The following is a 57,671-nucleotide window of genomic DNA, read 5'->3' on the forward strand; positions in this document are numbered from 1 at the left end:
GCCAGGATCAAACTCTCCAATAAAGTTAGTTTGTCTAGCATCATAAAATAAAAATTGACGTTTCACGTTGTTTGTTTCGTTCAGTTTTCAAAGAACTACTTAGTCGCTCATTTGCGACTTCCTTATGTTAACATTTTCGTTTTTTGATGTCAACTAAGTTTTTTAATTTCTTTTTTGTCGTTTTCTGCGTTGCTGCATCAGCGACGGTTATTAATATATCATGCGGTACATAAAGGGTCAATACTTTTCATAAAAAAATTTCACATCCCGTTAAAACTTTAAACTCATGTTCCAAAAGCCATTATAGCTTCCCTTCATCCTACTCCAAATTTCATATCTTATCACTCTATCACATTTTTAGACGAGTGAAAATTCTAAATTTTATGTTATATTATTGTTATAGGAGCGTGGTGAGAATGGGCATTAAATATTCGAACAAAATCAATAAAATCCGGACCTTTGCATTAAGTTTAGTATTTATCGGTCTCTTTATTGCATACTTAGGAGTCTTTTTTCGTGAGAACATTATTATTATGACAACATTTATGATGGTTGGCTTTTTAGCTGTTATCGCTAGTACTGTCGTTTACTTTTGGATTGGTATGTTATCTACTAAAACTGTACAAATTATTTGTCCAAGCTGCGATAAACCTACAAAAATGCTCGGTCGTGTCGACGCATGTATGCATTGCAACCAACCTTTAACAATGGATCGAAATCTAGAAGGAAAAGAATTTGATGAAAAATATAATAAGAAGAGCTATAAGTCATAAGTATATACGGAGACAATGCATCCTTACAAAACTAAACATGAAAAGGTGATTTCTTAATCAAGAAATCACCTTTTGTATTTTTCTTTAATTAAATGAGGTTGTGTACCGAACATTTTAACTCCCCCTGAACCTAACGTACTTCCTATATATAATAAAGAAAGAGGTTGACGTAAAGCCGTCAGCCTCTTTCTTTATTATATATTACGCCTTATGACACTCTGGACAAACGCCATAAATTTCTAAGCGATGACTATTAATAACGAAGCCTGTCGTTTTCGCAGCTTCCTCTTCAAGCTGTTCCAAACCTCCATAAGGAAAATCAACAATCTTACCACATTTTTCACAAATCACATGATAATGTTGACTTGTAACATAATCAAATCTACTTGAAGCGTCTCCATAAGTTAATTCCTTTACAAGTCCAACCTCTTTAAATACACGCAAGTTATTATAGACAGTTGCAACACTCATATTTGGAAACTTACCTTCTAATGCTTTATAAATTTCATCCGCTGTTGGGTGCGTCATAGATTCCACAAGGTACTCTAAAATAGCATGACGCTGTGGAGTAATGCGTACACCCGTATTTTTCAGCATTTCTAGCGCTTCTTTTAATTCTTCTTTGACCACCGTCATGCACCCCGATTCTATACGGATTATTATTTTATAATTCTTATAAAGAGTGTACTCCTTTTCTTATAAATCGTCAATATTTCTACTATAAGTATGTGGTTTATTTTTGCATATAGCCTTATTCTTATGTATCTTTCCCTATTTTTTATGCATTTACAATAGAAAAAAAGTGCGACATAATCGCACTTGGAATACTATCATCTGAGGAGGTATGCCCTACACTTCACTTTATGTAAGACAATAAAATATGTATAGACACTCGCCTTACTTCTATATATTTTATCTCCACAATGGATTTACTTTATATAAGAAAGAACATCTTCAATATGTCCCTTCACTTTCACTTTACGCCACTCTTTTACAAGCTCACCGTCTTTATTAATAAGGAATGTAGAGCGCTCAATTCCCATGTACTCTTTCCCAAAGTTCTTTTTCAACTTCCAAACATCATACAATTCCGCTACCTTATGATCTTCATCTACTAAAAGTACAAATGGAAGTTCATGCTTCTCAATGAACTTCAGATGTCTGTTCGCTGAATCAGGGCTTACACCAAGAATAACTGTATCCTTCTCTTGAAATAATCCATATGCATCTCGAAAATCACACGCTTCAGTTGTACACCCTGGAGTCATATCTTTCGGATAAAAATATAGAACTACATTTTTACCACGAAAATCAGCTAAGCGAACTTGTTCCCCGTTACTTCCCTCTAATGTAAATTCTGGAGCCATTTCTCCTACTGTAATCATTATTATCACTCCTACTCTTTTCTTTTACTATAACAAATGCTTCCTTATTTTTCATTGTCTATTACGGACCTCATTACAAAAGCAAACGGTAATGTATATCCAATTAGCGCTTCTCCAATCGCAATCCATCGCCCAATTCCAATCGGAGATATGTCACCATATCCAACAGACAATAAAGTAACTGCGCTAAAATATAAACAAATTTCAACCAGTTGAAAAGAGTGAGCGTTTAAGCTTTCTCCATCCTCTTTCAAAACTGCAAAACCCATTTCCTCTAATACAACGTAACTTAATCCAAATGCAATCAATACTGTTGTATAAATCAAAAATAATGTAGCTAAATTATACAGCGAAAAAAAACGCATTGAATCCGAATAGGAACTCCATAATAATTGGACACTCCTCAAAATAGCAATTGCTGCAATTAATAGAATAAATCCCCATAACATGTCCTCCACCTCATTTTATATGTATGAGACAGCCATTAGATTTATCCCTTAGAAACAAACAAGCTTTTATAATTAATTCCCTGCACCACGGTACCTTTTTACCCCCTGATTCCAAAGAGTAATTGCAATCGTAAAACAGATAACACCAACGAGCGGTGTTGCAAATGCATAGCTATTCCACTCTGTTTTTCTTAAAAAGTACGCTGCTGGATACACTCCGACAAACGCAAATGGTAGGACAAACGTTAAAATGAAGCGAATCACACGGTTATAAATATTAACAGGATAGCGGCCATAATTCCCTATGTTATACATTAGCGGCATAATCGAACTTTTCGCGTCCGACCAAAAACCAAGACTTGCAAGCGTAACAAATATCCCTCCGTATACAAGTGCGCCCCCTCCTACCATCAACAAGAATAAGAAGATATCGTACCAGTAAAAAGATAATTGCAACTCCACTGCTGCGTAGCCCATTACAATCATTCCCGTAATCGCTCCAATTAAAGATTCAAGCTCCATTCTCTCTAATATAATTTGAAATAAACTATGAATCGGTCTCGTTAATATGCGATCCATTTCTCCTTTAATAATGTAACGATCATTAAAGTCCCATATGTTAAAGAAAGCTGAGAAAATGGCAAACGGCACTAAAAAGAAACCATAAATAAAGATGACTTCTTCTCTACTCCAACCTTTTAATGCTTGCGTATGTCCAAACACAACAAGAATAAAGATTAAATTAACAGCCTGTAGTGATAAATCAGAAAGTAACCCAACGATAAAATCGCCCCGATACTCCAATTTTGTTTTTATATATTGACTTGCATATTGCAAAAATAGTTTTATATATATCATCTCATCATCCCCCTTGTACAATTAGACGTTTTCTCGCCGTTCTCCACATGAGTACAATCGGAATAATAAGTACAATGGCCCAAATTACTTGGAATAATAATGCCTCATACAATTTACTTCCTTGTATACCTTCTGAGAAAATCATACTCGGAATATAACTAATAGCCTGAAACGGTAAAAACATCATTGCCTTTTGGGCCCATAACGGATAAAAACTAATTGGTAATAATAGACCTGAAAACAAATCAATAACAACACGTTTTGCATACATAATTCCGCTATTATTAAATAAGAAGAATGTGAGCATTCCCGTCATTAAATTAATTTGTGTATTAATAATAAAACTAAATATTAAAGATAAGAAGAAATATAACCACGTTTGAAAGTTCGTTGTAATTTGCAATGAAAATAATAAGGTAACGATGACCATACCCGGAATTGAAAAGAAGGCAAAGCGAAATATTCCTTCACCAAGACCTTGCATCACTTTCATCCCTAAATAGTTATATGGGCGTATCAGTTCTACCGCTACACGTCCTTCTTGAATCTCCATCGCAATTTCCCTGTCTATATTATTAAAATAAAAAGCACGTGCCATCCATGCAATTGCGATATACGTAGTCATTTGCGAAATAGATAAACTTTCAATATTCTCTTTTCCGCTATAAATTGCTTGCCACAAAAAATAATATGCGCCGATATTAATTGTATAAATTAAAATCCCGCTATAGTAGTTTGTACGATACGCAAGCATCATTAAAAAGCGAATTCGAATCATTTCAATGTACTTACCCATGTTTAATACCTTCTTCATAAATGTTACGAATAATTTCCTCTGTAGACACTTCATTAATTTTTAAATCTTTAATTTGAAAGGCTTGTACCACTTTAGAAATAAGCATTGAAATAATAACTTCTTCATTCGGTATTTTGGCAATCCACGCGTTTTCCTCTTTCGCTTTCGACCAAACGACATGACTATCTGGCATAACCATTGATAAATCCTGATAAGAAACTGGTGCGACAAACTGAAAATGTATTTCTTTCTCTGCTCCCCACTGCGTACGAAGATTATTTAAAGAACCGTCATACATAATATTGCCTTCATCCAACATGATAACGCGCTCACATAAAGCTTCAATATCAGTAATATCATGAGTTGTTAATAAAATCGTTGTTTTATAACGTTCATTCATTTCTTTTAAAAATTCACGTATTTTCAATTTCACAAGTACATCTAACCCAATTGTTGGTTCATCTAAAAATAATAACGGCGGATTATGAATTAATGCTGCCGCTAATTCACAACGCATTCTTTGACCTAAAGATAGCTTTCGAACTGGCTTATCTAATAAAGGGCCAATATCTAACGTTTCGATTACGTGCTCCATATGTTCTTTATACTGAGCGTCTGATACACCGTACACTTTTTTTAATAAACGAAACGATTCTTGTACGGCAATATCCCACCAAAGCTGTGAGCGTTGACCGAAAACAACACCAATCGTTCTTACAAATTCTTCCCTCTGCTTATGCGGGTTCATCCCATTTACTAAAATGTCTCCTGATGTCGGAGTCAAAATCCCCGTAAGCATTTTAATTGTCGTTGATTTACCAGCACCATTCTCACCGATATATCCAACCATTTCACCTTGTTTCACAGTAAAAGATACATCATTTACTGCTGGTACTATTTTATAATTACGATTTAATAAATCGCGAAATGCACCCTTTAAACCTGGACGACTTGAATAGGCTGTAAATTCTTTACGTAACCCTTGTACCTCAATTACCGATTTCATAACCGGACCCCCTTCCTAAATGTCACAACGAATAGTTTACCCAACTGCCTTCTCTATCACAAACAATACGTCTTTTCGAAAAACATGTTAGAATAATACATAGATTTTTGTAAGGAGATGAATGGTAGTGAAATTCACAAAATCAGAAGCATTACATAAAGAAGCTTTAGAACATATCGTTGGCGGTGTTAATAGTCCTTCTCGTTCTTTTAAAGCAGTTGGTGGCGGCGCTCCTGTTGCTATGGAACGTGGAAAAGGTGCTTATTTCTGGGATGTAGACGGAAATAAATATATCGATTATTTAGCAGCATACGGTCCTATTATTACTGGACATGCTCACCCGCACATTACAAAAGCAATTACAACAGCTGCTGAAAATGGTGTACTTTACGGAACTCCAACAGCGCTAGAAGTAAAATTTGCAAAAATGTTAAAAGAAGCAATGCCTGCATTAGATAAAGTCCGCTTCGTAAACTCTGGTACTGAAGCTGTAATGACAACAATTCGTGTCGCTCGCGCTTACACAGGCCGCACAAAAATTATGAAATTCGCTGGTTGTTACCACGGTCATTCTGATTTAGTACTTGTAGCAGCTGGATCTGGTCCTTCTACACTAGGAACTCCTGACTCAGCCGGTGTACCACAAAGTATCGCTCAAGAAGTTATTACCGTTCCATTTAATAATGTAGAAACTTTAAAAGAAGCATTAGATAAATGGGGACATGAAGTAGCAGCTATTCTTGTAGAACCAATCGTTGGAAACTTCGGTATTGTAGAGCCAAAACCTGGCTTCCTTGAGAAAGTGAATGAACTTGTTCACGAAGCTGGTGCACTAGTAATTTATGATGAAGTTATTACTGCTTTCCGCTTCATGTACGGTGGTGCTCAAGACTTACTTGGCGTAACACCAGACTTAACAGCGCTTGGTAAAGTTATTGGCGGCGGACTTCCAATCGGTGCTTACGGTGGTAAGAAAGAAATTATGGAACAAGTTGCCCCTCTTGGACCTGCATATCAAGCTGGTACAATGGCGGGAAATCCTGCTTCTATGGCATCTGGTATTGCTTGTCTAGAAGTTCTTCAACAAGAAGGGCTTTATGAAAAATTAGATGAACTTGGTGCAATGCTTGAAAAAGGAATTTTAGAGCAGGCTGAAAAACATAATATCGATATTACATTAAACCGCCTAAAAGGCGCTTTAACTGTATACTTCACAACAAATACAATTGAAGATTACGATGCAGCACAAGATACAGACGGAGAAATGTTCGGTAAATTCTTCAAGCTTATGCTGCAAGAAGGAATTAACTTAGCACCTTCTAAATACGAGGCATGGTTCTTAACGACAGAACATACAAAAGAAGATATTGAATATACAATTGAAGCTGTAGGTAGAGCATTTGCTGCTTTAGCAAACAATAAATAATCCCGTCATTCAAAGGAAAAAAGAAAGCACACCTTTCTTTTTTCCTTTTTTCTATTTCATAAATCCCTTATTAATAGTATAATTATTCATAATTATCTGTTTAATTTTTCTTTTATATCCTTACTATCTTTGTATACAAGGCTGCTCACGCCTTAAATAGTAAGATTATTCAAACTTTCATAAGAGGGGGGATTGACGGATGCTCAATAAAACAAACACATGGACACCGTCTTTATTTCGAGATTACAAAAATGCAGAACACGATGCGTGTGGAATCGTTTCCGTTATGGAGAAACGAAAAATTCCTACAAAAGAAAATATTGATCTTTGCATACAATCGCTCGTCAAAATGAATCATAGAGCTGGTTTCATTAATGGCGAAGGCGATGGAATCGGTATTCACATTGATGTACCAAAAGCACTTTGGAATGAAAAATTTAAAAGTAGCGGATATAATCCAACGATCGTGGATCATCCCCACTTTATCGTTGGACATTTTTTTCTAAACAAAAACGAAAATATAGTTAATTTAAAAAATCATATTCGTACACAACTAAACAACGAAAACTTTGCAATTCTTTTCGAAAGTGATGATGTAATAAACTCCGATGCACTCGGTCCACTTGGTAAACAAGAAGAACCTTTATTTTGGCAAGTTGCTCTTATCGCAGAAAATGAAGTTGCAAATATTGAGCAAACATTATTTACAGTAACGATAAAAATAGAAGAAAATGAAGCGATTCATGTTGCTTCCTTAAGTCGTGATCACGTTGTATATAAAGTTCTCGGTGCTGGGGATACACTTGTTGCCTATTACAATGATTTACAACACCCACTTATTGCTTCAACTATGACACTAGGACACAATCGCTATTCTACTAATACATTATCTAACTTTTTTCGTGTACAACCATTTAGTATCCTCGGACATAATGGTGAAATTAACACAATTGCAAAATTACGCGATCAAGCCAAAATGATTCACGTTCCACTTACTGCTGGGGGCAGTGACTCCCAAGATTTAAACCGTACCTTAGAAACTCTACTTGTTCAATACAACTACAGTTTATTTGAAGCAATGGATATACTATTCCCGCCAATTATTAATGAAATTAAACTTTATGAACCACATTTACAAGATTTATATACGTATATACGTGAAGCATGGGGCCATTTTGCACAAGGTCCAGCTGGCATTATTTCACGTTATAAAGATGAAGCTGTTTTCAGCGTGGATTCCCTTGGGCTACGACCAGTATGGAAAGTAGAGACAGAAAGCTCTTATATTTTCTCTTCTGAACCTGGAGTTGTATCACCAACTGAATATGTAGCAGAACCAAAACCACTCGCTCCAGGGGAAAAAGTCGGACTAAAGTGGAATGAACAAGATGAGCTTGTTCTTTATGAATATGACAAATACCAAGCTCAAGTATATGACCGTTTTAAAAAACGAGTGGATACTAAAGATTATCATTTAAACTTATCTACCCCTGAAACGAAAGAAATCCAAGGATTATGTGATTCTATGCAAGTTGAAACAAAACAATACGTTGCTTTCGGATGGGATCGTGAACATATTCAGCTTCTTGAACAGATGGCAACAAAAGGCGTTGAGCCAATTCGCTCACTTGGGCATGACTCACCACTCGCTGCACTCGATACTGGTAGACGAAATATCGCTGACTTCATTAAGGAAAGTGTAGCTGTTGTTACAAATCCAGCAATCGATCGCGATCGAGAAGTTGAACACTTCTCCACACGAACGATACTTGGCGAACGTCCAAGTTTATTGGCTGGTGCTAAACAGCCATTTGTAGTTGAGATGCTTTCCCCAATCATTTTAGAAGGAAGTGTAGCACAATCTATTGCAGAAGAATTACACACAGTTACGTACGAGCAACTTATACAACTATTCAATACTCATAGCTCTATCGCTACAATCTCTGCTACATTCAGTCAGGCAGAAACTTTACAATGTGCCTTAAGTCGAATTAGTTCTGAAGCGATAACAGCTGTAAACGATGGGGCTTCCCTACTATTAATAGACGATGCCAACGCTCATCTCAATGAACAGTTATGGATTGATCCGCATTTAGTTACTGCGAAAGTACATCAAGTATTAAGCGAAAATAAATTACGCCGAAACTGTTCTCTCGTTATACGTTCGGGTGCCCTTCGCTCCTTACACGATATCATCACAATGTATGGATTAGGAGCAGATAGTATCAATCCATATTTATTATTTGCAACCGTAAATGATGGGACAAAAACACCAATTACGAATTTATATCATGCACTTAATAAAGGACTGGAAAAAGTCATTTCAACAATTGGAATTCATGAATTGCGTGGTTACGGTCGCCTCTATTCTTCTATCGGGTTACATGAAGAAATCGCAAATATATTGCAAATTACAAATTTCTTAGGTTCAAATGATTTAGCTTTTTCTCTTGAATCACTTGCTGAAGATGCACAAATGCGAGCGAACGATTATAACAATCCTAAAGTTAGAATGCGAAAATCTTTTCATATATTCCCGCGAATTTGGAAAGCAATTGGCGATGTTGCAAAAGGAAACTCTTATGATGATTACCGTGAAAAATTAAGTGAATTAGAAGAAAATAACCCCATCGCAATTAGACACCTTGTTCAAACGAAAGAAACAAAACATATCATTCCGGCTGAAGAAGTGTCCATCAGTATTCAAAATCATGATTTACCATTTATTATTAGTTCCATGTCATTCGGTTCTCAAAATGAAATTGCCTTTCGTGCATATGCAGAAGCAGCCGATCAGCTAAATATGATTAGTTTGAACGGTGAAGGCGGCGAAATTAAAGATATGATTGGAAAATATCCACATACACGTGGACAACAAATTGCGTCCGGACGATTTGGCGTAAACGCCGAACTACTCAATTCATCAAACTTAATTGAAATAAAAATTGGGCAAGGCGCAAAGCCTGGTGAAGGTGGACATTTGCCAGGTTCAAAAGTAACAGCCAAAATCGCTGAAGCGCGTAATGCGACAATTGGATCAGATTTAATTTCACCTTCTAACAACCATGATATTTATTCCATTGAAGATTTAGCTCAAATGATTACAGAAATTAAAACGGCTAATCAACTTTCGAAAGTAGCTGTAAAAGTCCCTGTCGTCCCTAACATTGGAACAATTGCTGTTGGTATCGCAAAAGCTGGTGCTGATTTTATTAACATTAGCGGATTTGATGGTGGTACAGGAGCTGCACGTATTCACGCATTGCAACATGTAGGGCTTCCTGTAGAAATTGGTGTGAAAGCCGCTCACAATGCTTTATTAGAAGCAAATATGAGACATAAGGTAGAAATTTGGGCTGATGGTGGTATTCGAAGTGTGAATGATGCCTTGAAAATTATGCTCCTTGGAGCAAATCGCATTGGATTTGGTACATTATCCATGATTGCAATTGGCTGTACAACTTGCCGTGGATGTCATCTAGATACTTGCCACGTTGGAATCGCAACACAGATTGAATCTGAAGCTCAAGCGAAAGAACACGGATTACGCCGCTTCGTCCCGCGTGAATTAGAAAGCGCCGTGGCTGGATTATTACATTTATTCACTACTTTTGGCGAAGAACTAAAACGATTAACAGGAGATCTCGGCTATACAAATTTACAAGAAATTGTCGGGCGTTCCGATTTATTAGAACAAGTTCGAGGCAAAAATTTATTAAACTTATGTAATTTACTACAAACGATAGAACATCCATCTAGTACAAAAACAGAACACGTACTAGAAAAACAATTTGAAACAATTCATTCTCCTCATTCAAAAGAATTAGTAGGCGTTGGCGTAGAGCAACGTGTTATGGGTGGTCTAGAATCTTGTTATCGCGTTCGTAGTAAATTATATGAAGACACGAAGCTTGAACCACTTACATTAAAGTATACGAATGGCTCGATTCCTGGAAATGGATTAGGTGCTTACAATAGTGAGAACTTATTTATACACGTAAATGGCGGCGCACAAGATGGTATTGGTAAAACCTCCTTTGGTGGTGGTATTTATATAACGAAAGCAAAAGGAAAAGACGGTCTATATTATAACGGTTCTGTCGGAAAAGGTTTTGGATACGGTGCACAAAAAGGGGCGCTATACGTTCAAGGTAACGCTGATGCTCGCGCTGGCATTCGCCTCTCTGGAGCAGACATGATAATTGGCGGACGCATGACAAAGCCACTCCGTGAAAAAGAGCAAGGGAATATAGGAGCATACTCTAATATTAAAGGTTTCGCTTTTGAATATATGACAAATGGGCGCGCTCTTGTTTTAGGGGATCCTGGTCCATGGATTTGCGCTGGTATGACTGGCGGGGTTGTTTATTTACGCCATGATTCAAGCTTAGGTTTAACAGAACAGGCATTAAAAAGAAGAATCGCAAAAGGAGCAAATGTTACATTACAACCAATTAGTAAAAATGGTGTGCAAGATGTGACCGAGTTATTACTAGATTATATCCGTGTATTAAATGAACATGAGCAATACGAGGAAGTTGCTTTATTGACACCGTTATTCGATGATATGCAGCAACAGTTTTTTGAAATCATCCCGAAAAAAGAGCAGGCTGATCCATCTATCTCAACAGAGTGATATGCCTAATTTTCATCTTCAAGAAAAAAATTGACGAAGTACACTTCTCATAGTAATCTATAGTAACAATTTGAAACCTGCTGAAATTCAGCAGGTTTTTTTACTAAAAATTGATGTTTAAAAAGAATTAGGAAAAAGTATAAAATGAATCTTAATTTCTTATTAACGTCACTAAAATATCACTTGCTAACATATTGTAATGAATGTATAGTATCATGTTGTACATTCATTATGACAAGAGAAAGGATCTTATTAAGGGTATGAAACTTGGTGCTCGCATTTTAAAAACGGGTATTGCCATCACATTAGCTTTATTTGCTTGTATTTTACTTAACTTACCGAGTCCAGTATTTGCGGGAATTTCAGCTATCTTCGCTGTTCAACCGTCTGTATACCGTTCGTATTTAACTGCACTTGAACAAATTCAAGCAAACGTCATTGGTGCGGTATTCGCTATCGCATTCGCTACTGCTTTTGGACATAATCCTTTTATTATTGGATTAACATGTATATTAGTAATTGCTCTTACATTGCAATTACGATTAGAAAACACAATATCAATTGCTTTAGTAACAGTTATCGCTATTATGGAGTATCAAGGTGAAGATTTCTTTAGTTTTGCCTTACTTCGATTTGCGACGATTATGGTTGGGATTATTGCGGCTTCACTTGTAAATTTAGTGTTTATGCCTCCAAAATACGAAACAAAGTTATATCATCGCATCGTTGATAATACAGAAGAAATTGTAAAATGGATTCGAATGAATAGCAGGCAAGCTTCTGATTTTACAACATTAAAAACTGATATTGATCGTATGAAAGAAAAAATGATCAAACTAAACCATTACTATTTGCTGTATAAAGAAGAAAGAAGCTATACGAAAAAAGTAAAGTTCGCAAAAATTCGTAAGCTTGTTTTATTCAGACAAATGTTAGCGACGACAAGTCGTGCTTTAAGTACGTTAAAATCATTACATCGTACTGAAAACGAACTGCGCTATATGCCAGAAGAATTCCAGGAATCTATTCAGAACGAACTTGATTCATTAACACATTATCATGAACAAGTTTTATTAAAATTTATTGGTAAAGCAAAAAAACAACAATCTGTTGAAATGCTTGATGAAGTTGAAACAGGTAAACAGGAATTAATTGATATCTTTATGGAATATCAAAACAAGGATGATGAAGAAGCATATAAAACATGGCTACATCTCTTCCCTCTTATTTCCGCTATTATTAACTATAGTGAAGAAGTAGAGCATTTAGATTTACTTGTGGATAGCTTCTACACATACCATAAACCAGAAGCAGAACTCAAAATCGATGATAAAAAAGAAGACGAATAAAAAACAGCTCCTTTTACGCTAAAGGAGCTGTTTCTGTTATATGTTGAAGTTGATATAAATTGTGGTAATATCCTCTTTTTTTCATTAATTCTTCATGAGATCCTGTTTCTTTAATTTCACCATCTTCAATGTAAATAATCGTATCCACATGCGTAATCGTCGCCAATCGATGTGCAATTATGATCGTCGTTCGATCAGCAGCTAACGTCTGAAGCGCCTCTTGAATATATCTTTCATTTTCTAAATCCAAAGCGGAAGTCGCTTCATCTAATATAAGTAACGATGGATTCTTTAAAAACACGCGTGCAATCGCTACACGTTGCCTTTGCCCACCAGATAACTTCACACCGCGTTCCCCGACGACAGTATTATAACCATCAGGTAACTCAATAATAAAATCATGAATTTGCGCAGCTTTGGCAGCTGCAATTACTTCTTCCTCTGTCGCTTTCGGATTCCCATATAAAATATTTGCCCCGATTGTATCGCTAAATAACAAATTATCTTGCAGTACAATTCCAATATGACTACGTAAATTTCTCATATCATACTTTCTAACATCTATCCCATCTACATAAACTGCGCCTGAAGAGACATCATAGAAACGCGGGATTAAACTAGCAAGAGATGACTTCCCTCCCCCACTTGCTCCTACAAGTGCTACCTTCTCTCCTGGCAACATAGTTAACGAAAGGTTATGTAATACCTCTTTTTCATCCGAATTGTAACGAAAAGATACATTATCAAATATCACTTCACCATTTAATTTTTTCGTTTGTACCGCACCTGGTACATTCACAATATCATATTTTTCGTCTAACAGTTCAAACACCCGATCCATCGATGCGAAAGACTGTGTTAATGTCGTAGAGGAATTAACAAGGCGGCGAAGTGGACTATACAAACTATCCATATATCCAACAAAGGCAACCATAGTTCCTAATGTTAACTGCCCCTGAATCACTTCATACGCTGCAAAACCGATCACGAGTAACGGCCCTAAATCTGTTAACGTATTTACTGCTGAAAATGTTCTCGCCGTCCAACTCGTATGCGTTAACGCTTTCGTCAAAAATTCATTATTTCTTTTTTCAAATTGCTTCCCTTCATACTCTTCTAATGCAAAGCTACGTGTCACTTGCATCCCTTGAATACGTTCATGTAAATACCCTTGCATCGTTGCTAACGCTTGTGAACGCTCTTTCGTCAATTTTCGAAGACGCCCGAAAAAATATTTCACTGCCACTACATAAATAGGTAAAATTAATAGCGCAACAAATGTCAATTTTATATTCATAGAAAACATAACAATAATAGCGATAGCAATTGTTGCTGTATCTAACCAAACATTCATCAAACCAGTAATTACAAAATCCTTCGTTTGTTCTACATCATGAATGACACGTGAAATAATCTCCCCTGTTTTTGTATTCGAATAATAACGTAAACTCAAATTTTGTAAATGACCAAAAATATGTTTTCGCAAATCATATAGTATTGTATTTGCGATACGCTGCGCAAAATATTGACGATAATATTCAATCGGCGGTCTTAACACTGCAAAAATAAAAAAAGCAATCCCAATCGCTGTTACTAGTTGGGACGTCTTATCTTGAAGTGACCCTCCGCCCTGAATGACATCATCAATAATATACTTTAATAACCACGGCATAATGAGCGGGATGCCGAATTTAACTAGACCAATCATAATCGTAATAGCAATAAGCCATCGATATGGTTTAACAAATTGCAAATATCTTTTTATACCTTGCACATAATCCCCCCTCTAATAGGACAAACCTGCGGGGGAATCCCCTGCAGGTTTGTTTTAATTTCTGTACATTAAATATCTCTCATACCACATATCTACAAAGTCTGGTGCGAATGGCCCTTTTCTTTGATGAATCCATTGTGTTAATTGTGCTACATTTCGTTTTAAAATCGTATCAATCACAGGTGGATATTGCATAATTTGACTATGTTTTTCATATTCATCTTCATCTAAAAGCGTATATGTCATATCTGGATACACTTTAATATCTAAATCATAATCAATATACTTTAACGCTTCAGAATCATATGCAAAAGGTGAGCTTAAATTACAATAATAATATACGCCCTCTTCCCTTAACATTCCAATCACATTAAACCAGTAGTTTGCATGAAAATAACAAATTGCTGGTTCACGAGTAATCCATGTTCGGCCATCTGATTCTGTCACTACTGTACGATCATTTGCTCCGATCACAAGACTTTGTGTCCCTTTTAAAATCGTTGTCTCTTCCCACATTCTATGAATGGAGCCATTATGTTTATAACTATGTATTTGTACTTTTTCTCCTTCTTTGGGAAATCCCATATATGCTCCCTTCCTTCAACTGCAAATGCCCTTTGAACTGCATTCACTTTTTTTCTATTATAACTTTTTTGTCGAAATTTTAAAACTAAAGCGATAAGACTCTATGTTTCACAATGAATACCATATCCATAGTCTTTCTTAGGGAACGGGGCCAAACGAGGAAAGGAGAATAAAGTGAAACTTTAATCAGCCCTCACCAATCGGACTTTTATGGTCAGCCCGCCCCCCACCTAACTTCTTTGCTTTCGCTGCATTTTGAGGTGGGGGTCTTACTGCCCATTAAAGTGGGATAAAAAAAGTCCTTCCTCATTTCCATGTACAGAAGGACCTTTCACCTAAAGGCAACAATATATTTTATCCTAAATTTGAAATCATTTTTTCAGTTTCAAAAGATTGAATCACACTATTTGTTTGCTCTTCAAATTTCTCATGTAATAACTTAAGTGCTAATTCTGTTCTATATATTTCTTGGCGAATAAAATGTAATTCCTTTTTATCGCACGTATCCTTTTCGCTTATTTCAATTTGCTGATACTTCTCTAGGTGAGCTTGTAACTTCAACAACTCATCCATCGTTTCCAATTGCTCTCCTACCAACTTATCAAAATCGTTCATTACTTACCCCCTTTTGGATTTATTTATCAGTTATTATTTCCTCATTACATATTTCTAATCTTTAACTTCCTTCTCCTTTGACTACATTTGTTGACTTATTAGAAGTTATGTCGTTCGTTTTATTTTCATTACCATGACCAAAGCACAAAGAAAACACTTCTCCCGAATTAGAGAAGTGTTTTTCTTTCATTACTGATTTGAACTAGAAGATTGTGATTGTTTTGCAGCTGATTGTGCATTTTGTTTTTTCACAGCATGCACGTCTGTTTCAGTTGCAAATTCAGTACCATAACTAGCGTTTGCACTTTGTGCACCAGAAGCTTGTGCTTTCTTTGCTTCTGATTGTGCGTTTGCTTGTTTTACTGCTTGCACATCTGTTTCAGTTGAAAACTCTGTACCATAACTAGCATTTGTACTTTGAATGCTAGCACCAGAAGTTGCCTTGTTATAACCTTGTTGTTTTTTACTCATCTTTCTCACCTCCACAACCAATAATGTAACCAATTCTCTTAGAAGCTATCCGTGATTTTCTTTTTTTAATCTCCGTATATATCTCTTGTCACTCATTCAAACTATAGAAAATGGAGGTGGAAATATGTATATAGGACGCGATATGACTGAACTAACGATGATTTCAAAAAATGAGTGGAAAGAAGATGAATTGGCTTATTTTCATCATTCATTACAACAGATTTTGCCGTATTTAAATACAGAAGGTCAAAGTATCTACAAAGAAATTGTAATAGAAATTGAATCAAGAGGCGGCTTACAAGAAGGTGATGCTAGTTGGACTCATGGGACAAAAATTTCTTACGATTAAAAAAGTGTTCCCAATCTAGGGAACACTTTTTTGTTTATCCCGCTTTAATGGGCAGTAAGACCCCCACCTCAAAATGCAGCGAAAGCAAAGAAGTTAGGTGGGGGGGCGGGCTGCCCATTAAAGTCCGATTGGTGAGGGCTAATAATCAGTGAGAGATGAAGAACCCCCCCACTGATTAAAGTTTCACTTTATTGCATTGTAATTTTCTCAACACAACTCTCATAAATCGTACGATGCGATTTAGAGAAAGGTAATTGCTCAAATGCTTCTTTCGATACAATTTTCAATGTATCTGTTTCAACAATGTCACCAGTTACTTTTCCGTAAAATACGAATATATCCCAAGTGCGATGTGTAAAGGTATGTTGTACATTCATTGCGTATTCTTCAATAGAAATCGAAAGCTCAAATTTTTCTTTCATATAATCTATAAGCTGTTCCTTCTGATTACGAATCCCTTCGCCAAGTTCAATATTCGGAAACTCCCACATATTAGCTAATAAACCGGTACTTGGACGTTTATTAATGACGTAACGGCCATCTTCTGTTTGAAGTACTCCCGCAACAATCGGTACCATCTTAGGGGCTTTCGCTTTACTTTTTACTGGTAATTCCTTTTGAACACCTTCAGCATATCCCCTGCAATGCTCACGTACAGGACAAAGTAAGCATGCTGGATTTTTAGGAATACAAATCAGTGCTCCTAATTCCATCAAACCTTGATTAAAATAAGATGGATTTTCAGCCGAAATAATTTCACGCACAATCTCTTCAAACACTTTTCTCGTTTTCGGTTTTGCAATGTCATCCCATACTGATAAAATGCGAGATAATACACGCATAACATTTCCGTCAACTGCCGGCTCTGGTATACCATATGCGATACTTAAAATAGCACCTTTTGTATAGGGACCGACTCCCTTTAATTTCTCAATCTTCTTTACATCACTTGGCACAATCCCGCCATATACTTCTTTTACTTCTTTTACGGCTGCATGTAAATTTCGCGCTCTAGAATAATACCCTAAACCTTCCCATGCTTTTAACACTTCTTCATCATCAGCATTTGCCAAAGCTTCTAGAGTAGGAAACTTCCCCATGAAATTTGCGTAATATGGTTTTACAGCTTCTACCCTAGTTTGCTGCAACATAATTTCCGAAACCCAAACACGGTATGGATCTTTATTTTTACGCCACGGTAAGTCGCGTTGCTCTTTTTCAAACCAACCAATTAAATCATTTTGAAACTGCTCTATGTTAAAATTATTTAATATTTCAAGTGTCAAACTTGATCCCCCTCATTTTTTTGCATATAAGTACTATTATAAAGATTTTAGGAAAAAATTTAAGTAAGATGACATAGGAAATAGAAGGCAAAGGACTTGAGGTATCGAATAAAAAGAGTTACATTAATAAAAAACGGAGGTGGATTTCTATGGACACAGCCACTCACCTTGTTATGGGCGTTACTCTAGGCAGTTTGGCCACGTTAGATCCAGCCATAGCACAAAGTGATATTGGGCCACAAGCAGTTATGCTTGCTACAATTGCCGGCTCCAATATTCCTGACATCGATACAGTTTTAAAATTGCGTAATAACGCTAAATATATAAGAAATCATCGTGGGATTACTCATTCCATTCCTGCAGTGATTCTTTGGTCTTTCCTTATAAGTGGCATCTCTTTCGCCTTCTTTTCAGACGCTCCATATTTGCATCTACTACTTTGGTCCTTTATTGCCGTCTTTCTTCATGTCTTTGTAGATATTTTTAATGCCTACGGTACACAAGCATTACGGCCCTTCACCAAAAAATGGGTAGCGCTCGGCATCATTAATACATTTGATACCGTCATTTTCTTTATCCATATACTCGCAATTGCTTGTATGCTCGTAGGTTCCCATAAAGGATATACTGCCTTAGCAGCGTATATATTAATGATTGTTTACTACATGGGACGGATTATGATGCATAGAAATATAAGAAGCGTTGTACAAAAACGTTTCAAACATGTTGAGAAGATAATCATTTCTCCTTCTTATCGATTTTATCATTATCATTTAGCAGTCGTTACAACCGATTATTACTACGTTGCTAGATGGCATCGTGGTAACATCATGATCTATGATAAGTTCGATCGGGTACCGTTCCCAGATAATGCTATTATGCGCGCAGCTAAACAAGATGAAAACATCTCAGCATTTTTATCTTTCTCCCCTGTATATCGCTGGGACATTTTCGATTATGATCATTATTATGAAGTTCGATTCATTGATTTGCGATATCGTAGTAAAGACTATTATCCATTCGTTGCAATCGTTCAACTCGATCATAATTTAAATATTATTAGTTCCTATACAGGATGGATTTTTAGTGAAGAAAAACTTCGAAAAAAACTGGAGTTACTTCCACATTAAAAAAAGCGACTTCAGTCGCTTTTTTTAATGTTTCAAATGATCTTCTTGATTGATTAGATGGCTATATTTCGGATTATTTGTACGCATTTCATGAAGGCGTACTCCATGATTATTAATCCATGATCGTACCACTTGTTCAGTCATTTCTTCTCCTTGATAACGACCTGATTTCGCATAAGTCGTTTGAAAATCTTCCCACAGTAATTCAACCCAAGCACGCGCTTGTGCGTAAGAAAGCTTGTCATTTTTGTCTAATAGTTCTTTCGTTAATGCTTCATAAATATCATTCATGTTCTAGTCTCCTTTACCTAATTATCCCTTCATTTCTAAAGGATAGTTTCTTCTATTTTGCACATTCTATAATTGATACTTCTTCAAGAGGTATCAACTGATGATGAGGAGGGCGTTCGCAATGGGTAAACAAGCCGAATTTTGGTCTGAGTCAAAAAACAACAGCAAAATCGACGGTCAACCGAAAGCGAAATCACGCTTCGCTTCGAAACGACCTAACGGCACAATTAACACGCACCCACAAGAACGTATGCGTGCTGCAAATCAGCAGGAAGAGTAGTAACAAAGTAACTTAACTTCCTACACGAGGTGATAAAGATGAGCTACCGTGATCGCTTAGATAGTCGTTCTGAATTATTTAACCATACGTGGACTCGTCCGAAACATGCAAAAGCGCAAGTTAACGGACAGACGCAACAAACCCAGTCTCTCATTATATTGGCGAATGAATGTAAAAAACGCCAATTTTAGAATCTCCTATCTCCTGTAACGCCTACCAAAGATGAAAACCAGAGAGATATTCGCTCTCTGGTTTTTATTTTTCTTGCAATAAAGAAATCGGTATTCCAATCTCTTCATTATCATTTTGCTTATGTCCCCAAGCAAATACCCCATTGAAATACGTAATTTCAAATAATATACCAGGTTCTTCTACTAATTCATATGTCTCACCGATATGGAATTTGTTTATGTCAGTCATATAAGCGCGAGCCATTGCTATCTTTCGCATTAATACATCGAACTCATTTACAATTCCAAGTTGCTCAGCTTTTATTGCTTGCTCTTTCAAAACCCCAATTTCTTCCCTTAGCTCATATGATGTCATTTCACTGTAGCGTTTTGGCGTATTCATTTTTATTCCCTCATCCCTCTTCGCGTTTCATTTGTAAAAATATCTCTATCTCATCAATAGAGAATCCTTTACGATATAACGCTTGTTTCATCTTATTTTCAAATGTCCATCCATCATACTTCTTATATTTCTCATAATATTTATTCCCATGATAGTGTAACGCTTCTTGTTGCTTTTCGTCATCTTTTTCGTCTTTCAATTCTTCCAAACAAATTTGAATCACATCTCTAGAATATCCTTTACGAACAAGCATTTCGTCTAACTTTAGCTTCATTTGTAAAAAGGAATGCTTTTGATAAGATTTCTTTTTCTTTTCTATAAGAATTAAAGCATTCTCAATTTGCTTTTCCTTCGGATATTCTTGTAAACTATGCGTAATAATTAGATCCTGAACACCTTTATTTAACAACTCTCTTTTAATAACCGTTGGACCTTTTCGATTCACATTACTTTGCGTTCTCGTATATAAAATAGCATACTCTTTATCATTAATATATCGGTCATGTAATAATTTCGAAACGACTTCAGAGATGATGGCTTGTCCCACTTCTTTTTTTCGTAAAAAATCTTCTATTTCTAGTTTCGTTCTCATTTGATAGGATAAATAGGAGATTGCTTGTAAATATGCTTTTTGTACCTCTTCATTGTACAAAATATTTCCTAACGCTATTTCATCAATTTCTAAGCCCTTTTGTAATCCGTGTTTTATTAAGATTACTTCGTTCACACTAAATCCGTATTCTTCACCTTGACCTTTATCGATATAAATATTAAACCGTTCTTTCGATCGTTTTTGCACTTCTATTTTTGTAATGACAGCCATACTCTCACCTCTCTATTATTTTACCATAGTCAAGGAACGTTTTTGCTTTTCAAGAATATATATAATGAGGAGGAAATAATTGTGAAAATCGCAATTTCTGGTGGTACCGGCTTTATCGGTAAATACCTTTCTACTTTTTTTATTCAAAAAGGATATACTGTTTACATTCTCGCGCGAAAAAAAACTACTGAAACTTCCGATCCTAACCTTCAGTATGTACAATGGACACCAGATTTACAAACCTTCCCCCTCTCTTCTATTGATGTAGTTATTAATCTAGCTGGAGAGTCTATTAATAGTAGATGGACAAAGAAACAAAAGAAAGTCATTTTAAACAGTAGAATTCAAACAACAAAAAGACTCATTAAACAATTGCAGACACTCCCTACAAAACCACACACATTTATTAACGCAAGTGCAATTGGATACTATGGAACGTCTGAAACCGAGTCTTTTACAGAACAGCATGTGACTCCTGGAAATGACTTTTTAGCAAATACAGTATATTCATGGGAACAAGAAGCATCTAAAGCACGTGCTCTCGGAATACGGACAATCTACGCAAGATTCGGAGTCGTATTAGGTCCAGACGGAGGAGCCCTTCCAAAAATGCTACTTCCCTATCAATTCTATATCGGAGGTACAGTTGGATCTGGAAATCAATGGTTATCATGGATTCATATAGACGATGTCGTTCGCATGATTGATTTCATCATACACAAAGAAGAAATTGATGGACCTCTTAACATTACAGCTCCTGATCCTATAAGAATGAAGGAATTTGGAGAAATCATTGCAACTATAATAAAAAAACCTCATTGGTTACCTGTCCCTTCATTTATGCTTCATGCTTTATTAGGCGAGATGAGCATACTTGTACTAGAAGGGCAACATGTATTACCTAGTAAAGCAATTGAGTATGGGTATCAATACACATTTCCGTCAATAGACCATGCATTACAAAATATACTTTCGCATACAATGTAGTACTTCTAAAACACAGTTTTACAGAGGGCCCTTTCAAAACTTTTATTTTCTAGCATCCGGAGCATTATTACACAAATAATCTTTCAGTTACTTTCCCTTACATTCCATTAACATTATAAAGTAACAGAAATGAGGTACCTATGAAAATATTGCTCAAACAAGCCATTGTCTATCCTATTACATCCCAAAAATTTCAAGGGGATGTACTCGTTATAGGAGAAAAAATTGCTGAGGTCAAGCCTTCCATTCAACCTACTCAAGATATGACAGTTATAGACGCACGTGCTCTTCATCTCTTACCTGGATTTATTGATGTCCATACCCATCTTGGTCTCTATGATGAAGGTACTGGTTGGGCTGGCAATGATGCAAATGAAACATCTGAAGTTTCAACACCACATATCCGTTCTTTGGACGGAATTCACCCTTTTGATATTGCATTTCAAGATGCGGTACAAAATGGAATCACAACTGTTCACGTTATGCCAGGAAGTCAAAACATTATCGGTGGTACTACTTGTGTAATAAAAACAGCTGGAACTTGTATTGATCATATGATTATTCAAGAACCTGCTGGTCTAAAGATTGCCTTTGGAGAAAATCCTAAAAAGGTCCATAGTAATGGCACAAAAGAGTCCATTACGCGTATGGGAATTATGGGATTACTTCGGGAATCATTCTATGAAGCACAGCACTACGGGCATGAAGCTGATTTTCGAATGCTTCCTATCTTAAAAGCATTACGCCGTGAAATACCCGTACGTATCCACGCTCACAGAGCAGATGATATTATTTCTGCTCTACGCTTTGCAACAGAGTTCAATCTTGATTTACGTATTGAACATTGTACAGAAGGACACTTTATTGTTGAAGAACTTTCGAAACACAATTTGAAGGTTTCAGTTGGCCCCACGCTTACACGCCGTTCTAAAATCGAACTAAAAAATAAAACATGGGATACTTACCATATATTATCAAAAAATGGAGTGGAAGTTTCCATCACAACAGATCACCCCTATACACCCATTCAATATTTAAATGTTTGTGCTGCTGTCGCAGTAAGGGAAGGATTAGACGAAAAAACTGCACTAGAAGGAATCACTATATTTCCAGCGCGAAATTTACGTTTAGAGGATAGAATTGGAAGTATTGAGGCTGGAAAAGACGCTGATCTTGTGCTCTGGACCCATCATCCTTTCCATTATTTAGCCAAGCCTGTACTAACTATGATTGATGGAAAAATAATTTACAAAAAAAATAAAAAAAACTAGTTTATTTTTTTGACTAGATAAAGTATTATACGATTATAAACTGAATGAAACCATAATCAATTTGTGTCGTGATTATCATTTTCAAATTGATGAATGGGGAAGGCAAATGGTGCGCCACCAGCGTTAGAAACTGGTTCTAGTGGGTTCGATTCCCACCCCGAAATTTTTTAAAGATTGATATAAAAATTTCGAGGGTGGGGTGTTTTTTCGTCATGCTACCCTCGTGTGAGGAGGAGTTAGTATGTTGAAAAAACGCGACTTACACGACAGCCACGTTCTATACGAGTTAATGGTGGATCCAGCTGTCTTCCCTTTTGTGCGTCAAAAGGCTTATTCTTATGAGGAATATTTATTTTTAACGAAACAAACGATTGAAGCTGAAGAGCGTGGGGAATTAATTTCACGCACAATTTTAGATGAATGGGGTAACCCTATCGGAACAATTACTTTATTTGATGTGCAAGAAAAAGCCGGATTTCTTGGAACATGGCTTGGCAAACCTTATCACGGAAAAGGCTACAATAAATTGGCAAAAGATTCATTTTTTAGCGAACTTTTCTACGAGTTAGATATTGAAACGATCTTTATGCGTATTCGCAAAATAAATATTCGTTCTATTAAAGCTGCAGAAAAATTACAATATGTAAATCTAGCAAACGAAACAAGAAAAGCCGTTTATGATGAAATTAACGCGAATGAAGAAGTATATAACTTATATGAAATTCCAAAAGATCAATATACACTTGCTACAATGCGAGATACAACGTTCCAAGATTCTCATCACTTAAAAGAAGCATAATCTAAATTTTCAGAAATAATAATTAACCATTAACATTTTGATATATACGTATATCACCCCATGTCTTTGGAAACGATATATAGTGACTTTAGGACACGAGGTGATTTGTAATGGATAAAAAGAAACGTGACAAAACAAAAAACGCATTATCTAGTACACAAGAAGTTCTCTACCAACGAGAATTTCGTAAAGCAGATCGCGCAGCGGGTTATCGCTCAAAAAGTATTTAAAGTGAGAATGAATAATTAGAAGTTCTCCCCCCTAATTATTCATTCTCATTACATATTTTTTCTACGTGATAGAGTAGAGTAGAAAAAAGGTTCCTTATAAATAAGGAACCTTTTTTCTGTGGATAACGTTATCCACAGAATTGATAGAATTGTGAATGAATTACAAAAACCCTTCACAAGTTTGTATGTTGTAACGCACATCAAATGTTAGAATTGTGGATATTTTTCTAAAAATTGTGGATGATGTGGATATAGTTGTTAATATTCCGATTTTACTGTTTAATGAAAGCGTAATCTTCATGTGGATAAGTCTTTATCTTGGAAAACAATAAAAAACCCTCTTTAAACATACAAAAGAGGGTTTCATATTAAGTAAATGATTGTGCAAGAGCAGGTGATTTAATAGGTATATGATTCGGTTCTACATGATTTTCTGCCAAAATTGTATCCACAATATGATCAGCTGGCTCCGGACGATAAATGCTTTTCATCGCTTCTTTCATTTGAAGAAGCTTCATATCATCTTGTAATAACGCCTCTGTTTTTGCAAAAACCTCACTATCATCACGAATGACAACTGCAGCCCCTTTTCTTTCAAAGTACATCGCATTTTCATTTTCTTGTCCTGGAACAGGCTTATATAAAATGACAGGTACTTGCAATGCTGCCGCTTCACTTAACGTAATACCGCCTGGCTTTGTAATCATACAAGAAGTAACACGGAATAGTTCATCAATATTTTCTACATAACCAAATACTTTTAATGCATCAGGATTTTTTTCCTGTAACCCTAATAAATCCTGTTTTAACGCTTCATTTTTCCCACAAACGACAACTACTTGTAAATCAGGTACTGACATAAATGATTGGCATAGTTCTTTTACACTTCCTAATACCCCATGAGCACCTGCTACAATTAGTAAAATCTTTTTATTCTTACATAACTGATATTTATTATATATAATGTCTGGATTAATCTTTAACTCAAAACTACTACGAATCGGAATTCCAGTTTCAACAATTTGCTCCGCAGGTACACCAATATCAACCATAACTTTTTTTACGTGATCAGTTGCTACAAAATAACGATCTACTTCCCGATGAATCCATATTTTGTGCACACAAAAATCCGTTAATACGTTATACACAGGAATTGAAATACCTGTTTGCTTTTTTAATTCTGGTACAGCTATAATCGGAAAGGTATTAATAACAATATCCGGTTTCTCCGCTTGTAAAAGTAATTTCAAACGTTTTCTTCCAAAATTCGCATACCAAGATGCTATTTTTTTATCATAAATTTTTTCCACGCCATAATAAAACAAGCGGTACAATTCTTTTCCTATTGTATAACTTTTTAAATATAAATATTTTGTAATATCGGTTATAACCGGATGTGATTCTCCGAACAAATCGCATACAATTACATCTTTAATTCCTTTTTGGCGAAATGTTTGTTCTAATGTTTTCGCTACTTGCACATGACCGTTTCCGTAATGTGCAGTTAATATTAAAACCTTGGGGTTTTTTATCAAACAAATCCACTCCTAGCTTATTGTTTCTCCATATTGCATATACGACAATAGGAAAAACATTTTCCTTAAAAATTACATAAACAGACTCTAATATTTCTCTTTCAGCTATGTACCTGTCGTGGATATGCAAAGCATATAAGATTGACCCCTTAATCCTATCTGTGCTCATATCTTTACATTATACTTTCCTATAAGAGCTTTCGCAATAACTTACAAATGTTCTCTATTCCATGATACTCACTCTTTTACTTCTTAATTCTTTTTACTATTTTGATTTCCCTTTACAATTATGTAAATTTCTCCACTTATTCCTTACAAAAATATGGATATTCTATTTTCAGTATACTCTTTTCTCCATATATACTCTAGGTTTTATTGTAAAGAAAGCAAAAAGCCTAACCCAAAATTTGGATTAGACTGCTTGTAAAATATGTCTTGCTTCTTCTACATTTTTTTCAGTAGGCGGTTCTACATTTGCGAGTGGATACTTATGCCCAAGTGCCTCCCATTTATATACACCGAGCTTATGGTATGGTAGCACTTCAACTTTCTGAACATTAGACAGACTTTGAATAAAACTAGATAGTTTTTGTAGATCCTCTTCATTATCAGTAATACCAGGAACTAATACGTGTCGCACCCAAATCGGTTTATTTTTATCCGATAAATAACGAGCAAATTGTAAAATATGTTCATTTGGTTTTCCTGTTAACTTACGATGTTTCTTTGAATCAATATGTTTCAAATCCAATAAAACTAAATCTGTGTACTCCATTAAAATATCTAGCTTATTTTGGAATTCTGGTTCTTCAGAATAACAACCACCCGAGGAGTCAATTGTTGTATGAATTCCAATTTCCTTACATTTCTTAAATAATTCAATTAAGAAATCTAACTGTAATAATGGTTCCCCACCACTAACTGTTATACCGCCTCCGGAAGCTTCAATAAAAGGAAGGTAACATGTCACATCCTGCATTACTTCTTCGACTGTTATTTCTTTTCCTTTACCGATCTCCCACGTATCAGCATTATGACAATATTGACAACGTAATAAACACCCTTGTGTAAATATGACATAACGAATTCCTGGGCCATCAACAGTACCACAAGACTCTACAGAATGAATTCTTCCTTTTACCATGTTACTTCCTCCTTTATTGAAACAGCCTCCCTCTGCTATTTATAAAATGCAGAGGGACACTTTTTTCATTTACATGCTTTCATGCATTGTACGGTTAATTACATCGATTTGTTGTTCACGAGTTAATTTAATAAAGTTTACAGCGTAACCAGATACGCGAATTGTTAATTGTGGATATTTCTCAGGATGTTCCATTGCATCCATTAATGTTTCACGGTTAAATACGTTAATATTTAAGTGATGGCCTTCTTTTACTGCATAACCATCAAGCATTGATACTAAGTTACGTACTTGTACTTCATCCTCTTTACCAAGTGCTTTTGGAATAATAGAGAATGTATTAGAAATGCCATCTTGTGCATCTTCATATGGTAATTTAGCTACAGATAATAATGAAGCTAACGCACCTTTTGTATCACGTCCATGCATTGGGTTCGCACCTGGTGCAAATGGTTCTCCAGTACGGCGACCATCTGGAGTGTTACCAGTTTTCTTACCGTATACAACGTTAGATGTGATTGTTAAGATTGACATTGTATGAACAGAATTTCTATATGTTTTGTGTTTACGAAGTTTATTCATAAATGTTTTCACAAGATTTACAGCAATTTCATCTACACGGTCATCATTGTTACCGTATTTAGGGAAATCTCCTTCAATTTCAAAGTCAACTGCAATTCCGTTTTCATCGCGAATTGGTTTTACTTTTGCATGTTTAATTGCACTTAAAGAGTCTGCTACTACAGATAGACCCGCGATACCTGTTGCCATTGTACGAAGAACATTTGTATCATGAAGTGCCATTTCAATACGCTCGTAGCTATATTTATCGTGCATGTAGTGAATAACATTTAATGTGTTTAAATATAGACCCGCTAACCATTCCATTGTCATATCAAACTTATGCATAACTTCTTCATAATCTAATACTTCAGAAGTAATCGGTGCGTACTCAGGACCAACTTGTGCTTTAGATTTTTCATCTTTACCACCGTTAATCGCATATAGTAATGCTTTTGCTAAGTTTGCACGTGCGCCGAAGAACTGCATTTGTTTACCAATTCTCATTGCAGATACACAACAAGCAATTCCGTAATCATCGCCGTAGTCAGCACGCATAATGTCATCATTTTCATATTGAATTGCTGATGTTTTAATAGACATTTTCGCACAGTAGTTTTTAAAGTTCTGTGGCAATTGTTTAGACCAAAGAACTGTTAAATTTGGTTCTGGAGCTGGTCCTAAATTATCTAGTGTATGCAAGAAACGGAATGAGTTCTTTGTTACTAATGGACGGCCATCTAATGCCATACCGCCGATAGACTCAGTTACCCAAGTTGGGTCACCAGAGAATAATTCATTATAATCAGGTGTTCTTGCAAATTTCACAAGACGTAATTTCATAATGAAGTGATCCACAATTTCTTGTACGTCTTCTTCTGTTAAAGTACCATTTGCTAAATCTCTTTCAATATAAATATCTAAGAATGTAGAAGTACGTCCAAGACTCATTGCAGCTCCGTTTTGCTCTTTAATTGCTGCAAGATATGCGAAGTATAACCATTGGAATGCTTCTTGAGCAGTTGTTGCTGGCTTAGAAATATCAAAGCCATGAGAAGCAGCCATTTGTTTTAACTCTTGAAGTGCACGTATTTGCTCAGATAACTCTTCGCGTAAACGCATTGTATCTTCACTCATTACACCGCCAGTTAAATTTAAATCTACTTTCTTCGCTTCAATTAAATGATCTACTCCATATAATGCTACGCGGCGGTAGTCACCGATAATACGTCCCCGTCCGTATGCATCCGGAAGACCAGTAATAACACCTGATTTACGAGCAGCTCTCATTTCTGGTGTATAAGCATCAAATACACCTTGGTTATGAGTTTTTCTCCAATCTCTGAAAATACGACTAAGCTCTTTATCCATTTCGTATCCATAAGATTCACAAGCTTGTTCCGCCATACGAATACCACCATATGGTTGTAAAGAACGTTTAAATGGTTTATCAGTTTGGAAACCGACTACTTTTTCAGTCTCTTTATTTAAATATCCTGGTTCATGTGATGTAATAGAAGAAACAATTTTTGTATCCATATCAAGAACGCCACCGTTTTCACGTTCTTTCGTTGTTAAATCCATTACTTGATCCCAAAGTTGTTTCGTTGCTTCAGTTGCTCCCGCTAAGAAAGATTCATCTCCCTCGTAAACGTTTACATTATTTAAAATGAAATCGCGAACATCAATTTCTGCTTTCCATTTTTCACCTTTAAAGTTTTCCCATGCGTTTTTAACATTTTCTAATACTTGAGTCATCCTAATCTCCTCCATTTTTGATTAGTACAGGACTAAGATTTTTTATATAACAGCTTACACACTTAGAATACTACTTTTTTACGAAAGTGAACGAAATAGTTGTGACATGTTTGTGAAACATTGAGCAAACTACTATATACATAGTGTTAACTTCATTTGAAAGTCTTTAAAATTAACCCTTTCCTTAATTGTATTTTTTTGGTATTCTTATATACGAGTCCTATTTTGTAATATAAGAACAATACCCATTGTAGAGCTGTAATACTCTTATCTCCTAATCTGTTATAGTTTTTATAGCAGAACAAAAAAGTGTACATATGTTGTACACTTTTTTGTTACCTATAAAATGAAACTTTAATCAGTGGGGGTCTTACTGCCCATTAAAGTCGGATAAAATATCTCTTTTTCTATTTCCATCATGGAATCCACCACGACTGCCTGTTAATACAATTAATTGCTCTAACCCTTCTATATGATCACCAATAATTCGAAGTACAGCTGGTGGATGACCTATTTTAGCAAAATGTTCACTGGGTCGAATACGGTTCATCTTATCGACTTCAACACGACTTACACATGCAACTTCAAATCCTGAAAGAATAGCTTTCGCTTGGGCTACACACGGTGTCAGTAAAGATCTATATCCAATTCCCTCCAAACACTGACGACTAAACGCATTCGGTACAGCGATAAGAGAGCCTACGCCTAGATCTTTTCTATCACAAGCTAAATTTAATGCATATTTAAATGCAGTTACAAGATGAAGCGGTACTCTTAAATCTAAATAATGATTTAGATCATTTAATGCAACATCTGTTCCATCTGCAATAGCTTTCGCAAAAGGATATAGCTCACTCGCTGGAATAACAAAATCGCCGTCTATAAATAACACAATTTCTCCTTGTGCGAAATACGTTCCAAGTGAGCGCCCCACATCATTTCCGAGTGCTTCTTTATATACAATTGTCGTTGCTCCCTTTTCTTTTGCAATCGTTGCTGTTTGATCCGACGAACCATTTACAACAACGATAATTTCAAAAGGTTCAATTTTGCGAAGCTCTTCTATAACGTTTCCAATTGTTTTCTCTTCATCTTGTACAGGAATAATGACCGATAATTGCTTTCCCTTATACAAATTCGATGTAACGCCCCATCCTTGATAAAAATCTTCAAAATCTAAAGTATGATAGACACTACCTCTTTTCCTATTTCCATCATAATACCCTCCGCGCTCATCGCTACCTACTATTCGCTCCGCTACAGCTTCTATGTGGTCACCTATCATCCGTTTTTCAGAATGAGAAAGCCCCGTGCCATACGCAGCATGCTCGGTCGGCCGAAATTTATTTGGTGTAATAACGTCAATTGCACAATGTCGACTAATTCTCCATTTGCTTTGAATAAGGCGTAAATGAGCGACAATAGGATTAACAAAACATTCATATCCAATGCTTTGAACAACTTCTTTCGTCAACGCGTGAGGTACAGATAATAAAGAATCAATCTTTAACTCTTCACGCTCTAGCATTGCATTTAATATTTGGCGCCATACTGTCACTGAGTGTGGTTTTTGTTTCTTTAAAAATAACGCATCCAAATTATTTAAAACGATGTCGGCCTGATCATGTAAAATTGGATTTAGGAATAATTGTAACTTTGAAGTTTGAATAGCAAAATCTCCATCTATAAATAGTAATACGTCACCTATCGCGTGTTTTGCGCCAACTGCACGGCCAACATCATTCCCCAGTAGCTCTGTATACTTGATTACTTTACACCCTAAACGATCAGCAACCTCTTCTGTACCATCATTACAACCGTTTGCTACTACAATAATCTCTACTGGATTTAATCCTTTTGCCGATTGAATAACGTCTGAAATCGTATCCGCTTCATTACATACAGGTATAATAATCGATAGTGACTTAGCCATTGTTTTCTTCACGAAACCATTTAATAGTTTCTGTCAACCCTTGTTCCCACGTTACTTTCGCTTGAAATTGAACAAGTTCTCTTAATTTCGTTACATCTGGTCTTCTATTTGGAATTTCTTCAAAGCCATGTGGATATACCTCTTCGAAAGGAACTTGAACAATCTTTGAAGAAGATTTCGTTAGCTTTTTAATTACTTCTGCTACTTCTTTTATACTCTTTTCATTCTCAGAACCTATATTAATAATCTCACCATTTACCTTCTCATCCATTGCTCGAATCGTTGCCTCTACCGCATCACTTACATACGTAAAACAACGTGTCTGTTTTCCATCTCCATATACGAGAATGTCTTCTCCTTGCAGTGCTGCGCGAATAAATCGTGGGATTACCCCTGCATACGGACCATCTTTCGCTCTTGGACCATAAATATTAAAATAACGAACAATCGTTACAGGTAAGCCTTCTAAAGCGTATCCTAAACATAATGTTTCTTCTAACGTTTTACAAACTGCATAACTCCAACGTATTTTAGAAGATGCACCATATAATCGATCTCCTTCTTCAGAAAAGGGTGGCTTTGCCTTACCATATACTTCTGAAGTAGACGCAAAAACAACTTTCTTCTTTCCTTTTAGCGCTGCTTGTAAAATGTTTCTCGTTCCATCAAAATTCGTTTCAATAAGCTCTATACTCTTTTCCATTGTCGTTTTCACACCTAAAATTGCTGCTAAATGAAACACTACATCATGTTGATTCACTAATTCATAAATAGAATTTTGATCTAAAACACTTATTGGAATAACCCGAATTTCTTTCATTAACTCATCATGATATTTATTTTTTCCTTTATAGAAGTTATCAACGATAGTGACATCATAACCTCTTGTCACTAGCTCTTCAGCTAAATGTGATCCAATAAATCCTGCTCCACCTGTAACTAAACATTTCTTACTCATACACTCACCTTCTTTATAATTCCACGTGTATCTACGACTTGCTTTATCCCTTTAAAAACCTTCCAATCGATATTAGAGTGGTCTGTTAAAATTAAAATACAATCCGCTTGTTTAACGACTTGTTCATCCAAAGAAACAGATTGATACACCTTATCTCCAAATTTTGCAGAAGAAATATATGGATCGTGATACTCTATCTCATATCCTTCTTTTATTAACAACTCAATAATTGGTAACGCCGGTGATTCTCTTAAGTCATTTACATCTTTTTTATATGCAATCCCTACAATTAAAACCGTTGCAGGTGATTGCACCACACCTTTTACTTTCCGGACCATTTTTTCTGGCATTTCCTCATTAATTACATGTGCCGCCTCAATTAATTGACTCATTGCTCCATTCTTTTTTATTCTCCACTGGAAATATAAAGGATCTACCGGAATACAGTGTCCCCCTATCCCTGGTCCTGGCCAATACGGCGTAAATCCAAATGGTTTTGTAGATGCCGCTTCAAGTGCCTCATAAAAATCAATTCCTAAACTTTCACATAGTGTATTTAACTCATTTACTAATGAAATGTTGACTAAGCGCTGAATATTTTCAAATAGCTTACACATTTCTGCTACTTTTGGGGAGCTAACTGGAACAACTACATCAAATATAGTGCTATACAAAGCCTGTACTTTTTGTTTACACATTTCTGTTTGTCCACTAATGACTTTTGGAATCGTTTGAACTGAATATTGACTATTAGCTGGATCAATTCTCTCAGGAGAATATCCAATATAGAAATCTTCTCCTACCTTTTTTCCTGTTTGAGAAATAATCGGAATAATAACTTCCTCGAGCGTACCTGGATATGTGGAACTTTCGAAAATGAAGGTTTGTCCTTTTTGAAGGTTTTGTTGTATATAATGCGAAGCTGAAATGAGGGCACTTAAGTCTGGTTCTCTTTGTTCATTAATTGGAGTTGGGACAGTGACAATAACGTAATCACTATTTTGAAAATCAGCAATACCTTGATCCGGTGTATTTACTATTAATTTTTTTCTAGTCAATAAACTTTGTAACAATTTAGAAGAAACATCTGGAATATAACTTTCTCCCTGTATAATTGATTCTATTTTTCTAGTATCTTTATCTAATCCAAGTACTGTATGTCCTCTCTCTGCAAAATGAACTGCCAAAGGAAGACCAACATATCCTAATCCGATAATGGCAACTGTACTACTAACATTCATCTGTATTCTCTTCTTCCTTTCTCAATTGTTGAATGATATTTCTATCCCGCTCTCCATCTGTAAAACTCCCGCGCTCGTCTGTGGATTGCAATAAATATGCAATCGCCTCGAGTTGATCACCGAAAATACGATCGAATGCTGGAATACGCCCATTTACAAATCCATGTTGCTCTGGGCGTACTCGATTTGTTTTTATAACATCTACAAATTCTACCGCTGTAATAGAGAATCCCTCCAAAATAGCTTTCATTTGAGCGAGTGGCGGAATGATAAGAGAATCATATCCGATTTTCTCTATTACTTTTTTATGCATAGCATGTGGTACTGCCGTTAATGAGTTATTCCATAAATCTGGTCGTTTCGCTACTAAATTCACAAAATATTTTCCCATGCTAATTGGGTCTGCCGGATGAAACATGTCTAATAAACACTGTAAATCATTTAATGCCACATCATTTCCATCTTCAATAGCATGTAAAAATGGAATTAGTTTTTTTCCTGGAATAACAAAATCACCATCGACAAATAAACAAATATCGGCCGTAGCATGCATAGCTCCTATCGCTCGGGCTACATTATGTCCAAGCGCTTCCTCAAATTCAATAACAATGACATTCTCTAGCTTCGCTTGTTTAATTGTCTCAACGTCCGCCCCATTCGCAACAACTATAATTTCATCTACACCTGATTTTTTCACTTCTTTTATAACAGATCTTAAAGTCGTCTTTTCTTCTGATACTGGGATAATCGCACTATATTTCGCTTTTTTCTTTTGTAATAACACTGGTTTATACTTTCCTATAAACTCTCTATCCCTATTTCCTTCCGAAAAGCCACCACGCTTACCATATATTTCGATTACGTATTGCAAAGCACGTAAATGATCCCCCATAATACGACTAGTCGCTTTCGGATAAGGAGAGCCAGGTGATGTACCAGTATGAACGGGACGCACTTTATTTGTATGAATGACATCGACAGAAGCCATATCGACAATATCTACTCCTCTAGACATCGCTATCGCTTGAAATAGTGCTGGATCCGCTAAATTCCACCAACCAAACTTTTGAATAACTTCCCTACTCATTGCATGCGGAATTGCGATTAAAGATCCAACAACAAGCTCTTTTTTATTCAAATAACGATTCAACATAAATTTGCCAACTGTCGTATAATGCGGTCTCATCTTTAAATAAACAGACCATGTTAAATTATTCACAACAATTTGGTGACCTTGCTGAATGCCTTTTATAAAACGTTGTAGCTCTTTATTATCAATGACGATATCACCATCTAAAAACAAAACAATGTCGCCTTTCGCTTCTCTTGCACCAATTGCCCGTCCAACATCATTACCAAGAGAATATTTATAATAAATGACATGGCAATGATGTTGTAAGGCTATTTCTTTTGTTCCGTCTGTCGATCCATTATCTACTACGATAATTTCATATGGTTTCAATTTCTCCACTTCTACTAAAACTTGTGATAAAGTACTCACTTCATTATGCGCTGGAATAATAACTGATACCCTCATATTTTTACCCTTCCAAGCGAACATAAGAAATGATGGGAATACGTACAACTACATCTTCCGGTGGTCCATAAGAAGGAGAAGTACGAACACTTACTGCCCCGTCTGTCACAGATAACAGAATACCTGCAACAATTTCGGCCGCTGTCACAACTTGCACTAACTCACCAACATGGTTACGTAATTCTTCAGTAAATAACATATATAAGTCTCCTTTCTTACGCTTCTTTAATTGATATAATACTTGTAAATGGTAATAAAACTTCTGTTCCTATTCCTTCTTGCAGTGTTAAAAAGTCATCACCAACTGCTACAATCACACCTGTTAACTGTCCAACTGTCACCGTAATTTCTACGTTTTTACCCAAATACTGCTCTGCAATCTCTTTAAAAGGTGATGTATTACATTCTTTTAAAATGTTACAAATAATAGATTGAAATCTACTTGATTCAATAAATTCTTCCGTAGCTTGCTTAGAGTTTCTTTGAATAAATCTCGCGAAGTTTTGTGAAAATAAAAGTCGTTCCACAGCAGGTAATAACTTATTATCTAAAAAATAATCTAATTGTCTATTAAACAATCTCGATAACTTTTTCCAATACTTACCGAATAAACACATACACTTCTCCTCCTATTATTTTTAAATTATAAAAATATATCCATACATCTTAATGTATACAAAGCAGACTCTTTTTGTGATAGGTAAGACATACATTTTTCAACGAAACAATATGTTCTAATCACAAAAAAAGATAGAGGGTATCCCATCTATCTTTTTTTATATCTTAATTTTTAATTGTAACTATCGCAGAAACACCATAATAAACCGCTCTCGGTAATGCTGCCTGTTCACTTATAGAAGCTGTAACAAGAGAGCCACCGCTTGCCGAAAAATACTTAACAGCTTCTAACGGAATACCATCTTCTTTCACATCAATATGTGTTCCATCTCGCCAGTCTATTTTCTGCATTGTTGCTGAAAGGTCCCCAGTCACTTTACCAAATTCTTTACCATCCAACCCTAGAAAGATCCATTCCCACTTTGTTAAACTTAGTACTTGTTTCAACTCTCCAATTTTCTTTCCATCTACATTAGAAAAAATATAAAAGTTGCGTACTCCCATCTTCTTTTGAACACGCAATAATCTTTCTCCCGAGTCATTATATAAATAAAATTGTTGCTTATGTAGTCCCTTAAAAAGAAAAGAGAGTACAGCTTGCCATATACTTTGAATCACAAAATCATACTCTTCTTTTAAAAATCCTACTGCACTGCCATCTAATCCAAAGTATGTAATCACTTGAAATACTCCTACCTCTTTGCGAACAACAAATTTTTGTTGCTCCAATAATTCAGAAGTCTCTATATTATAATTTTCCTGTTTGAGCATTTTTGATCTTCGTTTTTCTATAAAGCTATATATTAATAATCCAAATGCCGGTAGTACAACACTTATTAATTTCAGATTTTCTTTCTCCGAAGTGAATAGCATCCCTTTTTTATATTCCATCACTAATCCAATTGCGACGATAATCCATACAATGACAGATACAAAAAAAATGCGTTTCGCATTACGTGCGTGATGCTTATGTATACTCATATCCCTCCCCCTTTTCCATTTACCCCGCTATTTGCCGGGCAGTAAGATCCCCACCTCAAAATTCGGCGAAAGCAAAGAAGTTAGGTGGGGATCTTACTGCCCGTAAAAGCCCGATTGGTTCAACTAATAATCAGTGTGGGATGAAGCCCCCCACTGATTAAAGTTTCACTTTATTTCATTATCCCATTGCACATACACTTCCTCAATAAAAAAGACTATCCAAAAGGATAGTCTCTTACACTTCAATATTTCGCAACATCGTATAAATGTCGTTATTCACTTTACCAAATGATTTAATGTTGTTTTGAATGTTAGATAATAAAACAACATACACACTTCCATTTTTACTAAATCCATTTAAACAGTTCCAGCCTGGCATTACACCGTGGTTCGAGTAACTTCCCGGATCTACATACCATCCAAACCCGTAATCCTTTTTTCCGCCTGTAAACATTTGATCGTAGCTTTCTTTTGAAATTAACTTTCCAGAGAAGAGCGCTTCATTAAATAAATATAAATCATGGGCACTTGTATATATATCACCACAACCATAAAGTTGTGACATACTTGGAATATTAGGTGTTGTCATATTGTTATTTACTATTTTATAACCTGTCGATGGAAATCTTGTTTGTTCTAGCTCTCTACCAAAACCAGAATGTTTCATACCAGCAGTAGCAAAAATATGTTGTTTAATATACTCTTCTAACGGTTGTCCGCTTACCTTTTCAGCAATATAGGCGAGTATCGAATAGTTAGAATCGGAATACTTCCATTTCTCTCCTGGACTTCCAATACGCTTTTGCTTTCCTATTCGTTTTATCAATTCTTCATGAGAGATATCCTCTGTTCCCTGCTCATACTCTGGAATCCCTGACGTATGTGTTAGTAAATGTTTTAACTGAATACCATTACCTTGAGGGAAATCTGGAATATACTTCGCAATCGTATCCTCTACATTTAACTTATTTTGATCTTTTAATTGCATAATAGCAGTCGCTACAAAAGCCTTTGAAATAGAACCAATATAAAAAGTTGTCTCTGAATTATTCGGTACTTGTTTTTCTTTGTTCGCCATACCGTATCCTTTATTCAAAAGAACCTTTCCGTTCTTCACAATAACCGCTGTCCCGCTAAATCCTGTTTTTTGCAAATATTGATCTAATTGAGCGTTTTCATTAATTTCTTGAGGTGGTCCCTCAGCAGGCTTTTCCACAGCTTGTGCTTGCTTCACTTGTTCTTCCTGCTCTTTTTGCTTTTTTGCTTCTTGCTTCTTTTTTTCTTCTTTCTTTTTTAGCTCTTCTTGTTTCTTCATTTCTGCTGCAGCTTTTAAAGTTTCTTCTTTCTTATTATGCGCAACAATTTTTGTATACATGAAATATATAAGTGAAAATAGTAAGACGAGAATGATTGTTCTTTTTATGTATACAATTGGCCGACGTGATTTCCCATTCGCATTGTTTTTTTCGTGATCCATGATTGCTTTTTTCCCCTTATTTACCGATAATTTAATTCCACTACACAAGATTCATTCCGGATCTTTTTCATAGATTTTCGACATTCCATTCGACGTCATCCCTACTTTATCACGCACTGCACATATTACCAACCTATATGCACAAAAAAGAAAAAGAAAATTTACAAAAGTAAGATTCCCGTTAAATTTTTAATAAAAAAAAGAGGATACCCTCTAAAAAACTGATGTTATCAATTTTTTTGGATATCCTCTTATCTAATTATTTATACGTGTTTTTTCATATCATCGGCAACAGATTCAACATTTGTACCTACGATAACTTGGACACTCGTATTACTTAATTTCATAACACCTTTTGCACCAGCACGTTTTAATGCTGCCTCGTTTACTTGACCAGCATCTTTCACTTGTAAGCGTAGACGTGTTGCACAGTTATCAATAACTGTTAAGTTTTCTTTTCCACCTAAAGCTGCTACGTAAGTTTCACCAATTGAACCTGCAACTGGAGCTTCTTCACCTTCAGCTACTTCCTCTTCATCTTCACGACCAGGAGTTTTTAGGTCGAACTTCTTAATTAAGAAGTAGAATACTACAAAGTAAATTGCTGCGTAAATTAAACCAATTCCTGCTAATAATACTGGTTTTGTTGCAATACCGAAGTTTAAGAAGTAATCGATTGCCCCAGCACTAAATGAGAAACCATCGTGAATGCCAAGTGTTGTTGTAATGAATAGAGACAGACCTGTTAATACAGCATGAATACCATATAATACTGGTGATAAGAACATGAATGAGAATTCAATTGGCTCTGTAATACCAGTTAAGAATGAAGTTAATGCTAGACCACCTAACATACCTGTAACCATTTTACGTTTTTCTGGTTTAGCAGCTGCAATCATTGCGAAACATGCTGCTGGTAAACCGAACATCATGATCGGGAAGAAACCAGTCATAAACATACCTGCTGATGGATCTTTTGCAAAGAAGCGTGCAATATCACCATGAACGATATCGCCAGCCGCATTTGTAAAGTCACCAAGTACGAACCAGAAGTATGTGTTCATTACGTGGTGTAAACCGATTGGAATTAATAAACGGTTTAATAATCCGAATAAACCAGCACCAATTGAACCTAAGTTTACGATACCATGTGCTACTGCATCAATACCACTTTGAATTGTTGGCCAAATTTGACCGAATACTAATCCTAAAAGTAACATTACGATTGAAGTAATGATTGGTACGAAACGTTTTCCTGCAAAGAACCCTAACCATTCTGGCAGTTTAATCTTATGGAATTTGTTGTATAGTAATCCCGCAACAACCCCTGCAATAATACCACCGAGTATGGCCATATTGATTTTCGGCGTTAACGCCGCTGCTTTTGAAACCTTTGTCATTGTATCTGCTAATTTAGTTGGATCTACTGAACCGACTAAATCTTGAACACTTTTTAATTTATCATTTAACTCTGCTGCTGAATACGTCTTACTTAGAGCATTCGTTGTATTTTGTAAAACAAGATATCCGATTGCTCCGGCAAGTCCAGCTGCTCCACTACCGTCAACAGACAAACCGATTGCAACACCAATTGCAAAAATAAGTGCTAAATTATCAAAAATTGCTGCACCGGCCTGTGCCATAACAGGAATGTTAAATACGTCTTCTTGTCCTAAACGAAGCAATAATCCTGCTGCTGGTAGTACGGCAATTGGAAGCATTAACGCTTTACCAATACGTTGTAGAAACTGCAACATTTTAATTCCCCCTATCAAATTTATGAAATCGTTATCATTATAAGTACGCCTTAGAAAACGCTTTCTATTTACATAACCATAATAACATATAGTTGTATAGATGTGTAGTTTTTATTTTTGAATTTTTTATGGATAAATCTCCTATTTCCAAACTGTTATATAAAAGGAAATTTCTCCTTTTTTACTACAGAATATTCAAAACGAAAGACCCTCTATAGAACATGCAACTTTCGTTTTATCATTCCACTTTTTCATGTTATTATTTATTTCCGAGCATATCGGGAAAAGTAAACTTAGTTAATTCGAAATAGGAGCGTTGGTACTATGCAGTGCATTGAAACAAACAACTTACAACAGTTGTTAGAACAAGTAAAACCATATACGAAAAAAGGAAAGCTTGCTACTTATATCCCCGAACTAGGAAATGCCAACCCAGATGATTTAGGGATTGCCATTTTCCATAAAGAAACAGAATACATCCATGCTGGCAACTCACAAACACTATTCACTCTTCAAAGTATTTCAAAAGTAATTACACTTGCACTTGCCCTTTTAGATCGTGGTGAAGAATATGTATTTTCTAAAGTTGGAATGGAACCAACTGGTGATCCATTTAATTCTATTATTAAGTTAGAAACGACAAGTCCTTCTAAACCACTTAATCCAATGATTAATGCGGGGGCACTAGCCATTACAAGCATGTTAGCAGGTAAAGATAATGAAGAAAAAATGGAGCGCATTCTTCATTTCGTACGTGAAATAACAGATAATCCTACTATTAATTATTCTTCTAAAGTTGCTAATTCAGAATTAGAGACAGCTTACTTAAATCGCTCACTTTGTTACTATATGAAACAAAACGGAATTATCGATTGTGACATTGAAGAGCTGATGGATTTATACACTCGTCAATGTGCAGTTGAGGTAAACTGTATCGATTTAGCACGTATCGGCTTAATTTTTGCGATGGATGGATATGATCCATATAAGAAAAAACAAATTATCCCTAAGCATATTACAAAGATTTGTAAAACATTTATGGTTACATGCGGTATGTATAACGAGTCTGGTGAATTTGCGATTCGTGTTGGTATCCCCGCAAAAAGTGGTGTAGCTGGTGGCATTTTCGGCTGCGTAAAAGGAGAAATGGGAATTGGTATTTTCGGACCAGCTTTAGATGCAAACGGAAATAGCATCGCTGGTTTTAAAATCCTTGAACTTCTTTCTGCTCAAGAAGGTTGGAGCATTTTTTAATTCAGAGCCATCCTGCTATACTAGCAGGATTTTTTTATTCCATAAAAACCTTAACTTTATCAGCTACCAATCCCCTACAAAAACAGTACTGAAAGTTTCTCTATATCATGCATATTTGCTCCCCCAACCTGAATAGTATAGTACAACCTAGCGCTATATGTGGAGGTGTGAAGGATGAAACTAATATTTCAGATGGAAAAACAGCCTGTTCTTGAAAAAACAATTCTTCTCTTTATATTGAGTATTGTAGAAAGCTTAAAGTTAAAAGTGGTTTCACTCGATGAAGCTCACCGATACATATTCAATTTAGAAGTACTTGAACTATTAATGGATCGGAACATCGATGATCAAGTACTTGAACTTATTCATTTCGGAATGGGACTTGAAGACATTCATCATGTGCTTCCCGAAGAATTTGAGCATACGATTGAAGAATTAAAGTGGCTTTGTATCCAAGTATTAAGTGAGTACAGTATGCATGAAGAATCGGAACAATTAATTGAAGATATACGTTAAAAAAGCACCTATGTAGGTGCTTTTAATGTTTTTTTAAACTATTTTTATACGTTTCAATATTTACTGGTAGCTCTTCCTCTTCTAAAGTATGTTCATTTACATCTTTATGAATGAATGCTCCTTTAGGTGGTTGATGGTCATGCCCTTTTTTCTTATGATCAAATGCTTTTCCGCGTCCCATACGGATCCCCCTTTCTTTAAAAGAAATCCGTATTAGTATGGAGAAAAGTACGTCGATATATGCAATCCTTTGCCATATTTCCAAGGAAATACTCGAACGTTGTTTTTTGTTCTCCTTACAACAACTGATCGATCCCAATAAGAATTAATAACACTCCCGCAATAACCGTAGCCCATTTCCCTAAGTATTCTGCTAAGTATCGTTTTCCTACATACGAAAAACCACTTATACAAATAAAACTAAACACACCAGAAATAATCGCTGTAAGCCAAAGGTTTAAATTTGTTACCCCAGCATCAAATCCACCTGCAATATTATTAATTGATAATGCAACGCCCAAAACAATTGCTTCTGAAAAACTAATTGTTTTAGAACCATCAAAATCTGCTTTTTCCGGATCACGTAAAATCCCCATAAGTACACTATCATCTTTAGAGTCTACGGTCTCTTTTTTACTCAAGAAAGGCTGACATAAAATAAACACTCCAATTATTCCTAAAACAATTGCCCCTATCAAATTTGCCGTGAAATCTGAAATAAATAATGCGATCCAACTCCCAAAAAAGCCAGCTAATAAAGTAAATAAAAACCCAAAAAATGCGATGATAAAATTGTTGAACCACGAAATTCTAATTTTACGAATGCCATATGCAATCCCAACACCTGCATTATCTAAATTAGAAGCAATCCCAATTAAAAGAATTGAAAATAGACCTGCCGTACTCATAAACAGCCACCCCTTTTTCTCACTTTTCCATGCATCTTATGAAAATGTTGAGCAACTGTGCCTGTCTGTTTCATATACATGTAATAAATGCTCAACATTTTTTCAACAACAAAAAGGAGTGCCTTCGCTATGCCTAAAGAAAATCCAAATGAGCGGCTTAGTACATTAATAAAAAAACTTTTAAAAGAACGTGCCTTATCTATGCGCCAACTCGGAATGCTTACAAATATTGATCCCGCAACAATCTCAAGAATTATGAATGGTAAACAACCGCCAAAACAAAAACATCTACAAAAATTTGCAGAATGTTTGCAAGTTCCACCCCAATTGTTATTTGATGAAATGTATCCTGATTCTCCACACATTAATAAAGAAAAGACGGATATGTACACATCTCTTGATACCATTCAGCAAACGCTGCAATCCTCTAACTTATTCGATTTCGACTACACAACAACCCGTGTGAAACAAGAACTTGAGAACTATGAACGATATGCTCAAACAACAGAAGGAGAAAAACGTATTCATGACAGTTTTGCAAGTAAGCTAGAACAAATTGATAGTGCTGGTCCTTTCATTGAACAATTAACGGATATGTATCAACAATTTTGCAATGAAACGATTCCAAAAGAAGAGCGTGCAGTTCTTGGGGGGGCATTACTGTATTTCATTTTATCGACAGATATTATTCCTGACTATCTCTTTCCAATTGGCTATTTAGATGATGCAATTGCTGTTGAATTAGCAAAAGAGAAATTAATCGAACTAAAACGAAAGACATAGAAAAATAAAGTGAAACTTTAATCAGTGAGGGGGTTCTTCATCCCCCACTGATTATTAACCCTCACCAATCGGACTTTAATGGGCAGCCCGTCCCCCCACCTAACTTCTTTGCTTTCGCTGAATTTTGAGGTGGGGGTCTTACTGCCCATTAAAGCGGGATAAAGAACTATTTCAGTTGTTTCTATTCAACTCTGAAATAGTTCACTAAAAAATCGTACAAGTATACATACCTGTACGATTTCAACATACTAATCTATTTTTTCGTATGACACCATTCATATATAAATGCTGTTATTACTTTTGTAAATTCGATTAACTGTTCCACTTCAACTTTCTCATTTATTGAATGAGCCTCTTCTAATGTACCTGGTCCGTAAATAACAGCTGGAATATGAAATTCACTAAACCAACCACCATCCGTTACCGTTGCAGACATATCTAAAATTGCATTTTTAGATAAAATTAATTCATGTACTGAGCTAAGCGTTTTTACAGCTGCATGTTCACTATCTATTTCTAAAGAAGGGAAAATTTCACCACGATCCACAATCATTGATTCTCCGCCCCACTTAAATTTTGGTGGATTTTCACTTAACCATGGATCGGCAGCTGCTACTTTCCCAATATACTCTTCAATTTCTTTTATTATTTGTTCATATGTTTCATTCGGATAAAAGTGTACTGTTATCCATAACCGGCACTCATCCGCAATAAACGCTGCATGTCTTCCGCCCTCAATAACAGCTGGATTAATTGTTGTTGTTCCAGATGGATAGCCTTCATATGTTTTCATGACTGCCCAATGACGCTCTAATTCTTGTAAACTTTGCACAATTTTCATCATTTTTTCAATCGCACTCGCTCCGAATAAACGTCCTCCAGCATGAATCATTTGCCTGCGTGTTGCATCATGAAACGTTTGGGGGCTTTTCACAGTAATCCATCCAGTAATTACGCCGCCCTGTCCTTGCGTATGTAAATCACTCGTATCCACTACGACTGCAAAATCAGCATCATAACCTCTTTTACAGCATTGAAGTGTTCCTGCCTCTCCAACTTCTTCCCCAATTACGGATTGAAAGATTAAATCTCCAGGTAATTCAATGCCAGCTTCTTGTAAAAGCTGAATAGCAAATAGCGCTCCAGCTAATCCCCCTTTCATATCAGCCGCACCACGTCCAACTAACCAACCATCTTTTATAAATGGCTCAAACGGATTCGTCTCCCACTCCTCATCTGCTGTCACTTCAGCTACATCCATATGTCCATTAATAATAAGACTTTTATGTGTGTCACTTTCTATCCCTTTTTTCACCCCAACAACGTTCGGATCATTCTGATATACATCCCATTTATCAACACTAAAATTTCGTTTTCTTAAAAACTCTGCAACAAATTCTTGCGCCTCATTTGTGTTTCTCGCCGGCGGTGCTGGTGTTTCAAAACGGATTAATGTTTTTGTAAGTTCTAGCAATTCCTCTTTCCTTACATCTATTTGTTTTAGCAACTGCGAAACTTCTGGATTCATCACTAAATTCCCCTTTGCATACGTAGTATGTTTCCAGCTTTATTTTCACAAAAAAAGAGACTGTTTACAATTTTACAGTCTCCGAATTACTCAATATTATAAACTTTCTACTTCTGTTGTATTTGTCTTTTCAATATGTTCTACTTTACGTGCCTTATTTCTTGTCGCACGGTAAAACAGTAAGCAAACAATCATAAATGGAATACCACAATATAACGCCATTCTTTGCTCTGGAATAAAGGCCATAGCAACAATTACTGTTACATTTAATAATAATGCAAGCAGTGGTACGAATGGATATAGCGGTGTTTTAAATTTCAAGTCTTTCACATCCCCGCCCTGCTTTATATACGCCCTTCTAGCTAATAAGTTAGATAGAGCAATAGATGCCCAAACTAATATCGCCCCAAATCCAGCAATAGATAGTAACCATAAATAGACTGTGTCTTCCGCATAAATGCCGGATAGTAATGAGAGACATCCTACAATCGTACTTACAATTAATGCATAAATAGGAACGCCGCTTTTAGATAACTTACTAAAAATCGGACTAATCATTCCTTGATTAGACATAGACCATAGCATACGAGAAGTTGCATATAACCCTGAATTTGCAACGGATAGAACTGCTGTAATAATAACGAAATTGATAATATCGGCTGCATAAGGAATACCAATTTTATCAAATACAACAACAAATGGGCTTTCTATCACGCCTGCTTGCTGCCAAGGGAATAACCCCGCAAGAATAAAAATAGATAATACAAAGAACACCAGTATACGCCAAACTGTATTATTAATTGCCTTCGGGATCGTTTTCTCTGGATTTTCACTCTCACCTGCTGCAATGCCGACTAGTTCTGTTCCTTGGAAAGAAAAATTAACTGCAATCATCGTAACTAAAATAGCTGATAAACCATTCGGAAACAGCCCACCGTAATCAGTAAAGCTAGAGAACATCGGTGCTGGTTCATTTCCTTTCATATCTAGAAAACCAAACATTGCTGCCCCGCCCAAAATAATAAATGCAATGATCGTAATTACCTTAATACTTGCAAACCAAAATTCAACTTCTGCAAAACTTCTTGAAGATAACGCGTTGATAGCAAAAAGCAGTACCGCAAACACTACGCACCAAATCCATGAAGGTACATCAGGAAACCATCGTTTCATTAAAATGCTAACTGCAATGAGTTCAATCCCTATCGTAGCTGACCAGTTTAACCACGACATCCATCCGACTACATAACCAGCTGCAGGGGAAATGTGCTTCGTAGCATAAGTTTGATAAGATCCTGCGTCAGGCATTGCAACAGCTAACTCTCCAAGACAGAGCATCGTTAAATACATAACAAATCCTCCGACAAGGTACGCTACAATCGCTCCTCCTGGTCCAGCTTCATGAATTGTATACCCAGATCCTAAAAAAAGACCAGTACCAATAACTCCTCCAAGTGCAATCATAAATATGTGCCTGCTTTTCAATTCTCTTTTTAGTCCTTGATTTTGATTCATCATATAAATCCCCCCTTTTCTTTTTGTAAACCTATTAAATGTAAGCGTTTTAAAAATTCTTTATCGTAAAATAAATTATTAAAAAGTGCAAAATACATATAATGCTATTAATCACTACCTGTTATTAAAAGATCATCCCTCATTGTTATTAATAACTTTTGATCAGCGATAGCTTGTCCTTCTACTACTTCTAATGATTCAATATACCCACTTATTCCTACCTTAATTTCTACTTTCTGTTTATCTGTCGTTTCAATTAACGCTAATTTCTCCCATTCGTATACGTAAGAACTTTCTGTAACAAATAACTTCTCTACTTTCCCGTAACAAGGACTATACACGCCTTCTATAACCGTCTTCACTTTATAAACTCCTCCTTCTTATTAACTGGTACTGAAACGTTGCATATCCCTCCTTTAAAGATTTCTACTATTATTTATGCAAAAAACATACCAATCTCCAATTCCTATTTAAAATGAGGATTCCTCACCAAAAAATCTTCCTAACCGCAAAATTTTTCTATCATTTAAGAGATTTTAAAAGAAAAATAGCAAAAAAATTTTGCGATTTTATAAGAATTTTAATAAAATTATAAAAAGTCAGTCTTCATAGGGTGAAATGAGGAGAAGATAATCTATGCGTACAGAAGACATTAATTTTAAACAGATCATTGAAATGAATATGCTATATGAAACTTTGCTCAATGAACTCGATATCGGGATTCATATTATTAATGAGGAAAGTAAAACGATTATCTATAACCGCAAAATGATGGAAATTGAATCAATGGAGCGCTCAGATGTGCTATATAAAAGTCCTTTAGAAGTATTCGCATTTGAAGAAAATAAAAATAGTACTCTTATAGAAGCATTAAAATTAGGAAAAACAAACAAAAATATAAAACAAACTTATTTTAACAATAAAGGGCAAGAAATTACGACGATTAACGATACTTTCCCTATAATAGAAAACGGAAAAATTAAAGGCGCTATTGAAATTTCAAAAGAGATGAATCACTTAAAGCAAACAATAAAAATGGACTCTTCCCGAAAACAAAACACTAAATTTACCTTTGATCACATAATTGGTGATTCTGAAGCCATTCAATCCACCATTGCGGAAGGAAAAAGGGTAATTCGCACATCATCCTCCATACTTCTCGTAGGAGAAACAGGAACTGGAAAAGAACTATTTGCACAAAGTATCCATAATGAAAGTCAACGTTCAGGCAAACCATTTATTTCGCAAAACTGTGCCGCTATACCTGATACACTCATGGAAAGCTTATTATTTGGTACGAACCGCGGTGCATTTACAGGAGCTATCGATAAAGCCGGTTTATTTGAAGAAGCAAACGGAGGAACTTTGTTATTAGATGAGATCAATTCGTTAAGTCCAGCACTTCAAGCGAAGTTACTGCGAGCTATACAAGAAAAAACAATACGAAGAATCGGAGGCACACAAGAAAAAGAAATTGATGTTCGTATTATAGCAACTATTAATGAAGACCCTCTTGAAGCTATGACACACAATCGATTGCGGGAAGACTTATATTACCGATTAAGTGTCGTTACTTTATGTCTCCCGCCTTTACGTGAACGAAAAGAAGATATTCCTGCTCTTGTTCAACACTTTATCGAAAAGTACAACATTCAATTTGGACTCGGCGTAACAGATGTAGATGTACATGTAAGAGAATTCTTATATGCATATGATTGGCCTGGAAACGTACGAGAATTGGAACATGTCATTGAAGGTTCAATGAATTTAGTTGAAGATGAAAATATCATTACAGCGTTTCACCTTCCCACTCGCTTTCGCGAACGAATAAAAAAAGAATTCAATATGCAACCTCTCCTAACTAATAACGATACTGATGCGCCAAAAACGTTAAAGCACACAATAGCAGAAATGGAAAAGAACTACATCAATCAAATTTTGAAAGAGTATCACGGTAATATTTCACAAGCTGCAAAATTTTTAGGATTAAGTAGGCAAAACTTACAATATCGAATTAAAAAACTGCATTTACACATATAAAATGAAACTTGAATCAGTGGAGGTTTTGTCCATCTTCCACTGATTACTAGCCCCATTTTTATTTCCTACTAAAACGGGATTAATCTTTTTTCCAAGTACAAATAAATATTTGGTAAAATATGCTACAATAAACATATAACATACTAGAAAGGAACGATATATATGAGTAATGATAACAAATTAAAGTTATTACAATACTTAGCCTTCTTCCCTACCCTTGTATGTATGATGTTACTCATTGATATGAATGCCTATCCTTATGCAAAACTACTAACAACAATTAGCGGCTCTTTTGCAGCTATTATGCTTGCTACTTTTTGGAATTTGAAGATACGTATGAAGAAAGAGAAATCTTCTTAACGCCAAAACATAAAAAATCGAGCCTACACAGCTCGATTTTTTTACTGATTATTAAAACTCAACATTCTCCAAATACAAACCACTCGCCTCAGCAAGACAATTAATTTGATTACGTTGTTTCGCCTCTAAAATTTGAGGAATCGCCTCGGCATCTAATTGTCCTAATCCAACTTCAATTAATGCTCCAACAATTTTTCGGACCATGTTATGAAGGAATCCGTTACCACTTACTCTAATTTGTACAAATCCTGCTTCTTCCATCACTTCAAGTGTATATACTTCTCGCACCATAGACTTTTTCTTTGATTTTGCATTTGAAAAAGCAGTAAAGTCATGTGAACCAACTAAATGTTTTGCAGCCTCTTTCATGCTTTTCACATTTAATTTTTTATTCACATGCATGCTGTATTTACGCATAAATGGGTTTGTGTGCTCTTCATTCCAAATTTTATAAAGGTATGTTTTTGCTTTAGAATTGTAACGGGCATGGAATCGATCATGTACTTCTTCTACATTCGTAATGCTAATATCATTAGGTAAATATTGATTTAAATATTTTTTCACTTTATGTGCCACTAACTTCTCATCACTTTGAAAGTTAGCAACTTGATTCAAAGCATGTACACCAGCGTCTGTTCTACTACAACCGATAATTTCAGTTTCTTTTCCGACCATTTCAGAAATGACACTCTCGATTTTTCCTTGAATCGTATTATCGTTATTGCCGAGACGTTGCCATCCTTTAAAACGTGCACCGTCGTACTGAATCGTTAATTTATAATTATGCATAATATTCTCCTTCATAGAAAATATTCCCTCATACCATGAGGGAATATTAATAAACTTTACTTTCTAACAAGCTTCACTACATTTTCTACATGAGCTGTATGCGGGAACATATCAACTGGTTGTACATATTCCACTTCATAGCTCTCCATTAACGCTTGTACATCACGTGCTAATGAAGAAGGGTTACAAGATACGTACACAACTTGTTTCGGCTTCACTTTTAAAATTGTTTCCAGTAATTTATCATCGCAACCTGTACGTGGTGGATCAACAACAATTACATCTGGACGCCATCCTTCTTTTACCCATTTCGGTAACCATTGTTCAGCTTTACCTGCTTCATATTTCGTATTTGTAAATCCGTGACGCTTCGCATTTTTTCTTGCATCTGCAATTGCTTCTGGAATTACATCCATACCGCGTACTTCCGCTGCATCATTTGCAAGCCAAAGTCCAATTGTACCAACACCACAATACGCATCTACAATTTTCTCATTGCCAGTTAAGGCAGCGGCTTTTTTCGCTTCATTATATAAAACAACCGTTTGTTCTGGATTCAACTGGAAGAATGCACGTGCTGATAATTCAAATGATAAATCACCAAGTGTTTCTTGAATTACTTCTTTTCCAGCTAATTTAAATGTTTTATCACCAAAAATAACAGATGTTTTACGCCAGTTTACATTTTGCATAATTGATTTAACAGCTGGCATCTGTTTTTGTACTTCTGCAATAAATTGTTCTTTATTTGGCAACTCTTCTTTTGTTGTAATAAGTGTAACTTGTACTTCCCCTGTTTGAACTGCAGTACGTGTCACAATTGTACGTACTAAACCTTTTTGTTTTTTCTCATTGTAAATAGAAACATTTAATTTTTCTAAAATACGTCTTACAACTTTTGTCGCTTCATTCGTTGCTTTATGTTGAATCATACAATGAGCAATATCAATTAACTGATGTGAATTTTGTTTATACAGTCCTGTAATAACCTTTTCGTCTTTACGCCCCACTTGTAGTTGACTCTTATTACGATAATGCCATGGATTTTCCATGCCAAGCGTCGGACGAATTTTCTCTTCCAAACCGTTGTTCATATACTTCTGGAATGCTTGTACAACGATATCACGCTTTTGATTTAATTGTTCTTTATAGTCTAAATGTTGCAATTGGCAACCGCCGCACTCTTCATATACGGGACATGGCGCTTTCACGCGATGTGGTGAAGCTTTACGAACCTTTTTCACTTTCGCTTCAGCGAAGCCACGCTGAATTTTCGTCGTTTCAGCAACAACTTCTTCTCCTGGTAATGCCCCTGGAATGAAGACAACTTGTCTCTTAAAATAACCAACGCCTTCTCCGTTAATCCCAAGACGTTTAATTGTCACAGGAAACGTTTGACCAACTTCCAACTTACTCTCATGTTGCTTTTGTATCATTATTACACCTCTACTCTATACTTTTCCATAAATATAACGCTGCATAACTGCAGTATGGTTCACACTCTTGTTTCACGTTTTCTAAAAATGCATCATCAGGTTTATCATCTAATTGAAATACACCTTGTACTGCACGCTGAATCCCAATGTCTGCTTTCGGAAACATATTTTTCCGTCCAAGCCCAAACATTAAAAAGTTTTGCACTGTCCATGCACCAATCCCCCTAATTGGTAACAATTGTGCTGCAACCCCTTCTTCTGTTTCGTTTTCTATTCTAGCTAAATCTAACTTACCACCTATAATACACTTTGCTAATCCTACCATATATTCAGCCTTTCGCTGACTAAACTTCTGCTCTCTCAATTCCTCTATTGAAATATTTGCTACTATTTCTGGAGGGGGGAAAAAGAATACACCGTTCTTCTCTGTTCCATATCGTTTCACAAACTGTTCTGTTAACACAGTAGCAAATTTCAAATTTATTTGTTGATGAATGATACAGCGAAGAAGACAAGCAAAATAATCAAATTCTAAAATAATTGGAGTATAAGCATATGTTTCAAATAGTGGACGTAATGATGTGTTTAAAAAATGATTTTGTATATCTTGAAACGGTTCATTCCAATGAAAAATGGCCCTCATTCGTTTCATGACTTTCTCTGAATCTCCTGTCTGACTAGAAATCCAAAACTGTGGATTTTGAACAGTACCAATCCCTTGCAGGCGAACAACAATCTGTTCCTCGTCTATACAAAGCGGGACATAAATAACTTTCTCATCTAATTGAATGACGTTAAGAGGATCAAAAGATAAACGTTTTAACACTTCTTCAAAATGATACGGATACTCTAACGTAACATGTTCGCTCCACATACGTTTCCCCATCCTTTTTACACATCATTATAGCATGAGAAAACCGCAAGCATACATGCTTACGGTTGATTGCTTTTTACTAAGTCATCTAGACTTTTAAAATGATACCCTTTCTCGCGCAAATCATCAATGATTTTTGCAAGTGCTTCTGCATTATCTTTTGATATGGCATGAAGTAATAAAATAGATCCTGGATGAATCATCGTCATAACATTATTATGCGCATATTGCCATCCTCTTTGCTGATCTACTTTCCAATCCAAAAATGCAAGTGACCAAAATACATTATAGTAGCCCATTTCTTTCGTAAGAGCTAACGTTCTTTCACTAAATACGCCGCGCGGGGGACGTACATATTTCACTTCTTTTTGCCCAGTTACTTTTTTAATTTCTTCCGTTACACTCGTTAATTCTTCACGAAGTTTCTCATCGTTTACCGCTGTGAAATCAGGATGACTCCAAGAATGGTTTCCAATAATGTGTCCTTCATTCTTCATTCTTAACAATAAATCTTTTTGTGTTTTAATGTAATGCCCCGTTACAAAGAAAGTTGCTGGTACTTTTTTCTCTTTTAATACGTCTAAGATTTTCCCTGTGTATCCATTCTCATAACCATTATCAAATGTTAAATAAATATCTTTTTTCTTCGTATCCCCTAAATAAAAACCACCATTTTTTTGTAGTAAATCTGTATATAACTTTCCTGCATCTGGTACTGTTTCATTTTTAGGGCGCGGGATTCCCCAGTTATGTGGAGTATTTGTATAAGCTAATGCCGAAACTGGAACAAGTGCCATCATAATTGAAAAAATGAGACCGATATATAACCATTTATGTTTCATAAATAGTCTCCTTTCCATATATAATCGTACTTGTAGTTTCTGTTGCTACGCATTCTTTCATGCTGAACATGTTTTTCTATATATACCAAAAAAATGCATCTCGAATGATTCGAGATGCATTTTTTATTTACTTAAATACTGGCTCTTTAAAGCTAGCTAATTTTTCAAGTGATGTTTTATCAACATCTGCATGTAAGCTATTACCGTGAGAATCCATTGTTACAACTGCTTTAAATCCATCGATACGTAAATGCCACATTGCCTCTGGAATACCGAATTGTAAGAAATCAACATCTTTCACTTCTTTAATACATTCAGCATAATATTGCGCTGCACCACCGATTGCATTTAAATATACACCGCCGTGTTCTTCTAAAGCTGCTAATGTTTTCGCACCCATACCGCCTTTTCCAATGACAGCTCTAATACCGAATTTCTTCATAATATCACCTTGGTACGGTTCTTCACGAATACTTGTCGTTGGACCTGCCGCTTTAATTTGCCAATTGTCATTTTCATCTTTCACAACAACTGGACCACAGTGGTAAATAATTTGTCCATTTAAATCTACTGGACAATCGTTATCCATTAAATGCTTATGAATTGCGTCACGACCTGTATACATCATGCCATTAATTGTTACAACATCACCAACGCGAAGTTCACGAATTTGCTCTTCTGTAATTGGTGCTTGTAATACAATTTCACGTTGCTCTGTTTTTTCTTGTACTTCTTGCTCCAGTGTATCTTCACCTTCTTGATATAACCAATCCATAATTTCACCTGTTTCAGGATGGATTGTTACGCCAAGGCGACGATATGCCCAGCAATTATACGCCACAGATACGTAGAAACTAGCTGGCAGACGGTTATACACGCCAATTTTACAGCCAAGTAAAGTTGTTTCTCCGCCAAATCCCATCGTACCAATGCCAAGCTTATTCGCATTTTCTAATACGTACTCTTCAAGTTGTTGTAATTCTGGGATTGGATTAACATCATCTAATGTACGGAATAATTGATTTTTTGCTAATTCGTAACCTGATGTGCGGTCTCCCCCGATACCAACACCAATTACACCTGCACTACATCCTTGACCTTGCGCTTGATATACTGCATGAAGAAGGCATTTACGAATCCCTTCTAAATCACGGCCAGCTCGTCCAAGTCCTTCTAGTTCGCATGGTAAGCTATACTGAATATTTTTATTCTCACAGCCACCACCCTTTAGGATTAAACGTGCATCAATATAATCTTTTTCCCATTGTTCAAACTTAATTACCGGTGTACCTGGTCCTAAATTATTTCCACTATTGTCTCCAAAAAGAGAATCAACAGAATTTGGACGAAGTTTACCATCTTTTGTCGCCCGCTCAAGCGCATTATAGATAGCTTCCTTCAACTTTAATTGATTCACACCAACTGGTGTATAAATTTTAAACGTTGGCATCCCTGTATCTTGGCAAATTGGCGAGATGTTATCATCAGCCATTTTAATATTATTTGTAATTGTGCCAAGTGCCATCGCAGAACGAGTCCCTGCATTTTCTCGTTCTTTCGCTTGTTGAATCGCACGACGAACATCTTTCGGTAAGTTCGTTGACGTTTCAACAATTAGTTGATACATGCTTTCTTGAAGCTTTTCCATTGTTACTTCCCCCTCAATTGTGAACGCTACCAAAACGTTATGAGCTGAAAATTTCATTGTTATGCTCTTCAGCTTTTTATTTCTTTCACGCTATTAAAGCATAAATGAAATTTTTCACAACTTGATTATACCTCTTTTTCTATCGTCCTTCTATTATCCGTACAGAAAAAGGCTACCAAATTGGAATTGGCAGCCTTTTTAATATATTATTCGTCTTTTTTAAATTGCTCACATTTTAATTCTAATTCATCTAACATTGCAAGAAGACGATCTACATCCTCTAATTCTACTTCTTCAGGTTCAATTGTATCAATTACTTCAATGAACATATTTAAACGTTCCTTTAAATATACTAATTGTGTATCTTTATCTTGAATTGCTTTTCCCATGAAGGCACTCTCCTTTTAATTCGAGTTGCTTTTATTATACCGCAAAAATGATTACAATGGGTATGTAATTTCATCAATTTTGTCACGGTTATTCACTATAATGTAAGCCCTCTCTCTTTTTCCTCTAAAAAGTTTCACTTTATAAAAAGTACATATTCTTCTATTATAGAGAATGGACAAATTGTTATTTCAATAGTCAAAGGAGTATTTCATATGACGATATCACAAAAAATGAAGCCGATTACTCCTTCTTACGATCCATGGGAAGCGTATATGGACCTTGAAGAGTACGGCAAACTACTATTAACAAATGTTGAGTTTACAACGACGACGTTATGCAATATGCGCTGTGAGCATTGCGCTGTTGGTTACACGTTACAGCCGAAAGACCCGAATCCGCTTCCGATGGATCTTTTATTAAAACGATTAGATGAGATTCCTCATTTACGTTCTTTAAGTATTACTGGCGGAGAACCTATGCTTTCAAAAAAATCCGTCGACAACTATGTAACACCACTCTTAAAATATGCCCATGAACGAGGCGTTCGCACTCAAATCAACTCAAACTTAACTATAGATTTAGCACGTTACGAGCAAATTATTCCTTATTTAGACGTATTGCATATATCTCATAACTGGGGAACAATTGATGACTTCGTTGAAGGTGGATTTGCAATGATGGAGCGTAAACCTACGTATGAACAACGTGCAAAGTTATTTGAACGAATGATTACAAATAGTAAAGCTCTATCAGATGCAGGTGTACTTGTATCTGCTGAAACGATGCTGAATAAACGAACTCTACCACACATTGAACATATTCATCGTCAAATCGTTGACGAAATGGGATGTAAACGTCATGAGGTTCACCCAATGTATCCAAGTGACTTCGCGAGTAATCTAGAGATTTTAACAAAAGCTGAAATTCGTGATGCAATTGAGCATTTACTAGAAATTCGCGATGAAAATGTATGGATGTTATTTGGAACTTTACCTTTCTATGCTTGTAGCAATGACGAGCGAGACATTGCCACATTTAAAAAATTACAAGAGAGCAAAAATGTCACAGTTCGTAATGATCCAGATGGCCGTTCTCGTTTAAATGTAAATATTTTCGATGGAAATATTATTGTAACGGACTTTGGTGATGTTCCACTTCTAGGAAACATACAAACAAATACGTTACAAGAAGCGTATGAAAAATGGAGCGCTTCAAAAACAGCAAAATCATTAAGCTGTCACTGTCCTGCAGTAAAGTGTCTTGGACCGAATGTTCTTGTAAAAAACAGCTACTATCCGACAGAAGATTTCTTATCAAAAACAGCAAATATTACATTATAAAAAAACGTCAGCTTATAAGCTGACGTTTTTTATGTTATTGCGAGTGAGAAGAAGAAATGAATTTAAAGAATAAATGATCATGAATTGGAATAGCCGCTCCAATTCCTTGAGAAGTAATATTTTTTACAACAAGCCTTTTTTGATTTCCCTTTAGTACAAGGTATACTTCTCCAAATGTTACTTTCCCTTTTTCATTTACAGCTGGTGTATAAGCATATAAATATCCAAGTTGACTCGGACTAATATTATACACACGCTCATGTCCGGTACCATAACCAATGGTCGTTTTAAATGAAAGCGGCAATTGTACCTTTTCAAGTGCTTTGAGAAGCATCATTTTCTTCACATCTGCAGCATCTTTCATATCTGCTGTTAAATCGCCTTCAACCGTCTTTTGCGTTTCTTGCTTATAGCGTAGCGGATATAGGCGATCTCCTCCTCGATTATCATACACATTGCGATTTACTTGTTTATATTCCCAATTAATCGATGTATCAACCGATTCATAATGCAAAGCCCATTGACCTAAATAAATCTTCGCTCGGTATCCTACCGCAAGCGGCGCATTCGAAATTGTCGTTTCATTAAACATTCGAATTAAGTCTGGGTTTTCAATTTTAATATTCGCTGTTTTCAATAGTTCTTGAGCAAACTTACTCGGCTGCAAACGCGGTAAATCTTGTGCATCGTTTGGAAACGTATTGTCTTTAGAAATATTTAAAACAGATGAAGGCATTTTTGTTTCTACCGTTGTCTTTGCAAAACTCATGTTAGGAAATAATAGAATAAACGAGACCATAGTTGAAAGACATATGCTGTATACTCGTTTCACCTGTCTGGCTCCTTCCTACGTAAAGGTATATACTACTTTGTTTATTGTTTTCTCTGGGCACAATTGTTATGCCTATTTTTTCATAATAAATAAAAACCAATTCCCATAATGACATACGCTGCTAATAAAGTACCGCCTTCAAACCAATTTGTATCTCCATCATTTGAAATCGCAATCGTTAAGAAAACAGCTGTAATCATAGAAACAAGTTCTGGTATCGTAAATACTAAAGGCATCCTTTGCGTGAAGAACATAGAAAGCAGTACTAATACAGGAGCAACAAACATGGCAATTTGTAATGTAGAACCTATTGCAATCTCAACTGCAATATTTACTTTATTTTTATACGCCATAATAATTGCAGATGCATGTTCCGCTGCATTCCCAACAATTGCGACGATAATAACCCCTATAAATAGTTCTGACCAACCAAATGATTTTGCAACTGTCTCAAATGTATGCACGAGCGCCTCTGATACATACGCTACCGCAATTGTTGCTATCGCTAAAATGAGTAGTGCTTTCCCTTTCGACCACTCTGGTTCTTCCTCATGAGCGACTTCATCACTTTTATGCTGATATACACCACGGTGCGTAACTAACTTAAATAGCAATGCAGCAAGGTACATAATAATCATAATAATCGAAACACCAATACTTAACTGATACGTCTTTCCAGCGTCCATCTTCATTGAAAAAATCTCTGGAATAACAAATGCTACTACTACAGCAAAGATTAATAAAGCTGAATTATGCCTTGCATCATACACATTAAAACTTTGTCTTTTATATTTAAGCCCTCCCACAAAGAAGGATAGCCCTCCTACTAATAATAAATTTCCAAGTACAGAACCCGTTAAAGAAGCTAACACTACCTCAATTAATCCTGCCTGAAGTGCAAAAATTGAAATGATTAGTTCAACAGCGTTACCGAAAGTAGCATTTAATAATCCACCTATTCTAGGACCAGATAC

The 57,671-nt window shown here is 35.8% G+C and carries 57 protein-coding genes (1 of these 57 running past the window's edge); 18 read left to right on the forward strand and 39 right to left on the reverse strand.

The annotated features are described in order from the left end of the window. The first annotated feature begins 416 nt into the window (after window positions 1-416). Window positions 417-773 (forward strand): YgzB family protein, encoded by a 357-nt coding sequence (locus MR079_RS09670; protein WP_000511742.1) that lies wholly within the window; start codon window positions 417-419, stop codon window positions 771-773. 201 nt (window positions 774-974) lie between these two features. Here MR079_RS09670 and perR read toward each other — a convergent pair whose 3' ends face one another. The 6 genes from perR to MR079_RS09700 all read right to left on the reverse strand — a co-directional run bounded on the left by perR (window position 975) and on the right by MR079_RS09700 (window position 5,267). Continuing rightward, window positions 975-1,403 (reverse strand): peroxide-responsive transcriptional repressor PerR, encoded by a 429-nt coding sequence (perR, locus tag MR079_RS09675; protein ID WP_000237834.1) that lies wholly within the window; start codon window positions 1,401-1,403, stop codon window positions 975-977. A gap of 299 nt (window positions 1,404-1,702) precedes the next feature. Further along, complete coding sequence (bcp, locus tag MR079_RS09680; RefSeq protein ID WP_000633720.1) at window positions 1,703-2,158, reverse strand: thioredoxin-dependent thiol peroxidase; 456 nt, start codon at window positions 2,156-2,158, stop codon at window positions 1,703-1,705. Window positions 2,159-2,202: 44 nt separating this feature from the next. Then, window positions 2,203-2,607: a potassium channel family protein gene (locus MR079_RS09685; protein WP_242293940.1), complete on the reverse strand. Its 405-nt coding sequence runs from the start codon at window positions 2,605-2,607 to the stop codon at window positions 2,203-2,205. A 72-nt stretch (window positions 2,608-2,679) separates the two neighbouring features. After that, window positions 2,680-3,465: an ABC transporter permease gene (locus tag MR079_RS09690; RefSeq protein ID WP_000639354.1), complete on the reverse strand. Its 786-nt coding sequence runs from the start codon at window positions 3,463-3,465 to the stop codon at window positions 2,680-2,682. 4 nt (window positions 3,466-3,469) lie between these two features. Continuing rightward, entirely contained in the window at window positions 3,470-4,261 is a 792-nt protein-coding gene (locus MR079_RS09695; RefSeq protein WP_000521517.1) for an ABC transporter permease, read from the reverse strand. Beyond that, window positions 4,254-5,267 carry an ABC transporter ATP-binding protein gene (locus tag MR079_RS09700; protein ID WP_000843646.1) on the reverse strand — a complete coding sequence of 338 codons (1,014 nt, stop codon included), beginning with the start codon at window positions 5,265-5,267 and terminating at the stop codon, window positions 4,254-4,256. The genes MR079_RS09695 and MR079_RS09700 overlap by 8 nt, the downstream gene beginning before the upstream one ends. A 121-nt stretch (window positions 5,268-5,388) precedes the next feature. Here MR079_RS09700 and hemL point away from each other — a divergent pair, with 121 nt between their 5' ends. The 3 genes from hemL (at window position 5,389) to MR079_RS09715 (ending at window position 12,678) form a co-directional block, all read left to right on the forward strand. Beyond that, window positions 5,389-6,693 carry a glutamate-1-semialdehyde-2,1-aminomutase gene (hemL, locus tag MR079_RS09705; RefSeq protein ID WP_000260535.1) on the forward strand — a complete coding sequence of 435 codons (1,305 nt, stop codon included), beginning with the start codon at window positions 5,389-5,391 and terminating at the stop codon, window positions 6,691-6,693. 199 nt (window positions 6,694-6,892) lie between these two features. Then, window positions 6,893-11,329, forward strand: a complete 4,437-nt coding sequence (locus MR079_RS09710) for a glutamate synthase-related protein (protein WP_242293941.1) — start codon at window positions 6,893-6,895, stop codon at window positions 11,327-11,329. Window positions 11,330-11,589: 260 nt separating this feature from the next. After that, complete coding sequence (locus MR079_RS09715) at window positions 11,590-12,678, forward strand: aromatic acid exporter family protein (protein WP_000765784.1); 1,089 nt, start codon at window positions 11,590-11,592, stop codon at window positions 12,676-12,678. A gap of 13 nt (window positions 12,679-12,691) precedes the next feature. Here the strand turns inward: MR079_RS09715 and MR079_RS09720 are convergent, their stop codons facing one another. The 4 genes from MR079_RS09720 to MR079_RS09735 form a co-directional block, all read right to left on the reverse strand. Then, window positions 12,692-14,452: an ABC transporter ATP-binding protein gene (locus MR079_RS09720; RefSeq protein WP_139869526.1), complete on the reverse strand. Its 1,761-nt coding sequence runs from the start codon at window positions 14,450-14,452 to the stop codon at window positions 12,692-12,694. A 54-nt stretch (window positions 14,453-14,506) separates the two neighbouring features. After that, window positions 14,507-15,037 (reverse strand): nucleoside tri-diphosphate phosphatase, encoded by a 531-nt coding sequence (gene ntdP / locus MR079_RS09725; RefSeq protein ID WP_000506628.1) that lies wholly within the window; start codon window positions 15,035-15,037, stop codon window positions 14,507-14,509. 354 nt (window positions 15,038-15,391) lie between these two features. Then, window positions 15,392-15,652, reverse strand: coding sequence for a YgaB family protein (locus MR079_RS09730; protein WP_000997573.1), 261 nt, complete (start codon window positions 15,650-15,652; stop codon window positions 15,392-15,394). A gap of 189 nt (window positions 15,653-15,841) precedes the next feature. Next, window positions 15,842-16,123 carry a gamma-type small acid-soluble spore protein gene (locus MR079_RS09735; protein ID WP_000039045.1) on the reverse strand — a complete coding sequence of 94 codons (282 nt, stop codon included), beginning with the start codon at window positions 16,121-16,123 and terminating at the stop codon, window positions 15,842-15,844. Window positions 16,124-16,247: 124 nt separating this feature from the next. Here MR079_RS09735 and MR079_RS09740 point away from each other — a divergent pair, with 124 nt between their 5' ends. Next, complete coding sequence (locus MR079_RS09740; RefSeq protein WP_000275435.1) at window positions 16,248-16,472, forward strand: hypothetical protein; 225 nt, start codon at window positions 16,248-16,250, stop codon at window positions 16,470-16,472. Window positions 16,473-16,660: 188 nt separating this feature from the next. Here MR079_RS09740 and mutY read toward each other — a convergent pair whose 3' ends face one another. Beyond that, complete coding sequence (gene mutY / locus MR079_RS09745) at window positions 16,661-17,758, reverse strand: A/G-specific adenine glycosylase (protein ID WP_139869524.1); 1,098 nt, start codon at window positions 17,756-17,758, stop codon at window positions 16,661-16,663. Between the two features lie 149 nt (window positions 17,759-17,907). On the opposite strand from mutY, the gene MR079_RS09750 reads away from it, so the two are divergent. Beyond that, entirely contained in the window at window positions 17,908-18,888 is a 981-nt protein-coding gene (locus tag MR079_RS09750) for a metal-dependent hydrolase (RefSeq protein ID WP_139869523.1), read from the forward strand. 24 nt (window positions 18,889-18,912) lie between these two features. Here the strand turns inward: MR079_RS09750 and MR079_RS09755 are convergent, their stop codons facing one another. Further along, the gene (locus MR079_RS09755) at window positions 18,913-19,179 is read right to left on the reverse strand and encodes a YfhJ family protein (protein WP_000998158.1); all 267 of its coding nucleotides are present in this window, start codon (window positions 19,177-19,179) and stop codon (window positions 18,913-18,915) included. Between the two features lie 121 nt (window positions 19,180-19,300). Here MR079_RS09755 and MR079_RS09760 point away from each other — a divergent pair, with 121 nt between their 5' ends. Both MR079_RS09760 and MR079_RS09765 read left to right on the forward strand, forming a co-directional pair. Continuing rightward, complete coding sequence (locus tag MR079_RS09760) at window positions 19,301-19,459, forward strand: small, acid-soluble spore protein K (protein ID WP_000517891.1); 159 nt, start codon at window positions 19,301-19,303, stop codon at window positions 19,457-19,459. Window positions 19,460-19,497: 38 nt separating this feature from the next. Beyond that, window positions 19,498-19,650, forward strand: coding sequence for a YpzG family protein (locus MR079_RS09765; RefSeq protein WP_000122093.1), 153 nt, complete (start codon window positions 19,498-19,500; stop codon window positions 19,648-19,650). Between the two features lie 64 nt (window positions 19,651-19,714). Here MR079_RS09765 and MR079_RS09770 read toward each other — a convergent pair whose 3' ends face one another. Together MR079_RS09770 and recX are read right to left on the reverse strand one after the other, a co-directional pair. Then, on the reverse strand, window positions 19,715-20,032 hold the full coding sequence (locus tag MR079_RS09770) for a YfhH family protein (protein ID WP_139869522.1): 318 nt from the start codon (window positions 20,030-20,032) through the stop codon (window positions 19,715-19,717). Between the two features lie 10 nt (window positions 20,033-20,042). Continuing rightward, on the reverse strand, window positions 20,043-20,855 hold the full coding sequence (gene recX / locus MR079_RS09775) for a recombination regulator RecX (RefSeq protein WP_000268520.1): 813 nt from the start codon (window positions 20,853-20,855) through the stop codon (window positions 20,043-20,045). Between the two features lie 81 nt (window positions 20,856-20,936). Here recX and MR079_RS09780 point away from each other — a divergent pair, with 81 nt between their 5' ends. From MR079_RS09780 to MR079_RS09795, 4 genes are all read left to right on the forward strand, one after another. Beyond that, complete coding sequence (locus tag MR079_RS09780) at window positions 20,937-21,842, forward strand: TIGR01777 family oxidoreductase (RefSeq protein WP_242293942.1); 906 nt, start codon at window positions 20,937-20,939, stop codon at window positions 21,840-21,842. A gap of 140 nt (window positions 21,843-21,982) precedes the next feature. Then, entirely contained in the window at window positions 21,983-23,113 is a 1,131-nt protein-coding gene (locus MR079_RS09785; RefSeq protein WP_139869520.1) for an amidohydrolase, read from the forward strand. A 241-nt stretch (window positions 23,114-23,354) separates the two neighbouring features. Next, window positions 23,355-23,912 (forward strand): GNAT family N-acetyltransferase, encoded by a 558-nt coding sequence (locus MR079_RS09790; protein WP_000914738.1) that lies wholly within the window; start codon window positions 23,355-23,357, stop codon window positions 23,910-23,912. A 110-nt stretch (window positions 23,913-24,022) separates the two neighbouring features. Next, window positions 24,023-24,142, forward strand: a complete 120-nt coding sequence (locus MR079_RS09795; protein WP_000358485.1) for a YfhE family protein — start codon at window positions 24,023-24,025, stop codon at window positions 24,140-24,142. A gap of 368 nt (window positions 24,143-24,510) precedes the next feature. Here MR079_RS09795 and MR079_RS09800 read toward each other — a convergent pair whose 3' ends face one another. From MR079_RS09800 to nagE, 12 genes are all read right to left on the reverse strand, one after another. Continuing rightward, window positions 24,511-25,677, reverse strand: coding sequence for a diglucosyl diacylglycerol synthase (locus MR079_RS09800; RefSeq protein WP_000594706.1), 1,167 nt, complete (start codon window positions 25,675-25,677; stop codon window positions 24,511-24,513). 412 nt (window positions 25,678-26,089) lie between these two features. Continuing rightward, window positions 26,090-26,821: a pyruvate formate-lyase-activating protein gene (gene pflA / locus MR079_RS09805; RefSeq protein ID WP_000238472.1), complete on the reverse strand. Its 732-nt coding sequence runs from the start codon at window positions 26,819-26,821 to the stop codon at window positions 26,090-26,092. Between the two features lie 69 nt (window positions 26,822-26,890). Next, window positions 26,891-29,140, reverse strand: a complete 2,250-nt coding sequence (gene pflB / locus MR079_RS09810; RefSeq protein WP_139869519.1) for a formate C-acetyltransferase — start codon at window positions 29,138-29,140, stop codon at window positions 26,891-26,893. Window positions 29,141-29,510: 370 nt separating this feature from the next. Then, window positions 29,511-31,073, reverse strand: a complete 1,563-nt coding sequence (locus MR079_RS09815) for a glycosyltransferase family 2 protein (protein ID WP_242293943.1) — start codon at window positions 31,071-31,073, stop codon at window positions 29,511-29,513. Next, window positions 31,066-32,031 (reverse strand): NAD-dependent epimerase/dehydratase family protein, encoded by a 966-nt coding sequence (locus tag MR079_RS09820; RefSeq protein WP_242293944.1) that lies wholly within the window; start codon window positions 32,029-32,031, stop codon window positions 31,066-31,068. The genes MR079_RS09815 and MR079_RS09820 overlap by 8 nt, the downstream gene beginning before the upstream one ends. After that, a complete protein-coding gene (locus MR079_RS09825) occupies window positions 32,028-33,272 on the reverse strand; it encodes a nucleotide sugar dehydrogenase (RefSeq protein WP_139869516.1) in 1,245 nt (414 codons plus the stop codon). The genes MR079_RS09820 and MR079_RS09825 overlap by 4 nt, the downstream gene beginning before the upstream one ends. Continuing rightward, complete coding sequence (locus MR079_RS09830) at window positions 33,262-34,833, reverse strand: glycosyltransferase family 2 protein (protein ID WP_242293947.1); 1,572 nt, start codon at window positions 34,831-34,833, stop codon at window positions 33,262-33,264. Before MR079_RS09830 ends, MR079_RS09825 begins: the two co-directional genes overlap by 11 nt. Continuing rightward, window positions 34,814-35,008 carry an LSm family protein gene (locus tag MR079_RS09835; RefSeq protein WP_000899480.1) on the reverse strand — a complete coding sequence of 65 codons (195 nt, stop codon included), beginning with the start codon at window positions 35,006-35,008 and terminating at the stop codon, window positions 34,814-34,816. The genes MR079_RS09830 and MR079_RS09835 overlap by 20 nt, the downstream gene beginning before the upstream one ends. A 16-nt stretch (window positions 35,009-35,024) precedes the next feature. Beyond that, entirely contained in the window at window positions 35,025-35,426 is a 402-nt protein-coding gene (locus MR079_RS09840) for an LSm family protein (protein ID WP_000335520.1), read from the reverse strand. A 166-nt stretch (window positions 35,427-35,592) separates the two neighbouring features. Then, a complete protein-coding gene (locus MR079_RS09845; RefSeq protein WP_139869514.1) occupies window positions 35,593-36,408 on the reverse strand; it encodes a sugar ABC transporter ATP-binding protein in 816 nt (271 codons plus the stop codon). A gap of 235 nt (window positions 36,409-36,643) precedes the next feature. After that, window positions 36,644-37,885 (reverse strand): serine hydrolase domain-containing protein, encoded by a 1,242-nt coding sequence (locus MR079_RS09850; RefSeq protein WP_139869512.1) that lies wholly within the window; start codon window positions 37,883-37,885, stop codon window positions 36,644-36,646. 263 nt (window positions 37,886-38,148) lie between these two features. Continuing rightward, the gene (nagE, locus tag MR079_RS09855) at window positions 38,149-39,642 is read right to left on the reverse strand and encodes an N-acetylglucosamine-specific PTS transporter subunit IIBC (protein WP_000938882.1); all 1,494 of its coding nucleotides are present in this window, start codon (window positions 39,640-39,642) and stop codon (window positions 38,149-38,151) included. A 324-nt stretch (window positions 39,643-39,966) separates the two neighbouring features. On the opposite strand from nagE, the gene glsA reads away from it, so the two are divergent. Next, window positions 39,967-40,896: a glutaminase A gene (glsA, locus tag MR079_RS09860; RefSeq protein ID WP_001149853.1), complete on the forward strand. Its 930-nt coding sequence runs from the start codon at window positions 39,967-39,969 to the stop codon at window positions 40,894-40,896. Window positions 40,897-41,070: 174 nt separating this feature from the next. After that, window positions 41,071-41,412, forward strand: coding sequence for a DUF3969 family protein (locus tag MR079_RS09865; protein WP_139869510.1), 342 nt, complete (start codon window positions 41,071-41,073; stop codon window positions 41,410-41,412). A gap of 22 nt (window positions 41,413-41,434) precedes the next feature. On the opposite strand, the gene MR079_RS09870 is transcribed toward MR079_RS09865, so the two are convergent. After that, window positions 41,435-41,593, reverse strand: coding sequence for a hypothetical protein (locus MR079_RS09870; RefSeq protein ID WP_000532411.1), 159 nt, complete (start codon window positions 41,591-41,593; stop codon window positions 41,435-41,437). A 115-nt stretch (window positions 41,594-41,708) separates the two neighbouring features. Continuing rightward, window positions 41,709-42,320 (reverse strand): sporulation membrane protein YtaF, encoded by a 612-nt coding sequence (gene ytaF, locus MR079_RS09875; RefSeq protein ID WP_139869509.1) that lies wholly within the window; start codon window positions 42,318-42,320, stop codon window positions 41,709-41,711. A gap of 129 nt (window positions 42,321-42,449) precedes the next feature. On the opposite strand from ytaF, the gene MR079_RS09880 reads away from it, so the two are divergent. Continuing rightward, window positions 42,450-43,103, forward strand: coding sequence for a helix-turn-helix domain-containing protein (locus MR079_RS09880; protein WP_001123724.1), 654 nt, complete (start codon window positions 42,450-42,452; stop codon window positions 43,101-43,103). Between the two features lie 253 nt (window positions 43,104-43,356). On the opposite strand, the gene MR079_RS09885 is transcribed toward MR079_RS09880, so the two are convergent. The 3 genes from MR079_RS09885 to MR079_RS09895 all read right to left on the reverse strand — a co-directional run bounded on the left by MR079_RS09885 (window position 43,357) and on the right by MR079_RS09895 (window position 46,508). Next, window positions 43,357-44,631, reverse strand: coding sequence for an acetylornithine deacetylase (locus MR079_RS09885; RefSeq protein ID WP_242293945.1), 1,275 nt, complete (start codon window positions 44,629-44,631; stop codon window positions 43,357-43,359). A 96-nt stretch (window positions 44,632-44,727) separates the two neighbouring features. Continuing rightward, a complete protein-coding gene (locus MR079_RS09890) occupies window positions 44,728-46,149 on the reverse strand; it encodes an amino acid permease (protein ID WP_139869507.1) in 1,422 nt (473 codons plus the stop codon). A 104-nt stretch (window positions 46,150-46,253) separates the two neighbouring features. Continuing rightward, window positions 46,254-46,508 carry a biotin/lipoyl attachment domain-containing protein gene (locus MR079_RS09895; protein WP_139869506.1) on the reverse strand — a complete coding sequence of 85 codons (255 nt, stop codon included), beginning with the start codon at window positions 46,506-46,508 and terminating at the stop codon, window positions 46,254-46,256. Between the two features lie 274 nt (window positions 46,509-46,782). Here MR079_RS09895 and MR079_RS09900 point away from each other — a divergent pair, with 274 nt between their 5' ends. Both MR079_RS09900 and MR079_RS09905 read left to right on the forward strand, forming a co-directional pair. After that, entirely contained in the window at window positions 46,783-48,186 is a 1,404-nt protein-coding gene (locus tag MR079_RS09900) for a sigma-54 interaction domain-containing protein (RefSeq protein WP_139869505.1), read from the forward strand. Window positions 48,187-48,348: 162 nt separating this feature from the next. Then, window positions 48,349-48,546 (forward strand): hypothetical protein, encoded by a 198-nt coding sequence (locus MR079_RS09905; protein WP_139869504.1) that lies wholly within the window; start codon window positions 48,349-48,351, stop codon window positions 48,544-48,546. 51 nt (window positions 48,547-48,597) lie between these two features. Here the strand turns inward: MR079_RS09905 and truA are convergent, their stop codons facing one another. The 6 genes from truA to MR079_RS09935 all read right to left on the reverse strand — a co-directional run bounded on the left by truA (window position 48,598) and on the right by MR079_RS09935 (window position 54,524). Next, window positions 48,598-49,335, reverse strand: a complete 738-nt coding sequence (gene truA / locus MR079_RS09910) for a tRNA pseudouridine(38-40) synthase TruA (RefSeq protein WP_139869503.1) — start codon at window positions 49,333-49,335, stop codon at window positions 48,598-48,600. A gap of 56 nt (window positions 49,336-49,391) precedes the next feature. Then, entirely contained in the window at window positions 49,392-50,771 is a 1,380-nt protein-coding gene (gene rlmD / locus MR079_RS09915; RefSeq protein ID WP_139869502.1) for a 23S rRNA (uracil(1939)-C(5))-methyltransferase RlmD, read from the reverse strand. 10 nt (window positions 50,772-50,781) lie between these two features. Beyond that, the gene (locus MR079_RS09920) at window positions 50,782-51,645 is read right to left on the reverse strand and encodes a DNA-3-methyladenine glycosylase family protein (RefSeq protein ID WP_242293946.1); all 864 of its coding nucleotides are present in this window, start codon (window positions 51,643-51,645) and stop codon (window positions 50,782-50,784) included. Window positions 51,646-51,704: 59 nt separating this feature from the next. After that, the gene (pdaA, locus tag MR079_RS09925; RefSeq protein ID WP_000681212.1) at window positions 51,705-52,487 is read right to left on the reverse strand and encodes a delta-lactam-biosynthetic de-N-acetylase; all 783 of its coding nucleotides are present in this window, start codon (window positions 52,485-52,487) and stop codon (window positions 51,705-51,707) included. Window positions 52,488-52,614: 127 nt separating this feature from the next. After that, the gene (gene fumA, locus MR079_RS09930; protein WP_000413517.1) at window positions 52,615-54,135 is read right to left on the reverse strand and encodes a class I fumarate hydratase; all 1,521 of its coding nucleotides are present in this window, start codon (window positions 54,133-54,135) and stop codon (window positions 52,615-52,617) included. Between the two features lie 206 nt (window positions 54,136-54,341). Next, window positions 54,342-54,524 carry an SE1561 family protein gene (locus MR079_RS09935; protein ID WP_000513558.1) on the reverse strand — a complete coding sequence of 61 codons (183 nt, stop codon included), beginning with the start codon at window positions 54,522-54,524 and terminating at the stop codon, window positions 54,342-54,344. A 213-nt stretch (window positions 54,525-54,737) separates the two neighbouring features. On the opposite strand from MR079_RS09935, the gene yfkAB reads away from it, so the two are divergent. After that, entirely contained in the window at window positions 54,738-55,865 is a 1,128-nt protein-coding gene (gene yfkAB / locus MR079_RS09940; RefSeq protein ID WP_139869500.1) for a radical SAM/CxCxxxxC motif protein YfkAB, read from the forward strand. Between the two features lie 34 nt (window positions 55,866-55,899). On the opposite strand, the gene MR079_RS09945 is transcribed toward yfkAB, so the two are convergent. Both MR079_RS09945 and cax read right to left on the reverse strand, forming a co-directional pair. Continuing rightward, window positions 55,900-56,697 (reverse strand): YfkD famly protein, encoded by a 798-nt coding sequence (locus MR079_RS09945; protein ID WP_061685941.1) that lies wholly within the window; start codon window positions 56,695-56,697, stop codon window positions 55,900-55,902. Window positions 56,698-56,777: 80 nt separating this feature from the next. After that, on the reverse strand, window positions 56,778-57,671 hold the 3' portion of the coding sequence (gene cax, locus MR079_RS09950; protein ID WP_000482144.1) for a calcium/proton exchanger. It continues 162 nt past the right edge of the window; only the last 894 of its 1,056 coding nucleotides appear in the window; the start codon falls outside the window, past its right edge; its stop codon occupies window positions 56,778-56,780.

The sequence above is a fragment of the Bacillus cereus group sp. BfR-BA-01381 genome, from assembly GCF_022663555.1.
Classification (GTDB): domain Bacteria; phylum Bacillota; class Bacilli; order Bacillales; family Bacillaceae_G; genus Bacillus_A; species Bacillus_A pacificus.

Excerpts from the sequence above, each read along its gene's own strand:
- MR079_RS09670 (WP_000511742.1), top strand. The coding sequence starts at position 417 with ATGGGCATTAAATATTCGAACAAAATCAATAAAATCCGGACCTTTGCA.
- bcp (WP_000633720.1), bottom strand. The coding sequence starts at position 2,158 with ATGATTACAGTAGGAGAAATGGCTCCAGAATTTACATTAGAGGGAAGT.
- MR079_RS09685 (WP_242293940.1), bottom strand. The coding sequence starts at position 2,607 with ATGTTATGGGGATTTATTCTATTAATTGCAGCAATTGCTATTTTGAGG.
- MR079_RS09690 (WP_000639354.1), bottom strand. The coding sequence starts at position 3,465 with ATGATATATATAAAACTATTTTTGCAATATGCAAGTCAATATATAAAA.
- MR079_RS09695 (WP_000521517.1), bottom strand. The coding sequence starts at position 4,261 with ATGGGTAAGTACATTGAAATGATTCGAATTCGCTTTTTAATGATGCTT.
- MR079_RS09700 (WP_000843646.1), bottom strand. The coding sequence starts at position 5,267 with ATGAAATCGGTAATTGAGGTACAAGGGTTACGTAAAGAATTTACAGCC.
- hemL (WP_000260535.1), top strand. The coding sequence starts at position 5,389 with ATGGTAGTGAAATTCACAAAATCAGAAGCATTACATAAAGAAGCTTTA.
- MR079_RS09710 (WP_242293941.1), top strand. The coding sequence starts at position 6,893 with ATGCTCAATAAAACAAACACATGGACACCGTCTTTATTTCGAGATTAC.
- MR079_RS09715 (WP_000765784.1), top strand. The coding sequence starts at position 11,590 with ATGAAACTTGGTGCTCGCATTTTAAAAACGGGTATTGCCATCACATTA.
- ntdP (WP_000506628.1), bottom strand. The coding sequence starts at position 15,037 with ATGGGATTTCCCAAAGAAGGAGAAAAAGTACAAATACATAGTTATAAA.
- MR079_RS09730 (WP_000997573.1), bottom strand. The coding sequence starts at position 15,652 with ATGAACGATTTTGATAAGTTGGTAGGAGAGCAATTGGAAACGATGGAT.
- MR079_RS09735 (WP_000039045.1), bottom strand. The coding sequence starts at position 16,123 with ATGAGTAAAAAACAACAAGGTTATAACAAGGCAACTTCTGGTGCTAGC.
- MR079_RS09740 (WP_000275435.1), top strand. The coding sequence starts at position 16,248 with ATGTATATAGGACGCGATATGACTGAACTAACGATGATTTCAAAAAAT.
- MR079_RS09750 (WP_139869523.1), top strand. The coding sequence starts at position 17,908 with ATGGACACAGCCACTCACCTTGTTATGGGCGTTACTCTAGGCAGTTTG.
- MR079_RS09755 (WP_000998158.1), bottom strand. The coding sequence starts at position 19,179 with ATGAATGATATTTATGAAGCATTAACGAAAGAACTATTAGACAAAAAT.
- MR079_RS09760 (WP_000517891.1), top strand. The coding sequence starts at position 19,301 with ATGGGTAAACAAGCCGAATTTTGGTCTGAGTCAAAAAACAACAGCAAA.
- MR079_RS09765 (WP_000122093.1), top strand. The coding sequence starts at position 19,498 with ATGAGCTACCGTGATCGCTTAGATAGTCGTTCTGAATTATTTAACCAT.
- MR079_RS09770 (WP_139869522.1), bottom strand. The coding sequence starts at position 20,032 with ATGAATACGCCAAAACGCTACAGTGAAATGACATCATATGAGCTAAGG.
- recX (WP_000268520.1), bottom strand. The coding sequence starts at position 20,855 with ATGGCTGTCATTACAAAAATAGAAGTGCAAAAACGATCGAAAGAACGG.
- MR079_RS09785 (WP_139869520.1), top strand. The coding sequence starts at position 21,983 with ATGAAAATATTGCTCAAACAAGCCATTGTCTATCCTATTACATCCCAA.
- MR079_RS09790 (WP_000914738.1), top strand. The coding sequence starts at position 23,355 with ATGTTGAAAAAACGCGACTTACACGACAGCCACGTTCTATACGAGTTA.
- MR079_RS09795 (WP_000358485.1), top strand. The coding sequence starts at position 24,023 with ATGGATAAAAAGAAACGTGACAAAACAAAAAACGCATTATCTAGTACA.
- pflA (WP_000238472.1), bottom strand. The coding sequence starts at position 26,821 with ATGGTAAAAGGAAGAATTCATTCTGTAGAGTCTTGTGGTACTGTTGAT.
- pflB (WP_139869519.1), bottom strand. The coding sequence starts at position 29,140 with ATGACTCAAGTATTAGAAAATGTTAAAAACGCATGGGAAAACTTTAAA.
- MR079_RS09815 (WP_242293943.1), bottom strand. The coding sequence starts at position 31,073 with ATGGCTAAGTCACTATCGATTATTATACCTGTATGTAATGAAGCGGAT.
- MR079_RS09820 (WP_242293944.1), bottom strand. The coding sequence starts at position 32,031 with ATGAGTAAGAAATGTTTAGTTACAGGTGGAGCAGGATTTATTGGATCA.
- MR079_RS09825 (WP_139869516.1), bottom strand. The coding sequence starts at position 33,272 with ATGAATGTTAGTAGTACAGTTGCCATTATCGGATTAGGATATGTTGGT.
- MR079_RS09830 (WP_242293947.1), bottom strand. The coding sequence starts at position 34,833 with ATGTTCGCTTGGAAGGGTAAAAATATGAGGGTATCAGTTATTATTCCA.
- MR079_RS09835 (WP_000899480.1), bottom strand. The coding sequence starts at position 35,008 with ATGTTATTTACTGAAGAATTACGTAACCATGTTGGTGAGTTAGTGCAA.
- MR079_RS09840 (WP_000335520.1), bottom strand. The coding sequence starts at position 35,426 with ATGTGTTTATTCGGTAAGTATTGGAAAAAGTTATCGAGATTGTTTAAT.
- MR079_RS09845 (WP_139869514.1), bottom strand. The coding sequence starts at position 36,408 with ATGAGTATACATAAGCATCACGCACGTAATGCGAAACGCATTTTTTTT.
- MR079_RS09850 (WP_139869512.1), bottom strand. The coding sequence starts at position 37,885 with ATGGATCACGAAAAAAACAATGCGAATGGGAAATCACGTCGGCCAATT.
- nagE (WP_000938882.1), bottom strand. The coding sequence starts at position 39,642 with ATGTTGCAGTTTCTACAACGTATTGGTAAAGCGTTAATGCTTCCAATT.
- glsA (WP_001149853.1), top strand. The coding sequence starts at position 39,967 with ATGCAGTGCATTGAAACAAACAACTTACAACAGTTGTTAGAACAAGTA.
- MR079_RS09865 (WP_139869510.1), top strand. The coding sequence starts at position 41,071 with ATGAAACTAATATTTCAGATGGAAAAACAGCCTGTTCTTGAAAAAACA.
- MR079_RS09870 (WP_000532411.1), bottom strand. The coding sequence starts at position 41,593 with ATGGGACGCGGAAAAGCATTTGATCATAAGAAAAAAGGGCATGACCAT.
- ytaF (WP_139869509.1), bottom strand. The coding sequence starts at position 42,320 with ATGAGTACGGCAGGTCTATTTTCAATTCTTTTAATTGGGATTGCTTCT.
- MR079_RS09880 (WP_001123724.1), top strand. The coding sequence starts at position 42,450 with ATGCCTAAAGAAAATCCAAATGAGCGGCTTAGTACATTAATAAAAAAA.
- MR079_RS09885 (WP_242293945.1), bottom strand. The coding sequence starts at position 44,631 with ATGAATCCAGAAGTTTCGCAGTTGCTAAAACAAATAGATGTAAGGAAA.
- MR079_RS09890 (WP_139869507.1), bottom strand. The coding sequence starts at position 46,149 with ATGATGAATCAAAATCAAGGACTAAAAAGAGAATTGAAAAGCAGGCAC.
- MR079_RS09900 (WP_139869505.1), top strand. The coding sequence starts at position 46,783 with ATGCGTACAGAAGACATTAATTTTAAACAGATCATTGAAATGAATATG.
- MR079_RS09905 (WP_139869504.1), top strand. The coding sequence starts at position 48,349 with ATGAGTAATGATAACAAATTAAAGTTATTACAATACTTAGCCTTCTTC.
- truA (WP_139869503.1), bottom strand. The coding sequence starts at position 49,335 with ATGCATAATTATAAATTAACGATTCAGTACGACGGTGCACGTTTTAAA.
- rlmD (WP_139869502.1), bottom strand. The coding sequence starts at position 50,771 with ATGATACAAAAGCAACATGAGAGTAAGTTGGAAGTTGGTCAAACGTTT.
- MR079_RS09920 (WP_242293946.1), bottom strand. The coding sequence starts at position 51,645 with ATGTGGAGCGAACATGTTACGTTAGAGTATCCGTATCATTTTGAAGAA.
- pdaA (WP_000681212.1), bottom strand. The coding sequence starts at position 52,487 with ATGAAACATAAATGGTTATATATCGGTCTCATTTTTTCAATTATGATG.
- fumA (WP_000413517.1), bottom strand. The coding sequence starts at position 54,135 with ATGGAAAAGCTTCAAGAAAGCATGTATCAACTAATTGTTGAAACGTCA.
- MR079_RS09935 (WP_000513558.1), bottom strand. The coding sequence starts at position 54,524 with ATGGGAAAAGCAATTCAAGATAAAGATACACAATTAGTATATTTAAAG.
- yfkAB (WP_139869500.1), top strand. The coding sequence starts at position 54,738 with ATGACGATATCACAAAAAATGAAGCCGATTACTCCTTCTTACGATCCA.